This window comes from Paenibacillus sp. Marseille-Q9583 (genome assembly GCF_976954365.1).
The window spans coordinates 1-49,373 of the sequence record NZ_CDRJTB010000052.1 but is presented as its reverse complement, the minus strand read 5'-3'; the positions used below and the strand labels follow the sequence as shown (position 1 = coordinate 49,373).

Annotated in this window: 45 protein-coding genes; 35 read left to right on the top strand and 10 right to left on the bottom strand. The window is 42.6% G+C overall.

Annotated elements, in window-relative coordinates; all coding sequences use genetic code 11:
- Positions 1-105 precede the first annotated feature (105 nt).
- On the top strand, positions 106-828 hold the full coding sequence (locus tag ACWNM1_RS21320; RefSeq protein WP_339265902.1) for an MOSC domain-containing protein: 723 nt from the start codon (positions 106-108) through the stop codon (positions 826-828).
- 83 nt (positions 829-911) lie between these two features.
- A complete protein-coding gene (locus ACWNM1_RS21315; protein ID WP_449602571.1) occupies positions 912-2,981 on the top strand; it encodes a serine hydrolase domain-containing protein in 2,070 nt (689 codons plus the stop codon).
- Between the two features lie 74 nt (positions 2,982-3,055).
- Here the strand turns inward: ACWNM1_RS21315 and ACWNM1_RS21310 are convergent, their stop codons facing one another.
- Positions 3,056-3,487: a flavodoxin domain-containing protein gene (locus tag ACWNM1_RS21310; RefSeq protein WP_340971244.1), complete on the bottom strand. Its 432-nt coding sequence runs from the start codon at positions 3,485-3,487 to the stop codon at positions 3,056-3,058.
- Positions 3,488-3,900: 413 nt separating this feature from the next.
- On the opposite strand from ACWNM1_RS21310, the gene ACWNM1_RS21305 reads away from it, so the two are divergent.
- From ACWNM1_RS21305 to ACWNM1_RS21295, 3 genes are all read left to right on the top strand, one after another.
- Entirely contained in the window at positions 3,901-4,242 is a 342-nt protein-coding gene (locus ACWNM1_RS21305; RefSeq protein WP_341052945.1) for a DUF4181 domain-containing protein, read from the top strand.
- Positions 4,243-4,322: 80 nt separating this feature from the next.
- Positions 4,323-4,694, top strand: coding sequence for a phosphatase PAP2 family protein (locus ACWNM1_RS21300; RefSeq protein ID WP_449602570.1), 372 nt, complete (start codon positions 4,323-4,325; stop codon positions 4,692-4,694).
- A gap of 117 nt (positions 4,695-4,811) precedes the next feature.
- Complete coding sequence (locus ACWNM1_RS21295) at positions 4,812-5,411, top strand: MFS transporter (RefSeq protein WP_449602573.1); 600 nt, start codon at positions 4,812-4,814, stop codon at positions 5,409-5,411.
- 252 nt (positions 5,412-5,663) lie between these two features.
- Here ACWNM1_RS21295 and ACWNM1_RS21290 read toward each other — a convergent pair whose 3' ends face one another.
- Together ACWNM1_RS21290 and ACWNM1_RS21285 are read right to left on the bottom strand one after the other, a co-directional pair.
- A complete protein-coding gene (locus ACWNM1_RS21290) occupies positions 5,664-6,509 on the bottom strand; it encodes a lipase family protein (protein WP_449602569.1) in 846 nt (281 codons plus the stop codon).
- Between the two features lie 491 nt (positions 6,510-7,000).
- Complete coding sequence (locus tag ACWNM1_RS21285; protein WP_449602568.1) at positions 7,001-7,723, bottom strand: hypothetical protein; 723 nt, start codon at positions 7,721-7,723, stop codon at positions 7,001-7,003.
- A 184-nt stretch (positions 7,724-7,907) separates the two neighbouring features.
- Here ACWNM1_RS21285 and ACWNM1_RS21280 point away from each other — a divergent pair, with 184 nt between their 5' ends.
- The 8 genes from ACWNM1_RS21280 (at position 7,908) to nagA (ending at position 16,029) form a co-directional block, all read left to right on the top strand.
- Positions 7,908-8,942 (top strand): YheC/YheD family endospore coat-associated protein, encoded by a 1,035-nt coding sequence (locus ACWNM1_RS21280; protein WP_449602567.1) that lies wholly within the window; start codon positions 7,908-7,910, stop codon positions 8,940-8,942.
- Between the two features lie 55 nt (positions 8,943-8,997).
- On the top strand, positions 8,998-9,210 hold the full coding sequence (locus ACWNM1_RS21275; RefSeq protein WP_449602566.1) for a hypothetical protein: 213 nt from the start codon (positions 8,998-9,000) through the stop codon (positions 9,208-9,210).
- A 412-nt stretch (positions 9,211-9,622) separates the two neighbouring features.
- A complete protein-coding gene (locus ACWNM1_RS21270) occupies positions 9,623-10,330 on the top strand; it encodes a DNA alkylation repair protein (RefSeq protein ID WP_449602565.1) in 708 nt (235 codons plus the stop codon).
- Between the two features lie 109 nt (positions 10,331-10,439).
- Entirely contained in the window at positions 10,440-11,729 is a 1,290-nt protein-coding gene (locus ACWNM1_RS21265) for an L-cysteine desulfidase family protein (protein WP_449602564.1), read from the top strand.
- Between the two features lie 196 nt (positions 11,730-11,925).
- Positions 11,926-13,392 (top strand): protein adenylyltransferase SelO, encoded by a 1,467-nt coding sequence (locus ACWNM1_RS21260; RefSeq protein WP_449602563.1) that lies wholly within the window; start codon positions 11,926-11,928, stop codon positions 13,390-13,392.
- Positions 13,393-13,433: 41 nt separating this feature from the next.
- Positions 13,434-13,913 (top strand): DinB family protein, encoded by a 480-nt coding sequence (locus ACWNM1_RS21255; protein WP_449602562.1) that lies wholly within the window; start codon positions 13,434-13,436, stop codon positions 13,911-13,913.
- 164 nt (positions 13,914-14,077) lie between these two features.
- Complete coding sequence (locus tag ACWNM1_RS21250) at positions 14,078-14,863, top strand: DeoR/GlpR family DNA-binding transcription regulator (protein WP_449602572.1); 786 nt, start codon at positions 14,078-14,080, stop codon at positions 14,861-14,863.
- Between the two features lie 23 nt (positions 14,864-14,886).
- Positions 14,887-16,029, top strand: a complete 1,143-nt coding sequence (gene nagA / locus ACWNM1_RS21245; protein WP_449602561.1) for an N-acetylglucosamine-6-phosphate deacetylase — start codon at positions 14,887-14,889, stop codon at positions 16,027-16,029.
- Positions 16,030-16,056: 27 nt separating this feature from the next.
- Here nagA and ACWNM1_RS21240 read toward each other — a convergent pair whose 3' ends face one another.
- Together ACWNM1_RS21240 and ACWNM1_RS21235 are read right to left on the bottom strand one after the other, a co-directional pair.
- Positions 16,057-16,830, bottom strand: a complete 774-nt coding sequence (locus ACWNM1_RS21240; protein ID WP_449602560.1) for an AraC family transcriptional regulator — start codon at positions 16,828-16,830, stop codon at positions 16,057-16,059.
- 18 nt (positions 16,831-16,848) lie between these two features.
- Positions 16,849-17,430, bottom strand: coding sequence for a LysE family translocator (locus ACWNM1_RS21235; RefSeq protein WP_341052964.1), 582 nt, complete (start codon positions 17,428-17,430; stop codon positions 16,849-16,851).
- An 86-nt stretch (positions 17,431-17,516) separates the two neighbouring features.
- On the opposite strand from ACWNM1_RS21235, the gene ACWNM1_RS21230 reads away from it, so the two are divergent.
- From ACWNM1_RS21230 to ACWNM1_RS21175, 12 genes are all read left to right on the top strand, one after another.
- The gene (locus tag ACWNM1_RS21230; protein ID WP_449602559.1) at positions 17,517-18,065 is read left to right on the top strand and encodes a GNAT family N-acetyltransferase; all 549 of its coding nucleotides are present in this window, start codon (positions 17,517-17,519) and stop codon (positions 18,063-18,065) included.
- A gap of 141 nt (positions 18,066-18,206) precedes the next feature.
- A complete protein-coding gene (locus tag ACWNM1_RS21225; RefSeq protein ID WP_449602558.1) occupies positions 18,207-19,211 on the top strand; it encodes a Gfo/Idh/MocA family protein in 1,005 nt (334 codons plus the stop codon).
- A 30-nt stretch (positions 19,212-19,241) separates the two neighbouring features.
- Positions 19,242-20,183 carry a helix-turn-helix domain-containing protein gene (locus ACWNM1_RS21220; protein ID WP_449602557.1) on the top strand — a complete coding sequence of 314 codons (942 nt, stop codon included), beginning with the start codon at positions 19,242-19,244 and terminating at the stop codon, positions 20,181-20,183.
- A complete protein-coding gene (locus ACWNM1_RS21215) occupies positions 20,176-21,258 on the top strand; it encodes a Gfo/Idh/MocA family protein (protein WP_149646976.1) in 1,083 nt (360 codons plus the stop codon). Before ACWNM1_RS21220 ends, ACWNM1_RS21215 begins: the two co-directional genes overlap by 8 nt.
- A 140-nt stretch (positions 21,259-21,398) precedes the next feature.
- Positions 21,399-22,103: a response regulator transcription factor gene (locus ACWNM1_RS21210; RefSeq protein ID WP_449602556.1), complete on the top strand. Its 705-nt coding sequence runs from the start codon at positions 21,399-21,401 to the stop codon at positions 22,101-22,103.
- A 3-nt stretch (positions 22,104-22,106) separates the two neighbouring features.
- Complete coding sequence (locus ACWNM1_RS21205) at positions 22,107-23,489, top strand: sensor histidine kinase (RefSeq protein WP_449602555.1); 1,383 nt, start codon at positions 22,107-22,109, stop codon at positions 23,487-23,489.
- A gap of 93 nt (positions 23,490-23,582) precedes the next feature.
- Complete coding sequence (locus ACWNM1_RS21200) at positions 23,583-24,116, top strand: hypothetical protein (RefSeq protein ID WP_449602554.1); 534 nt, start codon at positions 23,583-23,585, stop codon at positions 24,114-24,116.
- Positions 24,117-24,244: 128 nt separating this feature from the next.
- Positions 24,245-25,366 (top strand): FtsW/RodA/SpoVE family cell cycle protein, encoded by a 1,122-nt coding sequence (locus ACWNM1_RS21195; protein ID WP_449602553.1) that lies wholly within the window; start codon positions 24,245-24,247, stop codon positions 25,364-25,366.
- A gap of 30 nt (positions 25,367-25,396) precedes the next feature.
- Positions 25,397-26,416, top strand: coding sequence for an LCP family protein (locus tag ACWNM1_RS21190; protein ID WP_449602552.1), 1,020 nt, complete (start codon positions 25,397-25,399; stop codon positions 26,414-26,416).
- 177 nt (positions 26,417-26,593) lie between these two features.
- Positions 26,594-27,769, top strand: coding sequence for an MFS transporter (locus ACWNM1_RS21185; RefSeq protein ID WP_449602551.1), 1,176 nt, complete (start codon positions 26,594-26,596; stop codon positions 27,767-27,769).
- A gap of 250 nt (positions 27,770-28,019) precedes the next feature.
- A complete protein-coding gene (locus ACWNM1_RS21180; RefSeq protein ID WP_449602550.1) occupies positions 28,020-31,196 on the top strand; it encodes a GNAT family N-acetyltransferase in 3,177 nt (1,058 codons plus the stop codon).
- Complete coding sequence (locus tag ACWNM1_RS21175; RefSeq protein WP_076286532.1) at positions 31,183-32,058, top strand: amidohydrolase family protein; 876 nt, start codon at positions 31,183-31,185, stop codon at positions 32,056-32,058. Before ACWNM1_RS21180 ends, ACWNM1_RS21175 begins: the two co-directional genes overlap by 14 nt.
- 131 nt (positions 32,059-32,189) lie before the next feature.
- On the opposite strand, the gene ACWNM1_RS21170 is transcribed toward ACWNM1_RS21175, so the two are convergent.
- Positions 32,190-32,744: a helix-turn-helix domain-containing protein gene (locus ACWNM1_RS21170; RefSeq protein WP_449602549.1), complete on the bottom strand. Its 555-nt coding sequence runs from the start codon at positions 32,742-32,744 to the stop codon at positions 32,190-32,192.
- A 124-nt stretch (positions 32,745-32,868) separates the two neighbouring features.
- Here ACWNM1_RS21170 and ACWNM1_RS21165 point away from each other — a divergent pair, with 124 nt between their 5' ends.
- The 4 genes from ACWNM1_RS21165 to hcp all read left to right on the top strand — a co-directional run bounded on the left by ACWNM1_RS21165 (position 32,869) and on the right by hcp (position 37,428).
- The gene (locus tag ACWNM1_RS21165; protein ID WP_449602548.1) at positions 32,869-33,450 is read left to right on the top strand and encodes a LysE family transporter; all 582 of its coding nucleotides are present in this window, start codon (positions 32,869-32,871) and stop codon (positions 33,448-33,450) included.
- Between the two features lie 118 nt (positions 33,451-33,568).
- On the top strand, positions 33,569-34,969 hold the full coding sequence (locus tag ACWNM1_RS21160) for an ADP-ribosylglycohydrolase family protein (protein WP_449602547.1): 1,401 nt from the start codon (positions 33,569-33,571) through the stop codon (positions 34,967-34,969).
- Positions 34,970-35,058: 89 nt separating this feature from the next.
- Positions 35,059-35,862 (top strand): CAP domain-containing protein, encoded by an 804-nt coding sequence (locus ACWNM1_RS21155; RefSeq protein ID WP_449602546.1) that lies wholly within the window; start codon positions 35,059-35,061, stop codon positions 35,860-35,862.
- Between the two features lie 273 nt (positions 35,863-36,135).
- Positions 36,136-37,428, top strand: coding sequence for a hydroxylamine reductase (gene hcp, locus ACWNM1_RS21150; protein ID WP_449602545.1), 1,293 nt, complete (start codon positions 36,136-36,138; stop codon positions 37,426-37,428).
- Positions 37,429-37,558: 130 nt separating this feature from the next.
- Here the strand turns inward: hcp and ACWNM1_RS21145 are convergent, their stop codons facing one another.
- Positions 37,559-38,449 carry a LysR family transcriptional regulator gene (locus ACWNM1_RS21145; protein ID WP_449602544.1) on the bottom strand — a complete coding sequence of 297 codons (891 nt, stop codon included), beginning with the start codon at positions 38,447-38,449 and terminating at the stop codon, positions 37,559-37,561.
- A 167-nt stretch (positions 38,450-38,616) separates the two neighbouring features.
- On the opposite strand from ACWNM1_RS21145, the gene ACWNM1_RS21140 reads away from it, so the two are divergent.
- Positions 38,617-39,219 (top strand): sugar O-acetyltransferase, encoded by a 603-nt coding sequence (locus ACWNM1_RS21140; protein ID WP_449602543.1) that lies wholly within the window; start codon positions 38,617-38,619, stop codon positions 39,217-39,219.
- Positions 39,220-39,334: 115 nt separating this feature from the next.
- Here the strand turns inward: ACWNM1_RS21140 and ACWNM1_RS21135 are convergent, their stop codons facing one another.
- Positions 39,335-39,808 (bottom strand): hypothetical protein, encoded by a 474-nt coding sequence (locus ACWNM1_RS21135; RefSeq protein WP_449602542.1) that lies wholly within the window; start codon positions 39,806-39,808, stop codon positions 39,335-39,337.
- A 270-nt stretch (positions 39,809-40,078) separates the two neighbouring features.
- On the opposite strand from ACWNM1_RS21135, the gene ACWNM1_RS21130 reads away from it, so the two are divergent.
- From ACWNM1_RS21130 to ACWNM1_RS21120, 3 genes are all read left to right on the top strand, one after another.
- Complete coding sequence (locus ACWNM1_RS21130; RefSeq protein ID WP_449602541.1) at positions 40,079-41,356, top strand: hypothetical protein; 1,278 nt, start codon at positions 40,079-40,081, stop codon at positions 41,354-41,356.
- Positions 41,357-41,795: 439 nt separating this feature from the next.
- Positions 41,796-42,401, top strand: a complete 606-nt coding sequence (locus tag ACWNM1_RS21125; RefSeq protein WP_449602540.1) for a YkoP family protein — start codon at positions 41,796-41,798, stop codon at positions 42,399-42,401.
- Positions 42,402-42,479: 78 nt separating this feature from the next.
- Complete coding sequence (locus ACWNM1_RS21120) at positions 42,480-43,130, top strand: polysaccharide deacetylase family protein (RefSeq protein WP_188114678.1); 651 nt, start codon at positions 42,480-42,482, stop codon at positions 43,128-43,130.
- Between the two features lie 21 nt (positions 43,131-43,151).
- On the opposite strand, the gene ACWNM1_RS21115 is transcribed toward ACWNM1_RS21120, so the two are convergent.
- Positions 43,152-43,991, bottom strand: a complete 840-nt coding sequence (locus tag ACWNM1_RS21115; RefSeq protein ID WP_449602539.1) for an AraC family transcriptional regulator — start codon at positions 43,989-43,991, stop codon at positions 43,152-43,154.
- Between the two features lie 235 nt (positions 43,992-44,226).
- Here ACWNM1_RS21115 and ACWNM1_RS21110 point away from each other — a divergent pair, with 235 nt between their 5' ends.
- Both ACWNM1_RS21110 and ACWNM1_RS21105 read left to right on the top strand, forming a co-directional pair.
- Positions 44,227-45,135 (top strand): chitosanase, encoded by a 909-nt coding sequence (locus ACWNM1_RS21110; protein WP_449602538.1) that lies wholly within the window; start codon positions 44,227-44,229, stop codon positions 45,133-45,135.
- A gap of 88 nt (positions 45,136-45,223) precedes the next feature.
- The gene (locus tag ACWNM1_RS21105; RefSeq protein WP_449602537.1) at positions 45,224-47,812 is read left to right on the top strand and encodes a metallophosphoesterase; all 2,589 of its coding nucleotides are present in this window, start codon (positions 45,224-45,226) and stop codon (positions 47,810-47,812) included.
- A 98-nt stretch (positions 47,813-47,910) separates the two neighbouring features.
- Here ACWNM1_RS21105 and ACWNM1_RS21100 read toward each other — a convergent pair whose 3' ends face one another.
- A complete protein-coding gene (locus ACWNM1_RS21100) occupies positions 47,911-49,260 on the bottom strand; it encodes a lytic polysaccharide monooxygenase (protein ID WP_449602536.1) in 1,350 nt (449 codons plus the stop codon).
- Between the last annotated feature and the right edge of the window lie 113 nt (positions 49,261-49,373).

Sequence of the window (49,373 nt, the reverse complement as noted above, 5' to 3'; positions counted from 1 at the left end):
TCGAAATAGCTATGTGTTGTTGTGAAAATAAGGGTGCAAGAGTCAAACGATTTCAGGTAGAATTAAAGGATATGTTGTATTTTTAGAAAGTGGAGGCGTTGTACCGTGCAATCAATCGTTGGTGAAATCAGAGAAATTAATCGCTATCCAGTCAAGTCATTTGCAGGTGAACGATTGGAAACCTGTGTAATAGAACCGTATGGAATGTTAGGGGATCGCTTCTGTGCCTTTTATGATGAGTCAAAAGAGGGCTGGTGGCGGTATTTTACGGCTAGAAATAATCCTAAAATGCTTACCTACCAAGCGCAATTTATCAATGGAGAAATTCATGTAAGGGCTTCGGATGGACGAACCTTTGGGTGGGATGAGCATTTATTGGAAGAAATCCAAAGCCAAACTAAAACGCGAATTACCATGTCTAGTATAAAAGCTTCACATCCACAGCCAGAGCACCCGCAACTGTTATCGGTGGATGGCGCCAGTATTTTACTCATTACGGATGCTAGTTTGAAGAAGCTAGAGGCTGCGTGGGGACATTCCTTGGATCAGCGACGGTTTCGTGGGAACTTTGTTATAGCTCTAAGCGATGAATCTCTTTTCGAAGGGGATTGGATCGGACGGCAGCTCTCCATAGGAGATGTTCAGCTACAGGTAGATAGTTTTTGTGAGAGATGTATGGTTATCACGATGGACCCGGATAGTCAGGAAAGAGACCCCAAATTATTGAAAAAACTAAACCAAGAATTTGAACTGCACTTCGGAGTGTACGCTTCTGTAGTTAAGACAGGGGAAATCAGAATCGGAGACAAAGTAGAATTAATGGATTAGATAATGACATAAACGTCCTTTACATTCTCATATGGATAAATTACCCTTTATAGGAATGGAAAATTCAGAGTGGGAGGGAATGTATGATGAAGAAAATAATATCCCTGTTGATGGTATCTTTACTTTTAGTAGTTTATCTTCCTACGAATGCACTAGCAGCGGATAGTAGCAAAACGCAAACATATGTGAACACTCAGAAGATCGCGGCAGAGAAGGCAGCGTTCTTAACGGAAAAGATAGGAACGACAAGTCTCCAATATGCTCTTATCGATGGCGATAATATCGTTATGAGCGGCACAACTGGATACAGCCATGTGGAGAGCAAGACAGCACCAAGCACTACAACGATGTATGGAATTGGCTCGACGAGTAAAATGTATACGACCGCTTCTATTATGAAGCTCGTTGATCAAGGAAAGGTAGATTTGGATGCACCTGTCGTATCGTATCTGAATCATTTTACGATGGAAGATTCACGTTATAAGCAAATCACCGTACGAATGCTGCTGAATCATTCATCAGGTCTTGGGGGTTCGAACTTATCAAACTCTTTCTTATTCAATGATTCTGATTCTATCGCCAAAGATAATTTGCTAGCGACTTTGTCAACTGAGCGCCTAAAGGCAGATCCAGGAGCTTACTCCGTATATTGTAATGATGGATTTACGCTGGCGGAGTTGATTGTTGAGAAAGTTAGTGGAATGGACTTCACTACATTCATCCATCAGAATTTTACAGGTCCTTTAGGGCTTGGGCATACGAAAACGCCAGTAGATTCTGTGGATTCTAGACAGCTGGCAAGTGTATACAATGCTACCTACTCTGCCGCTTTACCTCAAGAGACGATTAACGTGATTGGAACAGGGGGCATCTATTCTACGGCTGAAGATTTGGTGCGCTTTGCAACTATTTTCACTGGGGGATCGAAAGAGATTCTGTCAGAAAAATCAGTAAAAGCGATGGAGCAAGAGGAGTACAAGCGTGGAATGTGGCCAAAAGGAAAAGATAATTCGTTTGCGTATGGATTGGGCTGGGACAGTGTAAATTTATATCCATTCAATCAGTACGAGATCAAAGCTCTGACAAAGGGTGGGGATACAACTCTGTATCATACTTCACTTGTTGTATTGCCTGATCAGAAGATGGCAGCAGCTGTGGTATCTTCTGGTGGGGATAGCACAACCGATCAGATGCTTGCTAACGAAATATTGCTCAGTGCGCTACAAGAAAAGGGAGTTATCAAGGAACGAAAACCTACACCTACATTTAAAGCTTCGAACAAAGAGGTTATGCCGCAGGAATTGCTGGATTATGCTGGTGTCTATGCTGATTCTACACAACTGATGAAGATAGAGCTTAGTAAAGCTGGGGAATTAAGTGTATCTTCGATTATGGCACCTACATTTCCAGCTCAGAAATTTTCGTATAATACAAACGGTGAATTCTTAGATGAAACGGGTACTAATAAAGTCAGCTTTGTGAAGGAAAGCAATGGTCGTGTCTACCTTTGGATTCAAGGGTACGGGGTCATTCCAGGGCTTGGTGAGACTGCTCTTTCTCAATATTCAGCTGAAAAGCTAGAGGCAAACGCTTTATCCAATGAGGTCTTATCAGCTTGGCAGCAGCGTCAAGGGAAATTGTATTTTGATGTCAGTGAGAAGTATAGCTCACAATTTTACATGAGTATGCCAGTAGCTGGAATTGCTATGTTCCCTGATGCACCGGGCTATATGGGCTCAAATAAAATAACTGGGCCAAATAAAGCTGAAATGACCGTGCAAATTCCAACTTTAGGCGGGCGCGATCTTGCGGATATTGTTTTTGAAAATAAAGAGGGCGTGGAGTATCTCAAGGTTGGAAACCAATTATTTATCACACAGGATGCCATTAAACCTATCTATGCCGGCCCGCAATCATTGGTAACCATTCAAGCAGATGGATATGCGAGATGGTATGAAGTACCTGAGACAGCATCAGGCAAGTTGATGACAGTAGGGCTACCACCTAAAGGTTCCTTTGCTGTTTATGATGCGAATGGTGTGTGTGTGAATTTCTCTACTGTCAGTGGTCTTATGCAAGTTAAACTTCCGAGTAACGGGAAAATTGTATTTGTAAGCGATGTGGGTGCGAAGTTTGAATTGACAATCAAGTAGTAATAAACCATTCAATTGTATTTTATTAAAAAAAATCCTGTTACCCAGATCATTTATCTTGGTAACAGGATCTTTTATTTAAAATTCTTAGAAAACTCTTTTATTTTATCTACAAAAATCCCCTTGAGCTGATCAGTACCTTCTTTGGGAGCCTTATAGGCTTTATAACCACCAAAGGATTCGATGCAAACCGCAGCTTTTTTTAAATCATCTGGAAAATTCTTCTCAATTAATTCCTCCGTAGTCTTTGGTTTTTCGTTACAAATATAGTAGCCCATCTTCTTATTTAGTAACTCATCTTTATTTTTTTTGATAAAATCACGAATCGCTTTATATATCTTCTCGTCTCTTACTCCAGCACCTAAAATAATGCTATCAAATGCCTCAAGACTTGGCTTCTCTATTTCAATATTACAGATCTTACTCTGAGGAAGCTCTTCTGATAATACCTTTGCGCATTGCTCTGTTGCCCCTGATTTTGTAGCGTATAGAATAAGTACTGCCATAGTGGTCCCTCTTTTCAGTTTAAATGGTTCAGGTTTCAAAACACCCTCGCAAATCTAATATCTTGATAATCAAGATATTAACTATACTATCGAAAATGCAGATCTTTTGTCAAGTTAGCAACAAGTTCTCATGAGCTAATTAAAAACCCTTATTATGGTATCATAGGAATAATTAAGCTATCACTAACTACATCCTTTAAGAATCAAACGATAAAGAGAGGAGTGGAGATAAGTTGAGTATTATCGTAATGCTAGTCATCTATTTTTTGCTTGGAGTATTCGTGATTAAATTAGGCATCGATAACTCTAGAAGTACGCAAATATCAAAAGAAATATTAAATGAGTTAAGAGAAATCAAAGAACTAATGATAAGAAATAAATATGAATAACTTCTTAGAAGGAGGGCAACAGGATTGATCATTCCATTTTTATTATTAATTATTGCTTTTTCTGGTTATTTTTTAAGGATATGGATTGTTGGCCCGGATAAAGAAAAACTTTCTGACGACGGTAATGAGCTAAATATAAAAGGTAAATTAATACTTGGACTTATTGGATTAATTTCGGTGATTGTCATAATGATAGCTGATGGCGTACAGGGGATGGGAATGAAGTGGTTTTGGATTGTATTCATAATTATTTCCCTAGGATTTCAGTCATTTATTGATTGGAAATTTATAAAGCATACGAAACAACATATCGTTTCACTGATTTTGTTAGTTGAAGGTGTGGTGTTAGTTTATTTCCTTTTCTAATCGTTTGTACCATAAAGCCTAATCTCCTGTCAGCGTGCACAGGGGATTAGGCTTTTTTTGCTAGGATGCGTTTTCGTAATATGGAGGGCGATTATTCTCTATTTACAAGCTGGTTTCTCCCCCAAGGTATTCAAGAGAACGGCGTCACAACAGAAGCATACAAATCCTTTCCTTCGGGTCACTCTGCCAATGGCTGGACTATGATGCTGTGGATGATGTTTATGCCTTTCGCTAATAAATGGCGCAATATCATGCTTGTCTGTGCGGTAGTGTGGGGAATCAGCACCTCGACTAGCCGCGTCATTATGGGAGATCATTTTGCAACGGATGTATTATTTGGAGCATTTTGTATGCTGCTGTTCTGTAAGCTCTTTAAGGTTGATCTGTATCCTAATAGTCAGCCTAACGCTACCGCTCTGTTAAAAGATAAAAATGCCCCCTATTTTCGTTAAAATACGGACAGTTTAAATGAATCAGCTTCAGTACAATGCAATTAAGAAAGCGCTAACAAAATGCGGCGCAGGTGAGATGGTAGTATGAATGAAAATCAAATGCCATGGAGATAGCGAATTAGTTATGGGCTAGGGGATACCGCGTCAAATCTGATATTCCAGATGACAACACTTTACCTCATGTACTTCTATACGGATGTGTTTGGTCTGAACCCAGGTGCGGTAGCTGTAGTATTTCTTGTTGCACGGGTAATCGACGCGATCGTCGAGCCGTTTATTGGTGTCATGATTGACCGCACGCAAACAAAGTGGGGGAAATGCAGACCCTATTTTCTTTGGCTTGCTGTTCCTTTCAGTTTGACTGCAGTTCTTATGTTTTTGACGCCGGATTTTGGTGATACGGGCAAACTTGTATACGCATACATTTCGTACACCGTGCTCGGTATTATGTATTCCGGTATTAATCTACCACTGTCTGCAATCCTGCCAAGTCTGACTAGTAATTCTAATGAACGTAAAGTGATCAATACGGTTCGTATGATATTCGACGTGATTGGGGTTGTTACAGTTAGTGCTGGAACGATGTCGCTTGTGAAAGCTTTTGGTGGTGGCGATCAAGCAAAGGGTTTCCTGGTCACCATGATCTTGTTCTCAAGCATTGCACTGCTGTTGTTTCTAAACATGTTTGCGAACACTAAAGAACGCGTAAAGAGTTAATCCTGTGGATCCGTTTTGTGGCTATTGGGATACACAACTATAATTAGACGTTGGAGCTTACAGATATTCAACCAGGCTCGTATACGATCAAAAGACATACAATTAACAGACAAAATTGAAGCGTTTTCGACCTGTGGGTACGAATGGGGGCGCCTCATCCTATAGATGCTGACACCCTTAATTATTTGAAGCAAGTGAGCTGCCCGCAACTGACCTTTGAACAAATCGAAATAACGAGCACCTATTCGTTAATTAGTAAGTTGTCTCCGCATGAGGTGCAGTTGGTGGAATTGATGCGCTTATGATGGGGTTATTTACAACTGGACAGAATCCTGGGTTCGTTAGACAAAGCTCCTCGGAGTAGTGCGGTTGAAGCTTGGATAGCTCTGTGAAATAGTAGCTGATCATATGATTACCACTTGCCGATCCATTCTGAAATGACAGTGATAAAAAAGTGTGGATATGACTGTAATAGTACTTCGTTTCCCGTTTAGGTAGCCTGTATACATGTGGAGGCGCGTAGGTAAAAACATCAAAAAGATTCGCATAACGGTAACTCTTGCGGACGTATTGTTTAAAAGCATTAACGAAGTTAGGATCGCCTACACGTGGTGAGCCATAGGTGAACAGAATAGGTGAGAGGTGTGAGGTGTTGGCCGCAAGATCAATAGCACATAAAGTGGCGAGTGCTCCGCCAAGACTGTGACCAGTAATGTATAAGGTCTTATCGGGAGATAACTTAGCGACTGTAGAGATAATTCCATCGCGCGCTGATGAGTAGATATTCGTGAAACCGCGGTGGGTAAGGGTATCTTCTTTAATGTAATTGAATCTCTCTTGTGAGGCCATAACGTTTGACATCCAATCAGTTGTGGAGCTGGTTCCTCGGAAGGCAACGATAATCTCTTTTGGAGATTCCAAAATAAATCCAAAGCGTTCCCACACCTCGCTGATGGATCTTGCTTCAATCGTATCCACGATCTGATAACCTAATGGAACGATGAACGAACCATCTTTATTTGAGAACTGCGCATAGGTCTGTCCGCAGATAGCAGCTAGAAAGATAGCCCTTTGCTCTTGATCATTTTTGGTACCCATGTGCATCCCGCCCCTCTTCCTAAACTATATTAAGGGGACGAGGGAGAGATTCCTATATCATGCGAGACCCTGTACTAATGAAAGGGCTAAATTCAACACCGTTGAATACTTACTTCAGATTATCTGTTATTAGGAGGTTTAATATGAATCTAACTTTAGTGTACGTAAATGATTAATTTAAGGGTATTAATGAAGTGAAATGCCATGGTTTTAAAATCATTTGTCTTGAATGCGGGGAGCTTTGAGAAGTTTATGAATCGGAAAGCGTAGTAAGTAGTGTCATGGCTATTTCTATTGAAAAAAAAGATACCGTTCCACAGTAACTGTGAACGGTATCTTTTTTGGGGTTCGGGCAGATGAAACTGCCGAATGCGGCGTTCTTTTGTAACCTTGGGCGGACTCAGGAGATATTATTTGCTCAAAATCTATAAATATATTAAAAAGAGAGCTGACGGTTTTCCGACCACCTGCTCTCTTTATCGAACTAAAAATCAGGTATTAATCTCAGTCGCTGTTAATGTTCCTTCGTTAATTGTAATGGTAATATTACCTTCTCCAGGAATCGTTCCTGTTGCTCTTAAGGTGTAACTATGTTGCCCAACAGGAGGTCCCATATCACAGCATGTCAGTGCCGTTGTAATCGGGCTGTTGGCAGATACGGGAGTGTCACTTGCTGTACACAATAGAGTCACGCCATCCCGAAGGATAGTAAATGAAATGGTAGGACTAGCAGCAGACGGAGTCCACGTGGCATAGGCGGTAAGCCAGACAATGTTGCCGGGTTTATCTACAGTTATATTAACTGTGGCCAAATCGGCTACTGGGGCAGCAGTGGTAAGAACGATTCCAGCGAACTCAGCACAAGCAAATTCAATAAAGAGTCCTGGCGTTCCAGCCGGGCCTTGTGGTCCTGTAGGTCCAATAGGGCCTTGCACCCCTGCTGGGCCTTGCGGTCCTGTGGCCCCAATGGCACCTTGTAGTCCTGCGGGTCCTTGTGGTCCTGCGGGTCCCTGTGGTCCTGCTGGTCCTTGTGGTCCTGCGGGTCCTTGTGGTCCTGCGGGTCCTTGCGGTCCAGGAGGTCCCTGCTTTCCTGTAGTCCCAGTGGGTCCTTGCACTCCTGCAGGACCTTGTGGTCCTTGTGGTCCTTGTGGTCCTTGTGGACCTTGTGGACCTTGTGGTCCTGGAGGTCCTGGTGGTCCTGGTAATCTTCCCATAACACACACTCCTTTGAATAGTGGGTATATCTCACCCTGCCTACAATGTATTCCGTAAAAATAGATGTGTGTCAGTAGTCAAATGACTTGATAATATTGCCTACTATGTTGATGTCCCATGCATATTAGCTGAATTCACATATCCTACATCAAGGATACCATTTCATGCAGAAAGGGGATCAAGATGAAGAATGTTGAAACACTAGGTATTATGGTTACTAACGCCAGGCAACGGAAGGTGACTTTAAAAAATTACATGAAGAATCATCATTTTTCAAAATTAAGGATGTTCAGTTTTTCCCCAACTGATATTGATTGGGAGCATAGACGTATTAGAGGCCTTCATCTTCGTAATATGAAGTGGGAAACGGGTAGCTTTCCTTTTCCGAAGGTGATTTATAACCGTTGTTACAATTTAGAGATGGAGACTATTGATCGGTTGGAGCAGATTATTGGAAGGAACAAGTGTTTCAATCAAATTAACCAATTTGACAAGTTGGAGATTCATCAGGCTATAAATCGTTGGCTAAGTCCTCATGTCCCCGATACATTGCCTTACAGTAACGATAACTTGGAACAAATGATTCACCTTCATAAATTGGTTTTTTTGAAGCCCTGCCACGGCCATATGGGAAAAGGCGTTTATCGAATCGAACAGCGTGATACTGGAGAACTGCATATTTCTAACCACTATGTTATGCCCAGCATTATCGTAGGATCTATAAGTCAGTTACTTACCGAATCCGAACGGTTTGTAGGTCAAGTCCCCCATTTAATTCAAAAGGGGATATTTACCAATAATCTTAACAACCGCACTTTTGATATCAGGGTGCTTGTACAAAAAAATAAAAATGGTCTTTGGTCCACTACTAATGTTATCAGTCGAGTATCATACGCAGGCTGTTTCAATACAAGCATATACGAAAGAGCCTGCCTAACGATGGATGTGTTGAAGAAGCTATACCCGGCAAAATCTGTTAGGGATATGATGAATACCTTCTATAACTTAAGTTTACGAACAGCAGAGATCCTTGAGTTGGATTCCGGCATCCATTTATGTGAGGTTAGTGTAGATTTGGTCATTGACTTGGAAGGACATATTTGGATCATTGAAGTTAACGGTATGCCACAAAAAAGCCTTTATGATGAACTTCCTATATCCCGAAGAGCCATATACTCTCGTCCACTTGAATACGGCTATTACCTAAGTAAACGATAATTTTTTAGATGATCCAGCATATGCGGAATTACTTGTATAGGTTCTTGCCTTTGTAATGGCTAATGAAGTTCAATATCTCCGCAAGCCACGATATCATTCGAGGCCAGCAAGGCTGTGGGCGGCTGCTGCAGCCCTGAGAGCCGCTCCAGCTCCGCAGCAACCGTATGCTGTACTCTCTTTCTATAACAAAGAGGTGTATGAGAAAGCAGGTATAACAAAAGCACCTGCGACTTGGGACGAGTTCAGTTTAGGGGAAACGGTTAGTTGATTTAATTTATCTCGGCATTATCTGTTCCGGGGCCACTAATCTCGATTCCATTGTTTTCGTTATTTTAATCATTGGATCGACATCCAATAGCATTAGCACTTCAATCCATCTTAGTAGGATATACGAATACTGGTAATTACTCGGGTATTTTTGCTGCATCACTTCTGGTGTTTCTGCCCACGTTTATACTTTATCTTCTTGTATCCAGAAAGATCGTTGCTGGAATTACAATCGGTTCTATAAAAGGTTGAAGTAATAACCACCTAATAATTTAGGTGGTTATTTGCGTACCCATAAGGATTCCTTCGGGAAACTTAACTTGCGACAAGGAAACCCATACAGTACACTTTCTTTAACTAGTGCAAACCTAAGATAGCTTGGGAAAGAACATTGAAAAAGGAAGTGTTAAATAGTGGATTTAGAGATGGTCATACAGGAGCTGGAAGCGCTTGGCAAGGAACGAACCAAGAAAATATATATGTCTAATGGAGCAAAGGAACCACTATTTGGCGTGGCTACCGGAGCAATGAAGCCAATCTTCAAGAAAACGAAAATAAATCAGCCATTGGCTGAGCAACTTTACGCGACAGGGAACTACGACGCTATGTATTTTGCCGGCATCATTGCTGATCCCAATGCAATGACGGAAGCAGATTATGACCGATGGATGGATGCGGCTTATTTTTATATGCTGTCCGACTTTGTAGTGGCAGTAACCTTGGCAGAAGCGGACATTGCACAACAAGTTGCCGATAAATGGATAGCGAGTGGTGAAGAGCTGAGAATGTCAGCGGGCTGGAGCTGTTACTGCTGGCTGCTTGGCAGTCGGCCGGATGTTGAGTTTTCCGAAAGTAAGCTTGCCGGTATGCTTGAGATGGTGGAAAATACGATTCATGATTCTCCAGAACGTACCCAATACGCAATGAACAACTTCTTGTACACAGTGGCCGTATCTTATTCGCCACTTCATGATAAGGCCAGTGAAACCGCAAGAACTGTAGGGCCAATTGAAGTTGATAAGGATAAGGCAAAAAGTAAATTGATTCATGCGTACGCAAATATTCAAAAAGCAGTCGACAAAGCTCGGCTTGGTTTTAAACGCAAGCATGTAAGATGTTAATCTAACGAAGCTTCTAGAGAAGAAAAAGGAAAAAGGATTCCCTGAAACTTCACTCTGCGTTACTATATAGAAATGACTCAAGTGGGAGAGAGAAGGGGGAAAAGCATACATGGGCAACTTATTGGAAATTTTGCACAAGGAAGTCGTACCGGCAGAAGGCTGCACAGAGCCGATCGCAGTTGCGTATGCCGTCTCCTTGGCGGCAGAGCTTCTCGAGGAAGAAATAACGGGGATTCAGCTGCATCTCAGTGGTAATATTATTAAAAATGCAATGGGTGTGGGCATCCCTGGGACAGGCCAGACAGGTCTGCCTATCGCTGCAGCCCTAGGTGCGGTGGTCGGACGTTCGCACAAGGAGCTGGAAATCCTATCAGGCCTGACTCCGAATGAGCTGAAGCTGGCAAATGACCTGCTTGATCGAAAGCTGCTAAAAGTGGAGATCATGGACACTCCTGAAAAGTTATATATTGAAGCACATGTGAAGACAGAGAATCATACAGCGACTGCCATTCTTGCTAAGGAACACACTAATATAGAATATCTGGCTCTGGACGGGAAAAAAGTGACACCTAAGAAGTCTAAAGCTGATTGTGGCAAGCCTGGACTATCTGATACTGAAGCTTATGAAGGCTCTGTAGATCGGATATTCGAGTTTATAACTACGGCTCCATTTTCAGACCTTAGCTTCCTCTTGGAAGGTGCTCGGATGAACAAAGCGATTTCGGAAGAGGGACTCCGAGGCGATTATGGGTTGCAAGTAGGGAAGAAAATGAATCAGCAATCTGCTGTGAATTTGTTCGGCAATGATGTAGCGAACAAAATTATTGCGGCCACTGCTGCGGCTTCAGATGCTCGTATGGATGGCAGCGCAATGCCTGTGATGACAACAGCGGGTAGCGGTAATCAAGGCATCGCCTGTACGCTTCCTGTTATATCTTTGGCGGAATTACTTGGCAAGGATGAAGAGACGCTAGCTCGGGCGCTTGCACTAAGTAATCTGGTCACGGTGCATATCAAACATTATATTGGGCGGTTGTCGCCTTTATGTGGATCAGGAATTGCAGGAGGAGTTGGAGCGAATAGCGGGATCATTTACCTCATGGACGGCACTCTTGAGCAGATCAAGCATGGGATACAGAATACGATAGCCTCTTTATCAGGAATGATTTGCGACGGTGCAAATTCAACCTGTGCGCTGAAGATATCTACGTCCACCAATACGGCGATTCAGGCAGCCACACTAGCGATGAACAATATTGCTCCTTCGACCAAGGATGGAGTTATTTTTGAGGAGGTCGAAGACACTATCCGCAACATGGAGCGGCTGGTTCAGGAAGGTCTGGCGGATACTGACAAGACCATCTTAAATATCATGCTCTCCAAAGGCGGAGCGAATTAGCTTCCTTTAAGGTAATAACAGGTTAGAACATCATAATTTAAGACCGTCTGGTTCCCTACATGAATGGCAGGAGACTGGGCGGTCTTTTTATCTATTCAGTAAGGGTATTTGTTATTGCGAAGATTTGCATTAAATTTTAACATAACTTATTCTGAGATCATAAAGGCATAGACTGATGGTATAAAAAGGAGATATTATGACGGAGAAGATAGATATAGGATGGAACTTTGAGAACAGTTATGCTCATCTGCCGGAATCCATGTTTACAAGGATCAAACCAACTCCTGTGCGTAAGCCGGAGTTAGTTATTTTAAATGAAACATTGGCTACTGCCTTAGGGCTGAATAGCACAGCACTACATAGTAAGGAGGGTGTTCAGAATCTTGCTGGCAATGAAGTCCCTGAAGGTACTGTAACGCTTGCTCAAGCGTATGCTGGACATCAATTCGGACATTTTACCATGTTAGGTGACGGCCGAGCTGCGCTGATTGGTGAGCAGATCACACCCCAAGGTGAACGCGTAGACATTCAGCTTAAGGGCGCGGGAAGAACACCATATTCTCGTGGTGGCGATGGCCGAGCCGGACTTGGACCGATGCTTCGTGAATATATCATCAGCGAAGCCATGCATGGTTTGGATATTCCTACCACTCGCAGCTTGGCAGTGGTAACTACTGGAGAAACGATCATTCGAGAAACAGAGCAGCCTGGTGCTATTCTGACCCGAGTGGCTGCAAGTCATCTACGGGTGGGCACCTTTCAATATGTTGCAGCGTGGGGTACTGTTGAGGATGTCCGTACTCTGGCAGATTACACATTACAAAGACATTATCCGGAAGCTGTTTCTCAAGAGAATCGTTATCTTTTCCTGCTTCGGGAAGTGATTGCACGTCAGGCTGAATTAATTGCCAAGTGGCAGCTGGTTGGATTTATTCACGGAGTAATGAATACCGACAACATGGCGCTTAGCGGAGAAACGATTGATTATGGTCCTTGCGCCTTCATGGATGTGTATCATCCAGAAACGGTATTCAGTTCCATTGACCAGCAGGGTCGTTATGCCTATGGCAATCAACCGGGTATTGCCTCTTGGAATCTCGCGAGATTCGCGGAGACTCTCCTGCCATTGCTGGCTGATGATCAAGAAGAGGCGATTCAGCTCGCTGAAGAGGAAATTGCAGATTTTAAAGAGCGGTCTTACAAGCACTGGCTCTCAGGTATGAGAGCAAAGCTCGGAATCTTCAACGAAGAGGTAGAGGATGTAGCGCTAATTGAGGATCTGCTAGATTTGATGCAGAAATATCGGGCAGACTATACCAATACCTTCCGTGCCCTAACTTTAGAGAAGCTGGAAGAAACCGCTCTGTTTGGTGCAGCGGAATTTACGAAGTGGCAAGAGTTATGGCAGGCTAGACTTAGCAGACAGCAGCAATCGAAAGAGGTTTCGCTGCAGCTAATGCGCAATAGTAATCCTGCGATCATTCCGCGGAACCACAGGGTAGAAGAAGTACTCCAAGCGGCAGTACAACAGGAAGATTACAGTGAGATGGAGCGATTGCTTAAAGCTCTTTCCAATCCTTACGCTTATTCCCCTGAACAGGATGAATACTCGGCACTACCTGAGGAATCAGCACGTCCATATCGAACCTTCTGCGGCACTTGATTTGCTAATAATTAGTATTTAAATAATGAGGTGAAGTAAGAATGTTTCATGCATATGATGTTCTGGCTAACCAGTTGCTAGCTAATGCGAATGATCCAAGTTGGTATGTGCCCTTTGAGGTAGCCGTAAAAGACTTAAGCGAAGAAGAAGCTTTTTGGAAAGTAACGGAAGAAAGCAATAGTATTGCTGAGATAGTGCAGCATCTGCTCTACTGGAATGAAACTTGGCAAACAAGGTATAAAGAAAAGAGTGTCCATGCGGTTCCTTCAGTGGATAACAATAATACCTTTGTCGTTGCAGAAGGAGTAACGTTCCAAGAGCTTCAACAACAACTCTTAGAAGTTCTTTTATGTTGGCAGGAACTGATTACAAAGGAACAATTGGATGCCGATGTTCAAGAATTCCAAGGCAGTCAGTGGTGGGAAGTAATAGGCAATGTGACAACACATAACGCGTATCACGTAGGGCAAATCGTTTTTATTCGAAAGATCCAAAAGAGTTGGAATCGCACTATGAAGTGAATTGAAGGACGTTAACGGATGTACATTCATCTGGCTAACGTCTTTTTTGCGAATATCAATGAAGATAAGTTGCGCAAAATACTTACATATACTTATAAAAACTTATTTAATACTTGCAAATACTTACTTAATAACTTATGATGACTTTAGGAGGTGCATACATGATGTTTCAAGAGGAGAGATTGTTAAAAATACTCGAATATTTGAAACAACACCAATCGATGAGTGTTCAAGAGATCTGTACGCAATTTGATGTATCCAGAGATACCGCACGTAGGGATATTGTTAGATTAGTACAAGAAGGTGTTGTGATCCGAACGCATGGAGGGGTATCGTTACCTGAGTTACAAAAAGAATTGTTATCTTATCAGGATCGATTGATCGATGAATCTGAGAGTAAGCAGAGGATAGGGAAGGCTGCGGCGCAGCTTATCCAAGATCATGAGACTGTGATTTTAGATGTATCTACCACCGTGCAATTTGTAGCAGAACAGATCAGTGCGAAGGATATTACGGTTGTTACGCACTCGATTGATAACGTAGGGATCTTGTCACAGCGGGAGGATCTGCAAATTTATGTTCTTGGCGGTTACTTGAATGTGAAAAACCGCCTGTTATATGGCCCTTCTATTATCGATAAACTTAGTGAAATCCGTGCTGATAAAGCCTTTATTGGAGCATCCGCGATCTGTGCTGATGGACTCTACTATCCATATGAAGAAGATGTGCGGGTGAAGAGAGAAATGGCCCGAAGATCAGATCAAGTCATCTTAGTGGCTGATCACACCAAATTTATTGGAAAATCATTTTTCCGCCTAGACTTTGAGTTGGTTGACATTCTAATTACCGATCGGGAACTCCCAAGTGAGATCAGAGAAATTCTAGATCAGAAGAACATCACAGTAATTGAATGTCCAGAAGAAACTGAAGAGACTCGAGAGCAAGACTGATAACGAAACAGAGGAGGATATTTATGTCTTATATTCTGCAAAATGTACAAGTGGTGCTTCAGAATCGTATTGTCCCAGCGGCTAATGTGTGGATTTCTGAAGGGAAAATCATAAAGATAGATACAGAGGATCTTTCGATTCCAGAGGGACAACATGAACGGATCGATGGTGGTGGTCATTTGTTAGTACCCGGGATGATAGATGTTCATATTCATGGCGCCAATGGCTTCGATATGATGGACGGTACGGAAAAGAGTATTCAAGAGGTCTCAAGTGCTTGTGCTTCATCTGGCTGTACCTCATTTTTGGCTACATCTGTGAGTTCTACGCTAGAAGATCTTTTAGAAATGATTCGTAGTGTCAAGCGTGTGATTGGACATGAAGTGGGTGCAAAGATCGCAGGTATTCATTTAGAAGGACCTTACTTGAACCCGAAGCGAAAAGGAATGCAGAACGAAAAGTATCTACGCCATCCCAACTTAGAGGAAATGAACCTGATTTTTGAAGAAGCGGGTTCACTCATTAAGATGGTTACAATCGCTCCGGAGTTGCCGGGAGGGATGGAGCTCATTTCCTTTTTGAAAGAAAAGGGTGTAGTTATAGCCATCGCTCATTCGGATGCCACATATGAAGAAGCTAAACAAGCCTTTGCGTCGGGGGCAAGTCATGTTACGCATTGTTTTAATGGCATGCGGCCTATCCATCATCGGGATCCAGGGGTAATTGTAGCTGCTTTTGAAGAGAAGCATGTAAGCCTTCAAGCGATTGTGGACAACGTCCATCTGCACCCTGCAATTATTCGATTAATGCATACCTTGAAAGGACCAGAAGGAATGGTCTTGATTACAGATGCACTGCAAGCTATGGGATTAGGTGATGGGGATTATATGTTCGGAGGCCATCATGTTACGGTATCCGAGGGGGTAGCGAGACTGAAGGATGGAACCCTAGCTTCAAGCACAGTGACTATGAATGAAGCTTTACGTTACACTGTCGAAACTGGAATTCCATTGATAGACGCCGTAAAGATGGCTTCAACTACGCCGGCCAATATTCTTGGACTTCAACAAAAGGGGACGATAACATCCGGCTTTGATGCTGATCTGGTCCTCTTGGATGATGAATTTAAAGTGTGCTGGACAATGGTGAATGGTCAAATTTCATAAATCATGATGAATACAGGTTACTTCTGCTCAATGCAGTTGTAACCTGTATTCATGTGCGGTTATGCCAAACACGCTTTTAAAATGCCGGTTCAAATGAGTTAAATCCACAAATCCACAATCTACTACAGCGGCATAGATATCCTTAGTTTTCTCAATGGACTGCTTGGCATGCTCTACCTTGCAATTTAAGAAAAATTGATAAGGTGATATTCCTGTATGTGTCTTAAACTCTCGGATAAATTGATATTTGGAAAGTCCAAACTCTTTACAGAGATCATCTAGTTTCAGTACATGTTCTAAACTGCAGTACATCATTTCCTTTGCTTTTTTGACAAATTTATTATTTATCCTGTGCTCTGTAACTAGTTCAGTATTAGATACTAGATGAACCAGGTTTAACAACAGCTCATTGCACATGGACTCCTCTTTGTCATTCTGGATGGCATGGCTTAGCGCTAATATGCACTGTGCCAATTTGTCATCGTAAAGGATGGGAGAGGCAAAGCGGAGTTCTTTTTTTTCAAGGATCTCTTGTATCAAGGTTGGCTTGATATATAGCATGACATAATCAATACCTGCTTTATCATATGAATTGCCGTCATGCGTTTGCTCGGGATTAAATAGCATTACGCCATTTTTATGAGAGGATTGCAAGCTACCATCAAGGTTATATTGCTGAATGCCACGTAAGGTAACACCGATTGCGTATTCCTCATGGCAATGTTTTTTATAAGTGAAATCACTCATGCTAGCTGACAATGTTAGGATATCTGCTGACTTTTTATAGTTGAATTTCTCCACGCTCTTAACCTCCACGACTTATAGGATTCCCGATATCATAATGGCAGAGTATACTAAAAATAGTGCCATCAGCGTATTTAGAACTTTTTGGTGATTTTGCAGAAATGCTCTGAAGATTGCCCCAAATACAACCCATGTCGTAAAAGCAAAAAATCCGATCACAGTTATAATTATAACAAACATAAATAAGGTGAGAGAAGAAGTATAGAACGGCATTACATAGCTGGGAATGACTGTTAAAGTAAATAAGAGCACTTTAGGATTCACAAGCTGCATAAGTAAACCCGACCGAAAATTGGCATTTGGATTAGGCTTGTCTTCCATTGCACCCATTTTAAAGATTTTATAAGCAAGATAGAGCATATATATACTTCCGACGACTTGCATAATGATCAGGATATTTGGGATGACCTCCACCAGAACACGATTCATCAAGGTAGAAAGAATAAGCAACAGACCAAAAGCCATCGTAGCCCCGTATACATACCGCATGGTTTTCTTAGCCCCTGAATGTTGCACGGAAGAAAGAATAACAATATTGGCAGGACCGGGTGAACATGTAACTACAATGCAATAGAGAAAAAAGGAAATTATATTCATGATGACCTCCAGTAAAAGTTGTCTTATGAATATAAACCTCATAACTGGATTGTTTATAGTACATTATTGCAGAGGAGATCAACATAATGAATGAGACAAAGCATTTAACTATTAGTACACTCACCGAGGGCGATTATGTATCTGCATGCCGGGTATTTGAAGAATCAATATCGGATGCCTTTTACAAAGAGGGATTAGGTCACTTACTTGAGGATATACAAAGTGAAACCGATCATAAAAAGCAAAAGGCGCTATCTTCACTGGAACAGGCAAACTCGGATATTTATTTCTTTATCGCTAAAATCAATGAGAAGGTTGTGGGTACGATTTCCTATGGTCCCTGTGGTGAGACTATTCAAATCTGTGCAGAACATCAGTTGGATCATTTGGGGGAATTGGGGAGTTTATACGTGTTGCCAAGCTATCAGGGGCAAGGGATTGGTTCGGCATTAATTAAGAAAATGACGATATTTCTAAACGAACAAGGGATAGAGCAATTTTGTTTGGACAGTGGCTATAAACGTGCACAAATCAAGTGGAAGCGTAAATTTGGGGAGCCTTATAAGGTAGTAAAAGATTATTGGGGACCCGATTCCGATCATATGGTTTGGTTGTGTAATGTAAGAAGTGATTAAATGGAAATTGTACATCATATGAAACGATAGCGTCGTAATATTATATATATAATGTCGCATTTCCCTACTAATAAAGGGCTTTGTTCTGTGATATTTTATTAGTAGATGTCAGAATAACATATATACGGGAGGCACAAGCAAATGACAATTAGAATTGGTAAGATTAGCTATTGGCATGTACATGCTTGGGACTATACGAAGCAAGCTCAAGAACATGAGGATACTGTATTAGCTGCAGTTTGGGATGAAGATGCAGAGCGTGGGAAAAAAGCTGCTGAAAGCTTAAATGTTCCTTTTTTCGAATCACTGGATGACCTGCTTGCGCAAGAGGATATAGATGCCGTCATAGTGGATGCGCCGACCAATGTGCACAGAGATGTAATTGTTGCTGCGGCTAAAGCGGGCAAACATATTTTTACGGAAAAAGTAATTGCCCCTACACATAAAGAAGTTGAAGAGATCATAAGCGCAGTGGAAGAGAACGAGGTGAAGCTGACCGTATCCTTGCCACGTCTAAATGATGGATACGCATTAACGATTCAAGAAGTTCTAAGTCAAGAACTGCTCGGAGAGATTACTTACGTTAGAGTTCGCTTATCCCATAATGGGGCTACAGAAAACTGGCTTCCCGATCATTTCTATAGCTTGGAACAATGTGGTGGCGGAGCTTTGATTGATCTGGGCTGTCATCCTATGTATTTGACGAAGCTTTTCTTAGGTCAAGATGTGACCGGTGTAAGTGCTAATTTTGGTTACGTAACGGGCAAGGAAGTAGAAGATAATGCAGTGGTAACATTATTTACGAATTCAGGAGCAATTGGTGTGGTCGAGGCTGGTTTTGTGAATAGTCATTCGCCGTTTACCATCGAGGTACATGGAACCGAGGGAACTCTTCTTTACGGAACACCAGAGGATAAGCTTCTTCTTAGAAGTAACAAATCCGCTGACAAAGAGGAAGGATGGAAAGAAGTAGCGCTACATGCTAATCGTGAAAGCGCATTCCATCAGTGGGTTAATCATATCCAAAAGGATACTATCGCCACCGAGAATGTTCAAATTGCTGTGGAGCTTACGAGATTAATGGAAGCGGCGAATCGTTCTGCTAAAGAAGCTCGTATGATTCGGTTAGTAGATCTAGACGCTTAACCGGTCTCCACCTGTTAGGAGGATTTAACATTGAGTAACTTTCCCTATGAGATGATGTTTGAGAAGCATGATATGCTCGAAAGATTGGATATTTCAATCCAATGGGGACATTACGAGATAACAGTTCTTAGATTTCATTTGACCTCTTTTCCGCCGGGAAGAGTCATAGATTTCCATAATCATTCTGAATTCGAATTTCATTTTATTCCAAGAGGAAAGGGAGAAGTGACTCTTGGCGATTTAAAATACCCCTTGTCTGAGGGAATGTTTTATTTAACCGGACCGGGTGTCATGCACCGCCAAGAGGCGGATCCAGATGATTCTATGGAAGAACTGTGTCTACATGTGGACATCAAAGAGAAGATCAGAGAGGAGGTAGATCCTTGGGAGGTTGCGGAGGCTGAGACCTGTGTTCAGAAGCTAAAGCAGCTACCACTAGTTCCAGCGCAAGACTATCACAGCGCTATGAAATGTTTTCTTGAAGCCTATGAAGCTTGTGAAGGTAAACTAACGGGATATTACACTTCCATTAAACATCTCGTAATCAGCATTTTATTAAAGGCAGTAAGAGCGTATGATGCAGGTGGAATTCGAACAGAAGCACCTGTTAGAGATATGTCAACTTATCGGTACCAATACGCCATTCAATATATGGAAGCTAATTATTCAGGAGCTGTTACCTTGGAGAATGTTGCGGAAAAACTGAATATTAGCGCGAGGCAGTTGCAACGAGTATTTAAGCAAGTGGATGCTGACAGATCGTTTAGTCGATCGCTTGAGGACATTCGATTACAAGCGGTCTGCCGGAAGCTAGAAGAGAGTAGTTATCCGATAGAACAAATTGCTAAATCGGAAGGATTTACGAATGCCACGTATTTGCATATCGTATTTCGCAAGCGTTTAGGTATGACACCAGCAACTTATCGAATACAAAACAAACTAATCAGAAGTGAGGGTGAAAGATATGAGTAAAGTGTTTCGCGTAGGAATTATTGGATGTGGTGGAATTGCGAACGGCAAGCATCTTCCAAGTTTGAGCAAGCAAAGTAAAGTGGAGATCGTAGCTTTTTGTGACATTATTAAAGAACGTGCAGAAGAAGCAGCGGAGAAATACGGTACTAGCGAAGCTGCTGTATATACGGATTACACAGAACTATTAAAAGATCATTCGATTGATATTATTCATGTGCTTACGCCGAATGATGCTCATGCAGAAATTTCAATTGCAGCCCTTGAAGCAGGAAAACATGTTATGTGCGAAAAACCAATGGCCAAGACGGCAGCAGATGCCAAACGAATGGTGGAAGCAGCGAAACGTACAGGCAAGAAACTAACCATTGGATATGACAACCGCTATAGAGAAGACAGCTTATATTTGAAAAAAGCATGTGAGTCCGGGGAGCTTGGTCACATCTATTTTGCAAAAGCACATGCCATCAGACGCAGAGCGGTACCGACATGGGGAGTATTCCTCGATGAAGAGAAGCAAGGTGGAGGGCCTCTGATTGATATCGGAACCCATGCGCTGGATCTAACGCTGTGGATGATGGATAACTATAAACCAAAAGTCGTGCTGGGCACTAAATATCACGAACTGTCTCAAAAAGAAGAGGCCGCCAACGCTTGGGGACCTTGGGACCCTAAAAAGTTCACCGTAGAGGACTCAGCCTTTGGGATGGTCGTAATGGAGAATGGCGCTACAATTATGCTGGAAGCGAGCTGGGCACTCAATTCTCTGGATGTGCATGAAGCGAAATGCAGCTTGAGCGGGACTGAAGCAGGCGCAGATATGAAGGACGGACTTAGAATTAATGGAGAGAAATTCAGCAAGCTGTACACCAATAAAATTGAGCTTGGGGCAGGCGGCGTTGCTTACTATGAAGGAAAAGCAGAAAGTGCACCTGACATCGAATTAAGAAAGTGGATCGAGGCTATTGAACAGGATAAGGACCCGGTTGTAACACCTGAACAGGCCTATGTTGTTTCGCAAATATTAGAAGCGATTTATGAATCTGCACAAACGGGTAAGGCTGTGTATTTGGATTAGATTTTTGACAAGCATAGCGATATAGAGTAATATCCACTTGTGATTTAATTACAGGGATCTGAGACAAGACTCTCTCTTTACTGGGAGAGTTTTTTTGTTTTTTTTGCATGTTTGAATACTGGGTTATAGGGGTGAAGAGCATGAATACTGTAGAACGCAATCAAGTACTTATTGTGGAAGATGACGATAATATTAGACGGTTTATAGCTATCAATTTAACGAATAGTGGGTTTGTGGTTAGTGAGGCTGCTTGTGGAGAAGCAGCATTGCAGAGCTTTGAGGCGAACCGGCCAGACGTTATTGTTCTGGACATCATGTTGCCGGATTTAAATGGGTTTGAGATCTGCCGGAAGCTAAGAGAGCAGGATCCTGGGGTCATCATCATTTTTTTAACAGCACGAGGACAAGATCTGGATAAAATCAATGGCCTTGAAATGGGTGCCGACGATTACATTGTGAAACCTTTTAACCCATTAGAACTGGTGGCACGGATCAAAGCGATATTGCGTCGTACAGAAACAGCTTTAAAACCGCAAAAAACTATCCTTCAAGCTGGACCGATTCGCCTGGATTTGAACTCGAACAAGATATTTAAGCACGATGACATTATTGAATTAACCCCGAAGGAATTCCAGTTGATGAAGACCTTTTTAGAGCATCCGGATACAGCATTATCTAGGAATGAATTAATGAACCTGGTCTGGGGTGAGGATTTTATTGGTGATCCAAAGACAGTAGATGTTCACGTGCGTAAGCTAAGAGAGAAGATTGAAGAGGATGCCTCTAACCCGCATTGGATTGAGACTGTATGGGGGCTCGGATACCGCTTTCGAAAGGATGGTTGAAGAATGGGTATTCAGAAAAGATTAGTAGGAAGCTATTTTGTAGTGATCTGTCTTACTGTGCTCATTCTTGAGATTATTCTTAATTTATCTGTACGTTATTATTATTTTCATAATATAGAGCAAACCCTGATGAATCAAGCAGAACTGTCGGCTTCTTTTTATCAGCAATATTTTAGCGACGAGGATTTAGCGGTACAATCGGATAGGTTGTTAAAGGGCTTTGCCAGTCATTCCGATGCACAGGTACAGATTATTAATGCTGAAGGTCGGCTGTTGCAGGATTCTAATGGGATCCATGGCGATTTTACGATGACAGATAACATGGATGTGCAAGCAGCCATACAAGGGCAGCCCGGCAGTTGGAAGGGTGAGGACCCTGTAACTGAGGAAGCTATTTTTACGGTGTCCTATCCTTTACAAGCCAAAGGTAACATCGTTGGGGAAGTAAGGTTTATTACCTCCTTAACGGAAACGATACATACAGTTAATCAAATTGCGGTTTTGCTGATCGGGGTAGGTTTGCTCGTGATTGGTATTGTCACTTTGCTTGGATTATTACTATCTTGGACCATAACCAGATCCATTAAAGATCTGAAACAGGCAGCAGATCAAATGTCCGAAGGAAATTTCAGCATAAGAGTACAAAAGCGTTATCAAGACGAGCTTGGTTCCTTAGCAGATACATTGAATATGATGGCCAGTCGAATCTCGAAAAGTGAACAGCTTAAGAATGATTTTATCGCATCCGTATCCCATGAACTGCGTACACCATTGACCTCGATTAAAGGCTGGGTAATCACCTTGAAGGCGGGTGGGGAGAGTAACCAGGCTCTGTTTCATGATGGGCTAGATATCATTGAATCTGAAAGTGACAGGTTAACTCATATGGTGGATGAATTATTGGATTTCTCCAAATTGGATAACGGAAGAATCGCAATTCACCTCACGACTGTGGATCTAACAGAGCTGTTGCAGCATATTGGCAGACAACTCACCCCTAGAGCAACCCGACAAGGCATCTTGCTCGAAGTGAAAATAGAAGAGAATCTGCCTGTCATTCATGCTGACGAGAATCGTGTGAAGCAAGTCATGATTAATCTCATTGATAATTCGCTCAAATTTACTAGTTCCTCAGGTCGAATTCATATTACTGCCCATACGGTTCCAGGGAAAGTTGTAATTACAGTTGAGGATACTGGGTCAGGCATCGCAGAAGCGGATTTAGAGAATGTGCGGCGAAAATTCTACAAAGGGGATCAACAGGCGTCAGGCAGCGGTTTAGGACTGTCCATCTCGGAACAGATCATTACATTGCATCATGGCGAGCTGCGAATAAGCAGTATTTTAGGCAAGGGGACGATTGTCCAATTTGACTTGCCGATATAAATAGAGCTCAAATTTAACTATTTCATAACCACTTTCATCTCTTTCATAGATAAAATACTATATATGCGGACAAGCGAGGAGTCGATGATCCAAATGCCGAGCAAATTTATAACAATAGGTGCTATGTTAACAACGATACTTTTGCTTGGAGGATGCGGAGTGCCGGCGACACCAGGAGAGCTGATTAAGCCTCCATCATCAGAAGCAAGCCTGCAGCGAGACAAAACGAGCCAGGAATTTATCAAATGGCTTCCCGACAAAGCTCAATTGATAACTCCGTTGGATGGACAAGAGGATAATGCTATCTCCTTTGGGGATATGGATGGAGATGGTATCGACGAAGCTGTAGTTGTATATGAGTACAGCAAAAACAAAGGTTCTTCTATAAAAGCAATGCTGCTTAGGCAGGAAAATGAAGCGTGGCAAAAGATTTCGGAGGTTGAGGGGTTTGGGTATGGCCTGGATTATACCGGATTTTATGATGTCGATGATGATGGCCATAACGAGCTTGCGTTGGGCTGGTCATTGGGCGAGGCAGGGAACGGACTGGATATTTATACGCTAAGTGAAGATAAGTTAAAGCTGTTATCGAAGAAGGCGTATCAGGACAAGTCTGATCTGAGATAATCATTCCACTTTATAATCCGCTGCACTTCAGCTTCATCTTGAAACAAGATGTACTAGTGCTCAGGCGGATTATTTATGATGCTCATTTTGCAACAAGAAAAATACAGAAATTAAATAGAGGTTGTATCATGTTTATCTCCACCAAAATTGCAAAGCTGGACAGATCCGTACTTTTTCTCGTAACATGCCTAGTTGGTATGGGTACTGTTGCTATTTATGGCGCGACTACGGATACACGGTTAGATGGTCTTTACATCAGTTCGTTGTATTTATTTGCTTTATTTTGCATACCCATGTTATTCATCGCACTGGTAGATTATAAGATTCTATTAAGCTGGTTAGCATATCTCTTTTATAGCGTAGGTATTGGTCTACTTGTGCTAGTCAAGCTGGTTGGGGAAAACCTCAATGGTGCCGTGCGTTGGTTAAGTATTGGAAGCTTTCAGCTCCAGCCCTCCGAACTGGCTAAAATATGTACGGTGCTGCTCATTGCTCATCTATTGGGTAAACGAGAAGGACAGCAACTTCGCTTTTTTCAAGATTTAGTGCCGGTTTGTTTCGTTTTTTTTATTCCTTTTATTTTGATCATGGATCAACCCGATTTGGGTACAGCGCTCGTTTTTGCGGGCATATTGCTTAGTATGCTTTGGATAGGTAACATCCGTGCTCTATATATGATCTTGATCCTCGGTGTGGTGATCATTTCGATTGGCACGATACTATGGCTCTATTATGCCAACTTCGATTTGTTATCCAAGATTGTCGAGCCCCATCAATTGTCACGAATTCAGGCTTTTTTGGACCCGCAGAGTGATCCCGATAAATCTTGGCATGTCAAAAACGCAATGATAGCCATTGGCTCCGGTGGATTATCGGGTAGTGAAGGTATTTTTTTGCGAAAAGGATATATTCCATACGCGTATTCCGATTCGATCTATGTAGTCATCGGTGCAAAATACGGTTTTATAGGTTCATCCATTTTGCTGATGCTATATTTATTGCTCGTCTATCGAATGATCTTTATCGCACTCGAAAGCAGGGATCATGCAGGGGCATATGTTGTCACCGGGTTTATCGCCATGATTATCTTTCAAGTTTCTGTTAACCTTGGAATGCATCTTGGATTGCTGCCCCTGACGGGGATATCCTTGCCGTTTATTAGTTATGGAGGTAGTTCATTACTTACTAATATGATTGCGATTGGCATAGTGCTGAGTGTGAAAGTCCATAGGGATGAAAGCACGGATTGAAAAAGCTACTGGAACTGAGTGGAGGGAATTATGACTAACAAACGCAAATGGACAACAACTCGTAAAATTCTGACGAGCATTGGACTTATCTTAGGCGTAACGATTATCGGAATTGGAGTATATGCAGGGTATTTATACAAAAAGACGGATAACGCGATAGAGCGCATGGCTGCTCCAGTCAACGTCCAGCCAACCGCTGCCCCAGAGGAAAAAAAGGAAACGGTATCGGTTGAACCTATGATTTTTCTGCTTGCCGGGGTAGATAGTCGGGACGGTGGTGGTGGGGTAATGAATACCGATGTGTTAATGCTTGTTAGCTTCAATCCTGACACGAAGTCGACGAGTTTCTTATCTATACCGAGGGATTTGTTGCTAAAACCTAAATCGTTGCCCTCTCGCAAAGCTAATTATTATTATGCTTACCATTACATAAAAGATAAAACTGAAGCTATCCCTAATACAAAAGAGTTTTTCAGCAATTTACTAGGTCTGCCAATTGATCACATGGTCGTAGTGAATTTTGATGTGCTGAAGGAGACGGTTGACTTGCTTGGCGGGCTAACCATTGATGTCGATATGGATATGAAATATATCGATTCCGCAGACGGGACGAACATTGACTTAAAGAAGGGCTTGCAGAAGCTGGATGGCAAACATGTGCTTGATTTTGTGCGTTACCGCAAATCGAATCAAGGAACGGCTGAATCCTCCGATTTTCAGCGCAATGATCGACAGCAGCAAGTAATTAAGCAGATTCTGGATAAGCTAGGGAATTTCCAAGGCGTGTCCCAATGGGGGAATGTATTGGACATCATCGGTGAAAATGTGAAGACAGATATTCCACAAGCGGATCTCCAGCGATGGTTGTTGAACTTTCCTAAACTCAAACCAGATCATATCAATTCCTTACATGTGGAATCTCTTTGGAAGAGTCCATACGTGTATGTGAATAAAGAGGATCTTAAACAAGCACTTACTACTCTGAGTACGGAAGCGGGCGTTAGCTCCGAAAGTTCATTGCACTTGGAGAATATTGGGACGGTAGATTGAAAGGTTATCACTTAAACTGCTCTTAGGAGCAGTTTTTTTGTGTTCCACTAATAATCCCGATAACCAGTAAAGTAATCCGCCAACGGGTAGAGGCCTGACTTCCAGGCATAGTACCATGAACACAGCGATTATGAATCGTATATTGTTTTGGTTTACTTGAGAGGAGAAGGGAATTTCATGAAATACAGACAGAGTATTATGTTTCTAATCGTACTTACAGGGATGATATCGATAGCCGCATTTAATCCGATTATTGGCCCGCTTGCTCGGAATTTGGGACTTAGTGATTTTCAATCAGGGTGTTTGGTATCGGTAGCAGGACTTTGCTGGCTGCTCGGAGGATATTTCTGGGAAAAACAAACATTCATGAGCCGAAAATGGCTGCTCGCTTCGATTATGTTCGTCTATATGGCAACACTAGTCATTTTTGCACTGCTGGCTGATTATGCAGTACATGCTGAAAGCAAAACTAGCCTATTTTGGAGTTTCTTTATACTTCGCGCAATCGCTGGCTTTTTCTTTGGAGGTATTCCGGCATTAGCACAAGCTTATGTTATGGGTTGGAGTACAAAAGAGACCCGTACTCAGGGAATGGCATTATTCGGTGCAGCCAATGGACTTGGCTTCGTAGTAGGACCTGCAATGAGCGGGGGAATGGCTTCGCTGGGACTCACCTCACCAATGTACGCCGCAGCGATATTATTATTCACCTTGGCTATTTTATTTCTAGTGTTTATTCCTAAAGAAAAGAATATCGGGATCGAACGGCAGGCGATTTCACTTTCACCCAACGACAAACGGATACGCCTCTATTTATGGATTGGACTATTACTATCGTTTGCTCTGAATATCGTGCAGGTTACTATCGGTTTTTTTGTGCAAGACAGCCTTGGATACAGTACCCAGCAAGCCACTCAGTTAATTGGAACGGGTCTGGCTATCTCGGGAGTAATGGTGGTGCTCTCACAAATTGTGATCAGCAAATATCTCAAATGGCATCCTAAAAAGGTGCTGCTCGTAGGGCTATTATTTGTGGCTTTGGGTTTGCTAGGCTTGTTATTGTTTATCAGATTTGCGTATGTGGATTTTACATTCTTGGGAATTGGCATCGGCTTTACATTGCTTGGCTACAGTGCGGGTGCTTCAATGGCGGTTCAAGATCAGGAGCAAAGAAGCGTTGCTTCCTTTATTGCGGCCCTGCAAGGGGGCGGATCATTCATAGGTCCAGTTATAGGAACAGCTTTATACACCGCAAATATGGCGCTTCCGTATTCTCTCTGCGTGTTGTTGATTGGTATTGTAGGTATCGCGAATTTTAAAAAAAGATCAGCGGATCGTGTGGAGAGTTGTTAAATAGAAATACTGCTCATAGCCGCAGCTTGAGGCTGTCGAGGGAGACTCGACAGCTTTTTATTTTACAGCTTTCTATAAATAGTGGCTTATGTAGAAAATAAGGAGAAAGAGTTTTTTACCTCGTAACTTCCTTCCAATTAATAGTATAATAAGAACTCGTAGGAGTTATTTGAATAAAGTTGTAGAGCTGTTATCTAGAATAACTTTGTACGAGTACATACTCATAATTGAGGAATAAGGAGATGAGAGCATGACTGTAAAGACTACAGCGGAACAAATCCGCATTATCGAATATGATCCTTCTTACGCTAAGGCGGTCGCAGAAATGTGGAACCGTAGCAACGAAAGCTGGGGGGGAGGCACCAATCAGAGAACAGAGGATACAGTGCGCCGCGAGATGGAAATCTCGTCCAATCTGAATGTGTTTCTCGCCGTTGATGGTGAGGAAGTGGTCGGCTTTTGCAGTTTTGCCCATTACCGTCAAGACGAAGGAGCTTTGTATGTTCCGCTGTTGAATGTACGACCTGATTATCACGGATACAAGGTAGGTCGTAATCTGATTTTGAACGCTGTTCGCAAAACAATTGAAGCGGGCTGGCCACGTCTTGATCTGTTTACTTGGGCAGGCAATACGAAGGCCGTACCGATGTATAAGAAATGTGGATTTTTTTGGGAAAAAAATGAGGATTACGTTCATCTGATGAACTTTATTCCGACGGTTTTGCAAACGGAAGCACTTGCTCCTTATTTTGAACAGCTGGATTGGTATGCAGATAGTACCCGTGAACTGCCCATTCAGCCGGATGGTCGCCGGGAGCGTGGTTTTGATTTCTTCGATTACACTTGGCAAAAGGGAGAACTCTCCTTACGTGCAGAATTCGAGAAGACCGGTCGCGGCCTGACGGCTCTTGATACACCTGACTATGAAATCTCCACGGAGATTGACGATCACGATCTTGTATTCGGTTCCACCTACAAGATTCGCTATCACATCAAGAATCGTTCGGCGTCTGATCTGGCTATTGAGATCAAAGGCCAAAATGACAAAAATATTCGTTTTTCCTTGTCTGCTGCACCAACACTCGCGCCAGGAGAAACACTTATCGTAGAAGGTGAGTTCGAGCTTGATCCGATTCGTGAAGAGCAAAACGACAAGAAGACTCACCCCGTGGTTATGAGCAAATGGATCATCGGTGGCAAGCGCGCTGAGTTCCGTATAGGTGTTGCTCCTAAATTCCCGCTGAAAATGAGGATGGAGTTGCCAACCCGTGAGCTGTATCCGGGTCTTCCCGCTGAGCTATATTTGAATGTTGAGAATAATTTTGCAGCGGAAGCGGAATTTTCTTTTGATTTGCCAGAGGAAGAATTTTTGACGTGGGCGGATCGGGCGGTAAGCTTCTCGGTTCCAGCTAAAAGTAAGGCTTCCATCCGAGTACCTTTTACGCTAAATTCATATGGCCTTTATTCACGGGATATTGAGGTGACGGCCGTTCCGGCTGGAGAGAAGGCAGTGTCCTTCATCAGCAAATTATCTGTGCTAATGAAAGGAACACATGGCCGCTTTGGTGGGGAAAACGGGGATCAGTGGGTGGCTGTAAACGGCGCCTACTCCATACATCTTAATAATAACGACAATGGGATGTGGATTGAATATCCCGGCTCGAGCCATAATTTCTGGTTGACCCATCCGAAGTTAGGTAAACCATTTGCCGAAGAATTCTCGAAGAAACAGGCTAAAGAAGTAAAGATCTATTCCGAAGGAGAGGGCCAAATTCTAGAGACTCTTTATGAATCGGATGAATTCCCGGGTCTGGAGATAAAAAGAGTGGCTAAGCTCTTTGCAAACGGAATCGCTGAGTTTTATAGCGAGGTACGCAATACTAGTAACCAAACGTTAGAAGAGGATATGTATCTGCTAACGAATTTCGGATTTTTTGGCAAACGGCTCATCCTGCCTTATCAGGGTCATTACGTAGATATGGGCGATGCTTATTCGGGTGATCCAAGTTATTGGGACAGCGCTCAAATTACAGAAAATTGGTTGTTTAGCAAGGAAGAGAATGTCACATGCGGCGTTTGCTGGGACCCTTCCCTGAAGCTGCTTCGTCCGGAATATCCACTTGGACTGGAGCATAATCTTGGTCAAATTTCTGCTGGAGATGTCGTACGAACAAAGACGCTGGTGTTCGCTTTAAACACTTTCCTGAAGTGGTCGGATTTCCGCACCTTTGCACGGAAGCAGCAGGATCCTATCACACCAGTGTTGGATGATCATCTTGAATTAACGCTCGGCGGTGGAAATCCGTTTGCGGCGGGGGCGCTTCATGCAGAGTTAATCGAACGAAAGATGACTCCGCTTAATGGAAGCCTAGAGCTTTATGTACTAACGGATAGAGGAGAGGAGCAGAAAGTCGCTGAGATGGAGCTGCAAAGAGAGCAGAATCTGCACTCTGCGGGCTTTGAGCTCTCACCTGAGGAAGCGAAATCTTCTTCAGAATACAGCCAATCAGGACAGAAGGTTCGAGTCGTCTATCGTGGAGAGGATCGTATTCAAGAGCGAGCAGGCATCTGGTTCCCTCAAACGGAAACAGCAGCCGTTGTCTGTGAAACAGAAGAAGGACCCGTGGGTTCTATTTACACTGTGAGCAACGGAGTTCTTTCTATTGCAGCTGCTCCTGATTTCGGCAGTGTTGTACATTCCCTGAAGCACCATGGAGAAGAATGGCTGGATAGCTCCTATCCGGAAGCAGCACCACGTTCCTGGTGGAATCCTTGGCATGGTGGACTCGGTGTAGGAATTTCAGGCATAGGTGGATTTAGTCGGTTGGAGGAGCCAAGAAGCGCAGCTTGGACCGAGCAAATGGATGTTCAGGGTAATGTATGGAAAGGATTACGTATCACTACTTCGATCGAGAAGCAGGAAAAGAACCGAGGAATTGTTGTTAATCAGCATTACCTTATGCTCCCAGGTGTCCCAGTGCTCTGTGTGTTGCATTCGGTGACCAATGACAGCGGAATGACCCTGCCGAATTATTCATTGTCGGAGGAGAATTATATCAAACCTTCGCCAGTCTATGCCGAAGGATGGATGGAATTCTCCAAAGAGGGTAAGTTCTTATTAGGAACGGTTGAAACCTATCTTGAGGCCAAGGGACTATTGCGAATTGGTGCATCTTCGCGTAAGGATATGCTGCATATGGTGAGCAGTCATCCGAATCAGAGTGCTTCGGCGTATGTGAACAATAAGGTATTTAATCACGGGGTGCACCATCATCTTCCGCTTCTAAATGGAGGAACCGTTTGGACACAGCCGTCCTTCCTGGTCATGGGAGAACTCGCTCTGAATTCAGAGGATGTCCGCAGTCTTTTGAAGCTGACCTTTGCTAGGCCTACTGACGAAAAGGAGATCTTAAATGCCGATCATTGATATTCACATTCATCTGTCTGACATCGACAGCTTTCATCAAACAGCACTGGATCTCTCCAAAGTCGATTACACTGCTGCCGGGCTCAAAGCGGAGTTTGATAAGAACGACGTTGTTCTCGGCATTGGAATGGGGGTCACGGAACAGACGAAGGGAGCTTTCCCTGACTCTACTTCCCCTAATCCGATGAGCCTTGACTTGGAGGATACTGTGCCGCCTTTCTTAATGGAATGCGTGGGGATCAATCCGAACATGCTCGGAGGAAAGGATGCACAAGAGGAACTGGATCGAATTGAGGCACGGCTGCAAGCGCCCGAGGTAGCTGGTATTAAGCTCTATGCCGGGTACTATCATCATTACGTTTATGACAAAATCTATTCGCCGATCTATGAGCTGGCAGCAAAGTATGGCACGCCTGTGGTCATACATACCGGTGATACGTACTCGATGAATGGATTGCTAAAGTATGCACATCCACTTACCGTAGACGAATTAGCGTTTCAACGACGTGATGTGAATTTTATGATCTGCCATCTTGGCGATCCGTGGGTGATGGATGCCGCCGAAGTGGTGGCCAAAAATCCAAACGTCTATGCCGATTTGTCCGGACTTGTGGTCGGTGATCGGCCTCATTTTGAACGGTTCATGAATGAACCACTGTTCATGGATCATTTTCGCCGGGCGCTGGTGTATTCCGACCACTATGAGAAAATGTTGTTCGGCACGGATTGGCCACTCGCTCCTATTGACCTGTATGCGGAATTTGTCCGCCGACTTGTCCCTGAGCAGCACCACGAAAAAGTATTTTACGAGAATGCCTTCGCCTTATTCCCACGCATCCAGCAGCGGATTGCGGCGCTCTAAGCATTACGAACAAGCCATCCTTTAGTTCTTCTAAAGGATGGCTTGTTTTTTGTAAAAGGGATATTAACTCATCTAGCAACCCTATCATGGAGAACGTAATCCCAAAGCCCAAGTGCCTTGGGATTTTTTTGCTAAGAGGGGTAGTATAAAATCATGCTTAACCGGGTTATTGTTTGTCCTGGATTATGATATACATGGGGTTTGTCTGCGAGGAATGAGATAGAATCACCTGATTTCAAGAGGTATTCATTGTTATTGACACGGAAAGACAATACTCCGTCAAACACGGTGATTAATTCTTCGGTACCTTCCATATGAGAATTGGCATCAAGGTAACCACCCTTGTCTATCTCCACAGTATAACCTTCAAACCGTTTACTTTCTTCAAATGGAAAAGATAGATACACCCGATATTTTCCGTTATCTTCAAGCAGTGGCTGAATGTCACTTCTTAAGATTACTCTTGTGTCAGGCTTTGGGTAATCTATCAGCGCAGAAAATGAAATTTTTAATCCATTGGCGATCTTCCAAAGGGTTGTAATGGTTGGTGTTGATTCACCTCTTTCGATTTGACCAATCATTGTTTTGCTGACTCCAGTTAATTCCGCAACCTTTTCCAGGCTTAACTCTTTACTTTTTCTAATCTTTTTTATATTTTCCGCAATAATTAGATTTATTTCTTCCACTGTAATTACTCCTGTCTCCATTTACTTTATAACGATCGTGATATACAATAAAACGCACGAATGTACGTTATAGCGTCTGATGGATACATTATAGCATACAAGTTGGAAGGGGAGATATAATTTAGTGTTTGTTTCTTTGTTTTTATATGCATTTGTTGCAAGTTTTACTCCAGGACCCAATAACATTATGGCAATGAGTTTTGCAAACCAAGTTGGGCTGAAAAAATCAATGAAATTTTGTTTAGGAGTGGGTACAGGATTTTTTATAATCATATTGTTATGTTCCTGCTTTAATCTACTTTTGAATAATCTTCTTCCACAAATTAAATCTATTATGGCTGTAATAGGCGGAGTCTACATGCTGTATTTAGCAGTTAAAATGATTACAAGTAAACAACGAGAAAGTGATGCAGCTGGAGATAAACACAATAGCTTTATTGCGGGAATGCTTTTACAATTTATCAATCCGAAAGGGATATTATATGGGATCACAGTTACATCAACATTTATCCTTACCTCTCATTCTTCCTCTTTTAGATTATTGAGTTATTCTTTAATTCTTGCTTTCATCGGTTATATGGGTACTTTTTGTTGGTGTTTGTGTGGTTCTCTTTTCAAAAAAATGATATCTAAATATAGAAGTCAGTTTAATGTATTGATGGGACTGTTGTTAGTGTATTGTGCAGTTTCGATAGTATTGGGATGAAGGATTATTAAGGGAAAATCAATATTCGACAAATACTTTTTTGTCTAGTTATTTTTTACTTCTAAAGCTTATGATATTGATGTATTGTGGATAGATACGAGGACAAAGGAGATGCAATATGCTACCATCACTCACATTTCTTAAACTTCAATTGGAGGGAGTTCTGCGTAATAAATTCGAGCAGGGGCATCAAACCTCCGGTTATTTAGCTAAGTTGGAAAAGCTTCCAGCAAGCTATGATGCCTATCTAGAATTCGCCCATAGCTTGGCTGTCATTCCAATGAGGGACAACTGGCCTTACTATGAGCCAAACGATTTAGATGAGATATGGAGAGAATGTGATCCGGCTCGACCTCTAGGTCAGGTCGGGATTTTGAATCTGAAGGATAGCTCCAAGCGTGTAGAAGCAGGTTTCCTTGCTTCAGTCTGTGGTTCTATGCTGGGCAAACCGATAGAGGTAAATCCCAGCTTGTCGGAATTGCGTCAAGCGTTAACTTCTGTAGGGGAATGGCCACTGAATGATTACATTTCTGAAGAAATTCTCCATGCGCTGGATCGTCGTCATTGGTCTTGGTTTGAGACGACACGAGGGCGAATTCGTTATGTAGCACCTGATGATGATATCAATTACACATTAATGGGAATGATGGTGCTAGAACAATTCGGTGATGGTTTTACGAAAAGAAATTTAAGAGATTTATGGTTAAATCATCTTCCGCTAAGTACAACTTGGGGTCCGGAAAGAGCTATTTTGATGCGATCAGGGATTAGCTATTTGGAACATGATAAGGAACTATTCAATCATTCTGAAATAGAGGCATGGCCTGATTTTATGGTGCAGGGTACGGAATTATGCGGTGCGGCGATTCGTGCAGATGCTTACGGATATGCCTGTCCTGGTCAACCCGCTCAGGCTGCTGAGCTAGCTTGGCGGGATGCAAGTTTTACTCATCGCCGTACCGGCATTTACTCCACGATGTTCATTGCCGCTGCGATTGCTGTTGCTCACGTGCAGCGCGATCCCATTGAAATAATCAATACGGCTCTGCAATTCGTACCTAAAAGAAGCCGATTCTACGAGATTACTAAAGATTGCCTTGAGATGGTAGCGAATGCAGATGACTGGCTGGAAGCGTATCAGAGCATTAACCATAAGTATGCGAATTATTGTCACTGTGATGTTTATCAGGAAATAGGCACCTTAATTAATACCCTGCGATTTGCAGACAATGTTGGTGATGGAATATGCAAGCAGGTGATGCAAGGAAACGATACGGATAGCTTCGGAGCAACGGCGGGCTCTCTGCTTGGGGTTTATTTCGGTCCTGATCACTTGGAATCAAGGTGGCTTAAACCTTTTCAAGATCGGATTCATACGGGGCTTTCAAATTTTCATGAGCAAAGTCTTTCTGGTTTAGCGGAACGGATGGGGCGTTTACCGGAGCTGCTGCAAACCGGTCGATATCAAGTTCAGCCTAGTGAGCTCTATGTGAGCAAGAATACGGATCTCGATACATAATAAGCTTACAAAAAGTCCACCGCAACCAAAGTTGCGGTGGACTTTTTTTTGTTTTTTATCTTTTTGAATTAGAGATGAATAATTCAATCATGCTTTACAAAAACTTTATTCGATTAAGTCAATACTTTGCCAATTCAGGAGGGGTCGTTATCAAACCATTTATCGTAATAGCAGCGCTTTTGCTCGTTACAGCTTGTTCGAGTAATCAATCAGCCAACAACCAAATGACTACTCAACAAACGAAGGTTGGACATCATGCTGGCAAAACAGCTACGACGTCAAACTTAACTCAAGCGTCTTCTATTTCCACAGAGAATGCAGGGAATTCAACACTTAAGACTAAACAAGTACCCGGCGATGTATCGAAATGGCTGGATGGTTTTATCCGTACTACTCCACCTACAGGTGGTACAACAGCGGATCAAACTACTTATCCGCAAACTTCTGCTAGGCCACAATACTCTGCTAATCCGCAACAATCGGCCAATCCACAATATTCTGCTAATCCGCAAACCTCCACCAATTCATCGGCATCTGTGCAAAAAGTGTTGGAATTGGTGAACAAAGAAAGAACAAACGCAGGCTTGAAACCCCTTAGTTTGAATAGTGAGTTGTCGAAAATGGCTTTGGCTAAAGCGCAGGATATGTCCGACAACAATTATTTTGACCATCAGTCACCAACTTATGGATCTCCGTTCGATATGATGAAGGCATTTGGGATCTCCTATAATACAGCAGGGGAAAATATCGCCAAAGGCCAGTCGAGCCCGGAAGAAGTCATGAATCAATGGATGAACAGCCCCGGTCACCGTGCTAACATCCTGAATAGTTCCTTTACTGAAATTGGAATAGGTTACTACAACAGCGAGTGGGTTCAAGAATTTATTGGTTAGTGCGATCAGCAATATAAACGTCACATGATAAAAGTTAATTTTTAAAACCCATGTCATCAGACATGGGTTTTATTCTTATAAAGGAGGTAATTAATTCCACAGTTCCACAGATGGCTGAAAGATCAAAATCGATGAAGTTAGTTGGTTGTTATCAATAGACGGCCATTTAAATCTGCTTGATCTAAAAAAATGTGTGTGTAATCACAACTCAAGGTTTGGTGTTCTGTTACGTTGAGAGTAACGAAAGATTATCTAAATATGGAGGATAACGATATGTTTTGTTACCAATGTGAACAGACACCGACTGGCGGCTGCACCGTTGTTGGAGTATGCGGCAAAAATGAAACCATTGCGAGTTTGCAGGATACGATGATTTTCGCCTTGAAAGGAATTGCAGCCTATGCGACACATGCCCGGCAGTTAGGATACATTGATCCCGAGGTGGATCGTATTACCCACGAAGCTTTGTATATGACCTTGACCAATTCCAACTTTAATACGCAGGAGCATTTGGAGATGGCGATGAGGGTTGGGGATGCGGCGGTTCGCGTCATGGATCTGCTGGATCGTGCGCATACGGATCGCTTTGGGATTCCTCAACCAATCACAGTCAGCCAGAATAAAATAGAAGGTCAATGTATTGTGGTGACAGGGCATAACTTGTATGCACTGGAGGAATTGCTGCAGCAGACGGAAGGAAAGGGCATCAACATCTATACCCACTCGGAAATGCTACCTGCCCATGGCTATCCTGCGCTCAAGAAGTATAAACATCTGAAAGGCAACATCGGCAAAGCTTGGTACGATCAACGCAGACTGTTCGAGCAGTTTCCTGGTGCGATTCTTGCAACTACAAACTGCGTGATGCCGATTAAAGGTACGTACGCAGACCGCTTTTTCTCATATGAAGTAGCAGGACTTGAAGGTGTAGCGAAAATCACGAATGATGATTTCTCCCCACTGATTAACCGTGCATTGTCATTACCTGCAGCTGATGTAGAGTCAGATTTGGTACTTACGACAGGATATCATCATGAAACAGTAATCGGGCTGGCGCCAGAGATCATCCAAGCTGTCAAAGATGGGCATATCCGCCGGTTTTTCGTCATTGCAGGTTGTGACGCGCCAGGTAAAGGTGGGAATTACTACCGCGAGTTGGCGACATCCTTACCGAACGATACCGTCATTTTAACCACTTCTTGCGGAAAATTCCGCTTTAATGACGTAGATTATGGAACTGTTGGAGACACAGGCATTCCGCGTTATATTGACCTTGGGCAATGTAATAATTCTGGTTCTACGGTGAAGATTGCTTTAGCTCTGGCTGAGGCATTTGATTGTACGGTGAACGAGCTGCCAGTCAGCATCGTGCTGTCCTGGTTTGAGCAAAAAGCGGTAGCCATTCTGCTGGGTTTGTTCAGTCTTGGCATTCAGGATATTCGTATTGGACCGAAACCGCCTGAGTTTATCTCGGATGGGGTGTTGGATGTGTTGGTAGAGCTTTTTGGATTAAAGCTGATTACTACTGCTGAGGAAGATATGAACGCGATGTTGTCATTATCGTAGGTTAAATATTGCAAGACTAAGCTCAAGCTGAGAAAAAAGCTTGGGCTTTTCTTGCGTTATGAAGACAAGCTAACATACAAAACACACGTTACGACTGGGGGGATCGCTTTTCTAGGGTTGTTGTCTACAGTTATGAATTGTATATTTTAATATTGTTTCGTAGCTGAGCTAGAAATTTATTTGCTGCATTAGAAAACACTTGATGTTTTTTCCAAATAATATTTAAATTAGCCTCTAATTTGGGGTTTAAAGGTTTAAAGCAAAGCTTGCTGTCTCCTGATGTATTAATAAGTTTATCCAAGCACAATGCATATCCAATATTTTCTTCTACCATTCGTGCAGCATTGTAAAGGAGATTATAAGTTGCGACAATATTGAGATCCTCAATATTCGCTCCAAACCATCCTGTGAATTCGTTGCTGACAGCAGTTTGACGTGAAATTAACAGTGGTTTATCTATTAAATCTATTGGCTGGATGAACTGCTTGTATGCTAGAGGACTATCTTTGCGCATTAAAACACCCCAAACATCAGTAGCTGGTAATTTTATATAATCATATTTTTGTTTATCTGTGGGTTCTATGACAATGCCGAAGTCTAATAATCCACTGTCTAACCTGCTAGTAATATCGTCAGCATTACCACTGTATAAATCAAATCGAATACTTGGATAATGTTCAAGTAATTCTTTTGATGCTTTGGCAATGAAATTCATAGCTTCTGTTTCACCACCACCAATGTAAATTTCTCCGCTAATCATTTCTTTTGATTCTTTAAAACTGGCTTCGGTTTTATCTACTAGCGCAACGATTTCCTTCGCTTTTTTAAATAAGTACTTCCCTTCATCTGTTAAAGTAATTTTCCGATTACCTCTTTCAAATAAAGTTGCTCCTAATTCCATTTCAAGGTCTTTTAATTGTCTTGATAATGTAGGTTGAGACAAATGCAGCTGTTTTGAAGCAGCCGATATATTCTCTTCATTCGCTACAGCAATAAAATAGCGTAATACACGAATTTCCATAACAGTCTCCTTATTATATCTATGCTTAAAAAGCATGAGAGAGTATTTAGTATAAGTATTAGTTATTTGAATCATATCAACTTATGATGTGAATGAAAAGGTTGAACTCTAAACCTATGAACCTCATTATCAGAAGTATAATTAAATTGGGCTGGTGATTTTTAATAATGGAGATGAAAGAATTTATTAATTTTTGTAAGAAGGGAAATTCAATTTCGGGTGAGGATAAAGAATTGCATGGATTATTAACTCAATGCAGTTATCAAGCTCAAAAGATCACCATGGAATTGAATACATCCTATCATTCAAAAGAAGAAATAGTGGAGATTTTTAGTGAACTTACAGGCAATAAAGTTGATTCGTCCTTTATGTGTTTTCCGCCGTTTTATACAGACTTTGGGAAAAATATTACTATAGGAAAGAATGTGTTTTTCAACATAGGCTGTTCTTTCCAAGATAGAGGTGGAATTAGTATAGGGGACGGTACAATGATTGGTATGAATGTCACGATTGCTACTCTTAATCATGGGTTACCTTTAGAAACGAGAAATGTAACCTTTCCCTCTCCAGTTATCATTGGAGACAATGTATGGATTGGGTCAAACGCTACCATACTGCCCGGGGTGACGATTGGAGATAACTCTGTTGTTGCGGCAGGTGCAGTTGTCACTAAAGATGTTCCAGAGAATACTGTCGTTGCAGGAGTACCGGCAAAAGAGCTGAAAAAAATTATTAATAATTTGGAAAACATCTTAAAAACTCAAGCGTAACGCCGCTTGAGTTTTTTCATGCATGCATATTGCATTTCGTTGGTAGGTAATCAAGACACACAAGCCAAAACGATCATAAAAAAGATTCCCATCAGTGATTACTGGCGGGGTTTTGTTATATGATCAACCCCATTTCACGGAGTCTATCTTTAATTTTCTTTATCCGAGCTTCTTTTTCGAAAGCTTCACTTAATACCACCACAGATGTTTCGTTATACTTCTTTATAATCCTTTTTAAAGTTAATTCTTTCATTTCCTTTTTACTCTGCATTGTAACACGAGGGACAATGGTATGGTTTTCTATGGTCTTGGGATCTGCAGAAATTCGTTCTAGTAAACGAAGTAGAAGCATCAGTCTTTTGTGTCCCAACCTCGGAACTTGGTATAGTTTTTTCCATGTGGAATTTAGTAGATGATCAAGGTTTATATATCCCTTGCAGTATAGAGCATTTATGAGGCCCGTTAAATTTGCTCCCTGCTCTTCTGCATAAGCAACAGTTGCAATACAAGCAATATCCTTACTATAAAGATGCGCTGGAAGTGGGAAAAATTGTATTAATGCCGCATTTCCATCGATGATGTCATTCATGATGATTTACCTCCATTTAAAATTTTTAGTTACTATTCACGTATAGAATTCTGGTGAAGGTTGTGTAAAATATTAATACACTCTGCATTATTAAAACCTAAGTTACTGATCATTTTCTGAACATCACCAAGGCCCATTGCCTGAGCTTGTAGAATATTCAGAAGATTTTACTATTTAATAAGTAACAATCGACTCCAATATTCGCAGCTGCGTTTCATAATCAACGCTAAGTAATGGTATGATGTAGGCATCAATTTTATGGGGTGCACTATGATGGATATTCGAATCAAAGAACTGCTTGATGCTACACAGCAAAAATATGGATTGGACAACTACTACTTACACTCCCATGAAATTTATCGCGACGTTACGATACTGGGAGAGACCAACTATTTTCTTAGTATGGAATGGTTTCCTGCACATATGAAGGAATGGAAGGGCGATTACAATCCGGAAGGAACTGCCGTCATCACGATTGACCTACAATCCCGCAACTATAAAAGTGTGATTTTTGTTGGCGGGATATCTTATGCGAATGGGACACCATTCCAAAATATAGATTTTAACGGAGTCATCCGGTGGATTGAAGCTGAGGCAAGGGTGGTATACGGTAAACAATTCCACTTAGAGAAGGAAGAGAATGGTGAATATCATTTTATTGAAAAAATAGGTAGCATACCAGTCACTCCTGGTGGACGGATCGAACTTCGTTACGATGCGGAAGGCAGGCTTGTTTTTTACAGTGTATATGGCCAGTTTCCTTCCAGCTCCCTTGTGCACAAAGAGAACTATACGCTCACACTTCAAACGATAGAGCCACAGGCGAGGAAACAACTACAGCTTATAGAATATCCGGTGTACGAGACGAAGCAACTCCTGCCGATCTATGGGATAGAAGAAATCTACATTACAAATGACGGAACAACCACCATCCCGTTTGAGTTTATATCAGGTACAAGAGCACGACTGAATACTGATCAAGTAATACATTGGGAGCAACAGAATACGGAGCTGGAGCCGTTCGAAAGGACGGAGATACGTCTACTTGAGGTAGCTACCATTGAACAGGCAATAGCTAGTGAGCCGCATCCGGACTCAATTCCTATCACAGACGCAGAACAAGCTGAATGTATAGCCGCAGTCGAAGCTGGTTTAAGCCAGCTCTATCCAGATGAATCCGGAGAATGGATATTGAAGACTTTACAACGGGAAAGAGGACATATTCAGGCAACACTTAGGATGAATGCGCCAAATAATCGTATATTCCAGCGTAAGATCCTCTTGTTCATCGATGTGCAGAATTATAAGGCTATAAATTATATGGATAACAAGCCAATGCTCGATACGTTTGATGAGTTCAAGAGCGAAGGGGAAATTGCTGTGAGCCATGACGAAGCTTATGACAAGCTGAAGGGATGGTTCGAATTAACACCCGTCTATGTGTATGATCCTGGGCAGAAGAAGTATGTGCTGTGCGGGAAGTTAGATTGTAATTATGCTGTGAAGGCCACTAGCGGAGATGTGGTGGAGTTGAGTAGTTTGGAATGATAGTGCCAGCTTTCTGCAAAGGGTCATTCACCTGAAAATCCTGTTGATGGTTGGTTGCTTTAATCTATGGCGCGCTGTCTGATAAATACGGACGGAAGACAGTTGTTACAAAAAACGATGAAATGACATCATAACGATTGTTTATTCAAGGTAACTTCATTTGAAGTTACCTTTTTACTTTGAAGTCACGTGGGCCCGTAATATGGTCTGGAGAAGCTTATGTCCTACTGAAAATAGTTGTATAAAAATTTAATATTCGCGCAGAGAAATTCCGGTGAATAGCGTCAAATAGAAGTAGACGTTAAAAGGATTTAATGTGGTTCATTATGTTCCTTGTTGCAGTCGATCAGTTCTTAAGCTTTTTGTAAGAATCGGATAAGAAAAAAGAAAGTTCTGTTATGTACAATGTATGAAATGAGAGACTATAACCGTATTAAGGATGGTGGATGAGTTGGGTTTCAAAATACGTAAAACTACGGTGCAGTCCGTCTGGATGATGTGGGAAAAAGCTTTTGCGTTGCTTTCACATTTTCGCGGATCGCATAAGTCGCGCTTTGGTATATGTACCGTGATGCTAAAAAAGCACCGGGGACAGCCAATTGTATGCCAGGACGCCACGGTCATTAACCAGGGTGAGTGGGTGGGAGAGCTCCACCTCGATAATGGAAGCATCCTGAAGTTGATCCAGTCCGAAGGATCAGATCGTGCTGCACTCCAAACGGCTCGCATGCTGCGTAAATCAATGCAGCAAATCAATGAAGCCTTCGAATCGCAGTCCGAGTTCAGGCAGGTCAAGGCTTTATTGGGTATTACACTGCTCCATCGGGGATTAACACACGGTCTTGGTTTTGAACAGCAAAATATAAAGTCTGGTGTTTTTGAACGCATCACCACCATTTATCTTCGATTGCTGCTGTCTGCTATGCATCCGGAAGGGAGACAAAGAATCAGTCGGCGAACCGAACAACTTGTCCCAATGCTACTGATTCATTCACGGGCCTCGCTGAAGAATAGGTTCTCACCCGGACAGAACTACTCTGGATAAGTCTTAAGCTTGTTATATGGAGGTGTAATTATTCTTACATATCTTATAGGAGGAATACTATGTATCGCCACTCTTTACATGTTTATTCCGAGTTTGATTACGCGAGTGAGCGGCTTTGGTGTCTTTCGCAAAGGAACGGTAAAAAAACAGGTGGCATTCACTTTTGACGATGGGCCACATCCGAAATATACGCCGATATTGCTGGATTTATTGAAGTTGCATCAAGTGAAGGCTACTTTTTTCGTGCTAGGATCGCGAGCGGAGCAATATCCAGACCTGATCAGAAGAATGGATCGGGAAGGCCATCAGATTGGCATCCATAATTATTGTCATACCTCTAACTGGCTGATGCTGCCCCGTACTATTAGGCGAGAACATCTGGACCGCTCCGCTGATATTATAGAGTCTATTGTTGGAACCCGACCCAATCATTACCGTCCACCTTGGGGATTAATCAATCTATTTGATTTCTTTCGTTACAAGCAGTATCGAATTGTTCTATGGTCGCTGAAGGCAGGCGACTGGAACACCCGGGTCTGTCAAACCCGGATGCAGGCCACTTTGTTAGGTGGAATCACCGATGGCTCCGTTGTCTTACTTCACGACAGCGGTGAGACTGTGGGCGCGGACCGGCATGCTCCTTATTTTATGCTGCAAACATTAGAAGAAGTGCTAAACCAACTGCAGGCAAGAAACCTGCAATTTGTTCGCCTTGACGAAATGTCTTGACGTATTCCAGTGTTTTTGCTGTTAAGTCTTAAATTGTTTGCGGAAGCAGAGCGGCGAGATGCCCATCATTAATTTGAAGGTTCGTCCAAAATGGGAGGTATTATCAAACCCCACCATTCCCGCAATTTCAGTAACATTAAAAGAAGAGCCAACCAGCAAATCACGCGCTTCTTTAATGCGGATGTTATTGATATATTCAATGAAGCTGAACCCGGTGGCTTCTTTAAAAGTTCGGCATAAGTAGGAAGAGCTTATGTCGAATTTCTGTGAAATCTCACAGAGCTTAAGCGGTTCCATATAATGTTGATTTACATAATTAACGATGTCCAGGACTTTCTTATGTGTACGATTGGATTCCACCAATGGGGCTACACGGCTGTCAAATAGTTTACGATTAAGATAGAGAAGTAACTCCACCAATATTATTTGTTGGTACTGTTCATATCCGCGAGCTTGCTTCTTTCCCTCCTGGATCATCTTCTGAAAAAGCTGTTCGATGAAATACTGGTCCTTTCCGGTCATCTTCAAAGCGCGGTAATCACTTTTGAACAATTCGAGCAGTTCCTCACATTGACCGCCGGTGCAGAAATGCTGCAGGAATTCTTTTTTAAACAGCAGTGTAACCCGTTCATACATATTGCATCCAGAATTGACCAGTTTGTGCATTTCATGAATATCCATAAATAGCAACGTACCACCCGCAACCTGATAGGTTCTGTCCCCTATAAAATAATAAAAATCCCCGGATATTAAATACAGAATCTCATATGCATCATGATAGTGTCTTGAAGGCATGCTGGTGTATACCTGTTTCTTGCGGCTGATCTCAAAAAGAGTAGACTCATAAAATACCGGTTTCATTCAGCACCTCCTAAGAGGATTGTAGACTTAATCTAGGGTTTGTGGCAACATATGTATAAAATTTAATTATTACAAGAAAATACGTGCTGTTTGTATAAAGTTTTTGAGATAAGCTTGAATTGAATTACCAAGTGTTGGGAAAAGGAGGGCTGTCATGCTCAGATAGGTTGGGGATAAGGTTCACTACTGCTCAAAGTTAAAGCGCTTAAACTATTCAACTAAGGGAGAGATTGCGTTGCTTAATTCAACGAATAGTAAGGTTTCCAAGAAGATGAAATTTTCATTGTTAATCCTGCTCAGTTTTTCAATGATTTTTTCTTATGGCTATCTGTCCAATGGGTCTCAACAGAAAAGTTATGCAGCAGGGAACCCTGATTCTAATTTCTCACCGGCAACACTTCAATTCTTGCGCGACAACACAGGTCTCGATGGTGAGCAGTGGAACAATATTATGATGCTTGTCAACAAACCGGAGCAGGACGATCTGAACTGGATCAATTTTTACGGATATTGTGAAGATATTGATGATGACCGCGGATATACGATTGGAATATTCGGTGCGACTACAGGCGGCTCAAATGATACCGGACCCGACGGTCCGGAACTGTTCAAAGCATATGACGCTGCCAAAGGTGCGAGTAATCCTTCGGTTAAAGGCGCATTGGCCCGGATCGGTGTCAAGGGTTCGATGAAAGGAAACATCCTCGAAATCAATGAAAGCGAAGAGAGCTTCTGCAAAAAAATCGGTAATTTGCAAGATGATCCCGAGTGGAGAGAGGCGATGTGGAAAACGTTCTACAATGTCTATATTAAATACAGTGTGGAGCAGGCCCGCAAACGCGGCTTTAACTCGGCATTAACGATTGGTTCCTTCGTGGATGCAGCGTTGAATCATGGAGCTACCGGCGGCTCTGAGACTCTTCAAGGGCTTTTGGGTAAATCAGGAAGCAGCACAGATGAGAAGACTTTCATGACCAAATTCTATAAAGAACGGACTAAGATTGTGGATAATAATGAGTACAACGATCCGCCCAACGGCAAAAACCGTGTGAAGCAGTGGAGTAATTTGCTGAACATGGGAGAGACAGACCTGAAGGGCGCAGATTCGGCAGTCCTACAAGTCACTGACTGGGAACTCCAATAACAGGAATGTAAGGGTAGCAGAACCGCCGTTCTTCTAGGTGACGGCGGTTCGATGATAAGTGAGATTAATGAAGAGGGAGATGGGCTGAATGGATAACAACCAATCTTATCTCAAGAACAGATTTCCCAAGGTAATCAGTCTAATGGTTATAGGTTTGCTGCTTGCGATGGAGTTGACCGGTTTTGTCTCAGCAGGAAGAGAGGGCAATGAGGAAGATCTTGCAAGCGAAGTAACTGCAGTTCAGGAAACGATTGCCCAGTGGATTTTTAAAGACAAAGGAGAAAACGGAATATTTCCGGCTACAGGCGGGGTATATCAGACGGCTTCATCCATTCGTGATGTAGGAACAAATACAGATGCATACACCTATGAGTCAGGTGAGAACAGCGTACGCAACCAGGGCTGGCATGAAGGAACTGGCATTAAATACTGGCAGGCCACGCTTTCTACCCAAGGCTTCGAAGGTATCTTCCTCTCTTCACAGCAAACTTCTTCAAGTACAGGACCTAGGGATTTTAAGGTGCAATACAGTATAGATCAACAGGAATGGACAGATGTTGCGGGCGGCAACCTTGTTCTAGCCCAGAACAATTTTAATTGTTCCAATAATTCCTGCAAATTAACGAACCTCACATTGCCTGCGGGAACTAACAATCAAAATGTACTCTATATCCGCTGGGTGGTTAACTCTACGAAAAGCGTAAGCGGGGGAACAGTGTCCAGCTCAGGCTCAAGTAGAATCAAAGATGTAGTAATTAAAGGAACACGTAGCAGCGGCGAACCTGGGGACACTCCCACACTTGAGGTGAGCAAAACTCCCGCTTCAGGGGCTGCAGATGTTTCCCTTAATGCAGAGATCACTGTGAAGTTTAATAAAGCCATCAGTCTCGACAGTGGTTATCAAGTTGTAATCACAGAAAACAATCTTCCTCTTACCAACATTTCTGCTTCCCTCCTCGGTCAAGACACAGTCAAAGTCAGTCACCCTAATTTCATTTCCGGCAAAACTTACAACGTGACCGTCCCTAAAGAGCTTATTAAGGGGACTACGGATGGCCGGACACCGGAGAACGATATTACCTGGAGCTTTAAGACGAAGTCTCAGGATACCGGCAATAAAACACCAACGCTGCTGAACATGACTTTTAATGGGGACCCAAAGACAAGTATCGCCTTTGACTGGTATACAGCTGAAACCGTCAGAGGTACAGTAGTGCAAGTGGTGGAGGCCTCCAATGCGGGAGGAAGCGAGTTCCCGGAACAACTTGCAACCTCTTATGAGGGTAGCTCAACAGTTATTGAAACCTTAATGACATCAGGAGACAGAAGTTCCAAAAAGTATAAAAAGTTCGCTAGTCACAAAGTTATTACAAGCGGTCTCAGTCCTGGAACTAAGTATATATACCGGGCCGGTAACGGTGATGCGGACGGCTGGAGCGAGGCGGGTTCTTTTACCACGGACAAGGCGGATAATCAGGATTTCCATTTCCTCTACGTGACCGATACCCAAGGCTCAAGTAAATCGAATTTCGATCTGTGGCAGGATACTTTTAAGAGAGCGATTGAGAAAACGGTAGATCCCAAGTTTGTTCTTCTTACAGGGGATCTAACGGATGATGGTGATCTGGAGCAGCTGTGGCAGTGGTTCTTGGGTGTGCCGAAAAAAGAATTTGCCAATGTACCATTTGCACCGATTATCGGCAACCATGAGATAGAGGATTATCCGAATAATAACTTCTATAACCATTTTAATCTTCCAAAAGATGTCGGGACGGGTGCTCATGACGGGTCTGTATATGCTTTCGAATACGGCGATGCACTGTTTATGCAAATCAATTCCCAGTACGAAGGAGAGGTCAAGCCGTACAAAGCGGATATTCAGTTCACGAAGCAGTTGGAATGGATGCGGAATCAGGTGGCAAAGTCCGATAAGAAGTGGAAATTCGTCTCTATGCATAAGGGTGCTTATTCTTCAGGAGATAACGCTTCGGCAGAAAGCGACCGGGTAGAATTTTACCGGAAATATCTGATTCCAGTATTTGATGAGCTGGGTGTGGATATGGTGTTTGAGGGACATGACCATATGTATATGAGGTCTTTTCAGATGCTGAACAATGTTCCGATTAAGAATGTTATTACCGATGAGCAAGGAAATGTGCTGAATCCCAAAGGGACCGTGTATCTAATGGGCAACTCGGCCGCCTCGAAATTCTATGCTATTAATCCAGACGCAGACACTTTTTTTGCAGCAAAAAACGATCAACCCAACAAGAAAATGTTCGTGGATGTTTCCATTACAAACGATGTGCTGAAATTTACATCCTACACAGCAGTTAAAGATAAACCCCTTGCCGTCTATGATGCTTACAGTATCAAGCGGACTGACGTCAAACCCGGCATTGTTGAAAATCCAAGTGCAGTAAGACAATCAGGGAACCGTGCAGTTCTTTCGTGGAAAGCGCCAGCAAATAGCTCTGAGCCGGTGCGAGGTTACCGGATTTACGAGAAAAATGATAAAGTCAGCACGAATTGGAGCGTGTATGTGCCGGCGGTAAGCGGTCAGTCGAGTTACAGTTATACCTTAAATGGCATAGATTCTGCTAAAGTCTACAATTTCGTAATTAAAGCAGTAGGGACAAGAAATAATTCGCTTCCAGCAGAGGTAGGAATGCAATGAATCCTCAAGTGTATTAAAAAGCAAAAAAACCACGAAATACAGTTTCACTGTATCTCGTGGTTTTTAAGATTTAGGTATTTAATGTTTTTATTACAACATTACTTTAACAACCATAGCGCCGGGGAATTAGCAGGCTCCCAACCGGTTAACGATGTATGGGCTTGACGACATTCATACACAGAACCATCGTAGGTTACCAATGTACCGACTGTGTAAGGGGTATTGGGTGCCCAAGCTGGGGCTGTAGACGCTGTAGCGGTTGTGCCATTGATGGTGCTGGCCACTGATTGATTGCCTGCGGCGTCGAAGGCATGTACATTGAACGTATATGTTGCACCGGCGCTAAGACCTGTTACCGTATAATCCGTTGTGGAGCCAGGTACAGTGGTGATTAATGTCGTTCCTCTATAAATACGGTAGCCTGTAACACCAACATTATCCGTTGACGGATTCCACATTAACTGAATGCTGGAGGATGTTGGTGTCCCCATAACATGTAAGCCGCCGGGGGCTGTGGGTGCTTCCGTATCATTACCGACGGGTGCATTAGTAGTAACACTGACGGAATTGCTTCCATTTGAGACATTGCCAGCAGCGTCTTTTGCCTTGACACTAAAGGTATAGGCAGTATTCGCGGTTAATCCAGATACGGTGTAATTTAATGTAGTGCCGGATACGGTTGCAACCAATGAAGTTCCGTTAAATACTTGGTACCCTGTTACACCGATATTATCCGTGGATGCGTTCCAGGCCAATGAAACGCTGGTGGATGTTTTTGCAGTTGCCGTCAAAGCTGCTGGTGCGGAAGGAGCTTGGGTATCGACAGGGTTGCTTCCGCTAAAGTTGACATCAATGACATTATAGAAGGCGTTCGGAGTATCTGCGACTTCCCACACAGCCAAGATGACGTGGTATCCACTACGTTCCGGAACGTTAAACGTGTCTGAGTAAGTGAAGGGTGGTTGTACACCTCCATAGTTCACCGAATAGAAAGGAGTAAGGTCGAATGAGTCCCGAGTAAGAGCGGCGTTAGGATTCCAGTCGGGCTTTGTAATATAGTATTTCCAGCTGGCCGTTGAATGAGCGGCAGTCAGTTTCCAAGTGAATGTATTTTGTCCGGCAGAGATATTGACTTTAGACCAGCGTGTAGCCGATTGTTCATCAAGCTTAGGAAAAGCTCCGTTAGCGCTTGCAATCTTCCCGTCTGCTGGCCCTGCAGCAGGGAACCCCTTAGGTGCCTCTAGACTTTGGGGCTCATAAACAATCGGGCCACAATCTGTATTTTGTCCTGATTTACAGAGTGCAGCCCGGCTAGCAGGTCCTTCAACATAACCGTGAGAAAAGGATCTTTCCGGGAATAACATTACAACCAATGAAAATATCAAGATCATACTCCCATAAGCTAACAACTTTACCCTAGGTGAATGAGAAATACGGATAGATGACATTTTACTCCTCCTTTTTTTAAAAAAATATGCACTGCGAACAAATGATGCATTCAGTCCCGAACGTTTTGTCTCAATTACAACTCCTTTCTTTGTTGAACGTATTTATATAAACT

Excerpts from the sequence above, each read along its gene's own strand:
- ACWNM1_RS21280 (WP_449602567.1), top strand. The coding sequence starts at position 7,908 with ATGAAGAATGTTGAAACACTAGGTATTATGGTTACTAACGCCAGGCAA.
- ACWNM1_RS21255 (WP_449602562.1), top strand. The coding sequence starts at position 13,434 with ATGTTTCATGCATATGATGTTCTGGCTAACCAGTTGCTAGCTAATGCG.
- ACWNM1_RS21250 (WP_449602572.1), top strand. The coding sequence starts at position 14,078 with ATGTTTCAAGAGGAGAGATTGTTAAAAATACTCGAATATTTGAAACAA.
- ACWNM1_RS21230 (WP_449602559.1), top strand. The coding sequence starts at position 17,517 with ATGAATGAGACAAAGCATTTAACTATTAGTACACTCACCGAGGGCGAT.
- ACWNM1_RS21275 (WP_449602566.1), top strand. The coding sequence starts at position 8,998 with ATGGCTAATGAAGTTCAATATCTCCGCAAGCCACGATATCATTCGAGG.
- ACWNM1_RS21155 (WP_449602546.1), top strand. The coding sequence starts at position 35,059 with ATGCTTTACAAAAACTTTATTCGATTAAGTCAATACTTTGCCAATTCA.
- ACWNM1_RS21285 (WP_449602568.1), bottom strand. The coding sequence starts at position 7,723 with ATGGGAAGATTACCAGGACCACCAGGACCTCCAGGACCACAAGGTCCA.
- ACWNM1_RS21195 (WP_449602553.1), top strand. The coding sequence starts at position 24,245 with ATGTTTATCTCCACCAAAATTGCAAAGCTGGACAGATCCGTACTTTTT.
- ACWNM1_RS21125 (WP_449602540.1), top strand. The coding sequence starts at position 41,796 with ATGGTGGATGAGTTGGGTTTCAAAATACGTAAAACTACGGTGCAGTCC.
- ACWNM1_RS21290 (WP_449602569.1), bottom strand. The coding sequence starts at position 6,509 with ATGGGTACCAAAAATGATCAAGAGCAAAGGGCTATCTTTCTAGCTGCT.
- ACWNM1_RS21160 (WP_449602547.1), top strand. The coding sequence starts at position 33,569 with ATGCTACCATCACTCACATTTCTTAAACTTCAATTGGAGGGAGTTCTG.
- ACWNM1_RS21200 (WP_449602554.1), top strand. The coding sequence starts at position 23,583 with ATGCCGAGCAAATTTATAACAATAGGTGCTATGTTAACAACGATACTT.
- ACWNM1_RS21235 (WP_341052964.1), bottom strand. The coding sequence starts at position 17,430 with ATGAATATAATTTCCTTTTTTCTCTATTGCATTGTAGTTACATGTTCA.
- ACWNM1_RS21260 (WP_449602563.1), top strand. The coding sequence starts at position 11,926 with ATGACGGAGAAGATAGATATAGGATGGAACTTTGAGAACAGTTATGCT.
- ACWNM1_RS21180 (WP_449602550.1), top strand. The coding sequence starts at position 28,020 with ATGACTGTAAAGACTACAGCGGAACAAATCCGCATTATCGAATATGAT.
- hcp (WP_449602545.1), top strand. The coding sequence starts at position 36,136 with ATGTTTTGTTACCAATGTGAACAGACACCGACTGGCGGCTGCACCGTT.
- ACWNM1_RS21300 (WP_449602570.1), top strand. The coding sequence starts at position 4,323 with ATGGAGGGCGATTATTCTCTATTTACAAGCTGGTTTCTCCCCCAAGGT.
- ACWNM1_RS21315 (WP_449602571.1), top strand. The coding sequence starts at position 912 with ATGATGAAGAAAATAATATCCCTGTTGATGGTATCTTTACTTTTAGTA.
- ACWNM1_RS21190 (WP_449602552.1), top strand. The coding sequence starts at position 25,397 with ATGACTAACAAACGCAAATGGACAACAACTCGTAAAATTCTGACGAGC.
- ACWNM1_RS21140 (WP_449602543.1), top strand. The coding sequence starts at position 38,617 with ATGGAGATGAAAGAATTTATTAATTTTTGTAAGAAGGGAAATTCAATT.
- ACWNM1_RS21210 (WP_449602556.1), top strand. The coding sequence starts at position 21,399 with ATGAATACTGTAGAACGCAATCAAGTACTTATTGTGGAAGATGACGAT.
- ACWNM1_RS21310 (WP_340971244.1), bottom strand. The coding sequence starts at position 3,487 with ATGGCAGTACTTATTCTATACGCTACAAAATCAGGGGCAACAGAGCAA.
- ACWNM1_RS21130 (WP_449602541.1), top strand. The coding sequence starts at position 40,079 with ATGATGGATATTCGAATCAAAGAACTGCTTGATGCTACACAGCAAAAA.
- ACWNM1_RS21120 (WP_188114678.1), top strand. The coding sequence starts at position 42,480 with ATGTTTATTCCGAGTTTGATTACGCGAGTGAGCGGCTTTGGTGTCTTT.
- ACWNM1_RS21215 (WP_149646976.1), top strand. The coding sequence starts at position 20,176 with ATGAGTAAAGTGTTTCGCGTAGGAATTATTGGATGTGGTGGAATTGCG.
- ACWNM1_RS21135 (WP_449602542.1), bottom strand. The coding sequence starts at position 39,808 with ATGAATGACATCATCGATGGAAATGCGGCATTAATACAATTTTTCCCA.
- ACWNM1_RS21105 (WP_449602537.1), top strand. The coding sequence starts at position 45,224 with ATGGATAACAACCAATCTTATCTCAAGAACAGATTTCCCAAGGTAATC.
- nagA (WP_449602561.1), top strand. The coding sequence starts at position 14,887 with ATGTCTTATATTCTGCAAAATGTACAAGTGGTGCTTCAGAATCGTATT.
- ACWNM1_RS21225 (WP_449602558.1), top strand. The coding sequence starts at position 18,207 with ATGACAATTAGAATTGGTAAGATTAGCTATTGGCATGTACATGCTTGG.
- ACWNM1_RS21145 (WP_449602544.1), bottom strand. The coding sequence starts at position 38,449 with ATGGAAATTCGTGTATTACGCTATTTTATTGCTGTAGCGAATGAAGAG.
- ACWNM1_RS21175 (WP_076286532.1), top strand. The coding sequence starts at position 31,183 with ATGCCGATCATTGATATTCACATTCATCTGTCTGACATCGACAGCTTT.
- ACWNM1_RS21100 (WP_449602536.1), bottom strand. The coding sequence starts at position 49,260 with ATGTCATCTATCCGTATTTCTCATTCACCTAGGGTAAAGTTGTTAGCT.
- ACWNM1_RS21265 (WP_449602564.1), top strand. The coding sequence starts at position 10,440 with ATGGGCAACTTATTGGAAATTTTGCACAAGGAAGTCGTACCGGCAGAA.
- ACWNM1_RS21185 (WP_449602551.1), top strand. The coding sequence starts at position 26,594 with ATGAAATACAGACAGAGTATTATGTTTCTAATCGTACTTACAGGGATG.
- ACWNM1_RS21115 (WP_449602539.1), bottom strand. The coding sequence starts at position 43,991 with ATGAAACCGGTATTTTATGAGTCTACTCTTTTTGAGATCAGCCGCAAG.
- ACWNM1_RS21205 (WP_449602555.1), top strand. The coding sequence starts at position 22,107 with ATGGGTATTCAGAAAAGATTAGTAGGAAGCTATTTTGTAGTGATCTGT.